Origin of the sequence: Accumulibacter sp., assembly GCF_031732815.1 — a bacterium.
Classification (GTDB): domain Bacteria; phylum Pseudomonadota; class Gammaproteobacteria; order Burkholderiales; family Rhodocyclaceae; genus Accumulibacter.
This window is the reverse complement of record NZ_JAVMKF010000046.1, coordinates 1-43,931: the sequence shown is the minus strand read 5'-3', so window position 1 is coordinate 43,931 and position 43,931 is coordinate 1. Positions and strand designations below refer to the sequence as shown.

Here is a 43,931-nt window from a genome sequence, read left to right as displayed (position 1 = left end):
AGACAGGCGATCAGGCCGTTGCTGAAAGTCAGCGTGTAGATCGGTTGCAGCCAGTCGATCTGCAGGATGTTGATCAGGTCGACCGGGTCCGACATCAATGGGTCAACGAACAAGGTGCCCATCTTGCTGCCCTCGAGGAACATCACGCCCGCGTTCACCGAAGACATGCCCAGTCCCATCGGGATCATCAGCAGCGGTTCCAGGATGTTCTTCGAGCCCAGGTAGATCAGCAAGAAGCCAAGCAGCATCAGAAAGATGCGGCCGAACATGATCTTCGGCTCGGCGGCCGCGAGTGTCGCGATACCCTGGAACAGGTCCAGAAAGTGAATGCTTTCCATACGCGTCAGTCCTCGCGCCGGACAAGCAAAGGCGGTTGCCGGCGCATCGAGTTGCAGGCGGCAGGAGTGTGTCCCTGCCGGCTCTTCCAGGTCAGGCGATAGTCACCAGGGGCTGCCCACCGTCGACCGCGTCACCGGCCGCGACGAGTACCTTGGTCACCTGGCCAGCGCGCGCCGAGGTAATCGGCGTCTTCATCTTCATCGCTTCGAGGACGAGTAGCTGATCACCGGCGGCAACGGTTTGGCCAACTTTGACATTGACCTCGACGACCACTCCGCCCATGGCCGCTACGACATCGTTGGCTCCGGCAGGCGCCGCGGCGGCGGGCGCCGCCGCCGGGACGGCAGCGCTGGTGGTGGTGTTGGCGGCGGTCGCCAGAGTGCCGGCAACCGGCGCGGCAGCAGCCACGCTTTGCGTCTGTCCGGTGCCGAGTTCGAGAACGCTGACCTCGTACTCACGACCGTTGACGGTAACCTTGAAATGTCTGGGCATCTGATATCTCTCCTCTATCGGGGGCCACGGCCCGTGGGCGCGGGCGTATGGGAATGCTGGGCGGCGCGTGCGCCGGAGGCCCAGCCATGGCTGCTTGGTGCGATGTGCAGTATGCGGTGCGGTCCCATGGCGACAAAAATTGCCGCCGAGAGCGCTGCGACGTCTTCATCCGGAACGCCAAGACCGACCGGACATACGGTGCCCGTCGGGATGTCGACCGGCTTGCTCCTTTCCATCCGTCCGGTCAGCGAAACCATCAGCTTGATCACCACGGCGACCAGCACCGAGATGACCGTGGCAATACCGTAGACCTGCAGGGCTTTGAGAATGGCGGCAGTCAGCATGGGGTGTCGTCCTTGTGCAGGGAATTACATGGGTATGTTGCCGTGCTTCTTGGCCGGGCGCAGTTCGCGCTTGTCAAGCGTCTTGCGCAAGGCGAGGGCGACCATCCAGCGCGTATCCTGCGGCTCGATGACATCGGTAATGTAGAAGTTGCCTGCCGAAACGTAGGGCGAGGCAAATTCGTCACGGTACTCCTGCGCCAGTTCGGCAGCTCGCGCCTGACTGTCTTCCGCTTCCTTGATCTCCTTGCGGTAGAGAATCTTGACTGCAGCTTCCGCGCCCATGACGGCAATCTCGGCAGTTGGCCAAGCAAAGACCATGTCCGCACCCATTTCCTGGCTGCACATGGCAAGGTAGGAACCGCCGTAGGCCTTGCGGCAAATCACTGTGATCTTTGGTGCGGTGCACGATCCGTAGGCCGAGAGCATCTTTGCGCCATGGCGGATGATGCCGCCGCGCTCCTGCTCGACACCCGGCAGGAAGCCTGGGACATCAACCAGCGTTACCACGGGGATGTTGAAGATGTTGCAGGTCCGCACGAAACGTGCCACCTTGTCAGCCGCATTCAAATCGAGCGCGCCGGCCATCACCATCGGTTGGTTGGCGACGATACCGGTGACGACGCCGCTGATCCGCGCGAAGCCGACGATGACATTGCGCGCAAAACCGGCATGCACCTCGAGCAGTTCGCCGCCGTCGACGATACGGCGAATGATCGCGTACATGTCCATCGGCGCCGACGCGCTATCGGGAATGCACTCATTGATCGACGGATCTTCCATTTCCTCGATCGGCGCCGCCAGGTTGTGCGGCGGGTCTTCGGTGTTGTTCGCTGGCAGATAGGACAGCAGTTGCCTGACCAGGGCAATCGCCTGCTGGTCGTCGTCGACGATGAAGTGGGCGTTACCGCTGACTGTTGCGTGCATTTCAGCGCCGCCGACCTCGGCCATCGTCGTCGCGCGTCCGGTCACCGCCTTGATGACTTCCGGACCGGTGAGGAACATGTGCGCATTGCTGCGTGTCATGATGACGAAATCCATCAACGCTGGCGAATAGGCAGCTCCCCCGGCACAGGGACCACAGATCACGGCGATCTGCGGAACGACGCCGGAGAGCAGGACATTGGTGTAGAACACATCGCCGTAGCCCGAGAGGGCGTCGACGCCTTCCTGAATTCGCGCACCGCCAGAGTCCTTGAAAGCAACCAGTGGGACACCGATCTTCAGAGCATGTCGCATGATGCGCGTGATCTTGCGCGCCTGCATCTTGCCGAGCGTGCCGGCGACGACACTGAAGTCCTGGCTGAACGCAGCCACCTGCGTGTGGCCGACATAGCCGCTACCGGCGATCACTCCGTCAGCAGGCAATGCGCGTCCGGCCATTCCGAAATGCGTTGCGGCGTGGGCGGCATGTAGTCCAAGTTCCTGGAAGGTTCCCTCTTCGTACAGCGCGTCGAGGCGCTCGCGGGCCGACAGCAAACCCTTGGCATGCAGCGCTTCCAGCTTTTCCGGGCTGACGTTCTGGGTCAACTTGGCGCGTTTCGCGCGCAACTTTTCGATTAGTTCCGGTCGTATCGTCATCTCAATTCCTGGTACGTGAGTGGATTGGAATTAGTTCTCATTCTCGTAGCGGTCGCGATCGGCCACTTTCCGGCAGCGTATTGTGCCATCTTCTCCTTGTATTGACCAGCGTGGGTGCGACTCCTCGCATGCGGGGAAGCCCGGCGTCCGGCGCGCCGCGCTCGGCGGGGGCCAGGCGTGACCACGCAACAGGTGGTGACCGGGTGCTAGTGCGTGCTTTCGCGCGGACGCCTGCCTTCAGCCGGTGCCTTGGCACGCGGGGTCAGTTCGGTCGAAACGCCGCGAACAGGTCATACATGGTGTTGGAAGGCGTACAATGGGCGCCCGGCGAGGAGGACGAAGAGCCGGTGGGCGAAAAAAAAGCTCCAAATGATCGGAGCTTCTTGTGTCTGGTGCCCAAGAGAGGAATCGAACCTCCACGGTGTTGCCACCACTAGGACCTGAACCTAGCGCGTCTACCAATTTCGCCACCTGGGCATCGCCAGCGAGAGGCGAATTCTATAGGATCAAGAGTAAATGTCAATGATCAATCCGTTCGCGCTGAGGGCGCGCGATCCGCATCTGGCGCGTGAGGCAAAGCGCTACGAGCATCCGCTGCCTTCGCGTGAGTTGATCCTGCAGGTGCTCGCCGAGCAAGGCAGGCCGGTCGCCTTCGACGAACTCAGCCGATTGCTCGAAATCCGGCCGGACGAGTGCGAACCGTTTCAGCGCCGCCTGGGGGCGATGGAACGTGAGGCGCAGTTGTTGCGCAATCGCAAAGCGGCGTACATCCTGCCAGAGCGGGCCAGTCTGATTGCCGGGCGGGTGGAGGGTCACCCGGATGGCTATGGCTTCCTCGTCCCGGACGATGGTAGCGAGGATCTGTCGCTCGAGGCGCGGCAGATGGCGAAGGTGCTGCATCGTGATCGGGCTCTGGTGCGCGTCGTCGGCGTCGATCGCCGGGGACGTCGTGAGGGGGTCATCGTCGAGGTCCTCGAACGGGCGAACAGCAAGGTCGTCGGGCGAGTGCTCGTCGAGCACGGAATCGCGCTTGTCGTACCGGAAAACCGACGCATCAACCAGGATATTCTGGTAGCACCAGAGGGTGGCGTGCCCGCCAAGCCTGGTCAGGTCGTCGTCGTCGAGATCATCGAGCAGCCTGATCGGCACGCCAAACCGATCGGGCGCATCATCGAGGTTCTCGGTGGCTACGCCGATCCCGGGATGGAGATCGAGATCGCCCTGCGCAAGCACGAACTTCCTTTCATTTTTTCGCCTGGGACTTTGGCCGAGACGGCGGCTTTGCCCGACCAGGTCGGGGCGGGCGAGGCGGGCGGGCGGGTGGACTTGCGCGAGCTGCCGCTGGTGACGATCGACGGCGAGACGGCGAAGGATTTCGATGATGCGGTTTTTGCCGAGCGGCGCGCCAGCGGCTGGCGGCTGATTGTGGCGATTGCCGACGTCAGCCACTATGTGCAGCCGGGGAGCGCGCTCGATCGGGCGGCTGCCGAGCGCGGCAACTCGGTCTACTTCCCGCGCCGCGTGATTCCGATGTTGCCTGAAAAGCTGTCGAACGGCCTGTGCTCGCTCAATCCCGGCGTTGATCGCCTGGTTGTCGCGTGCGACATGGAGATTGGCGAGCGCGGAGAGATCGACGATTACCGCTTCTATCCGGCGGTTTTTCGCTCGCACGCCCGCCTGACCTACGATCAGGTGTGGAACGCGTTGAGTGCCACTGGTCAGCCGGAGGAACCGCAGCTCGCTGCGTTCCTGCCGCATCTGCGTGTGCTTTACGACCTGTTCCATGTTCTCCAGTGCGCGCGCGAGCAGCGCGGCGCGATCGATTTCGAAACGATCGAGACGCTGCTGCTGTTCGACGATCAGGGCAAGATCGAGCAGATCGTTCCGGCCTATCGCAACGACGCGCATCGGCTGATCGAGGAATGCATGCTGGCGGCCAACGTCTGCGCGTCGGATTTCCTGCAGACCAATCGGCAAGCATGTCTGTACCGGGTCCATCAGGGTCCGACGGCCGAAAAGCTCGTCGCGTTGCGCAGCTTCCTCGCGGAGTTCGGCTTGGCCCTGGGTGGGGGCGACACGCCGACGGCGCGCGATTACGCGCTGCTGCTCGAGCACGTGCGCGGCCGTCCGGACGCTCTGCTGCTGCAGACGGTAATGCTGCGCTCGCTGCGCCAGGCACTATACAGTCCAGACAACGTTGGCCACTTTGGCCTCGCCTACGAGCACTACACGCACTTCACTTCGCCGATCAGGCGCTACCCGGATCTGCTGGTGCATCGTTCGATCAAGGCCGTGCTCGCCGGGCAGCATTACTCACCTGGGAGTTGGCAGGAGGTGGGCGTGCACTGCTCGCAGACCGAACGCCGTGCTGACGAGGCGACGCGCGATGTGCTCAACTGGTTGAAATGCTATTACATGCGCGACCGCATCGGCGAGGTCTTCGCGGGGAGTATCGCGGCGGTCGTTCCTTTTGGCGTGTTTGTCGCGCTCGACGAGATTCATGTCGAGGGACTGGTCCATGTTTCGGAACTGGGTGAGGACTATTTTCAGTACGACGGCGTGAAACACCAGATGCTGGGCCAGCGCACCGGCCGGCGCTACCGACTGGCTGACCGCCTGCGCGTCAGGCTGGTCCGCGCGGACCTCGAGAGTGGCCGCATCGATTTCGTCCCGGTAGACGCCTGATGAAGCCGCTGATCGACTCACGGCGGGCTTGCCGTGGTTGATGTAGCGAGCCGGCGGAACTTCCTGCGTGGTCGATTCGGTATCCGGCCGAAGCCGCTACGCCCGCCCTGGGCGCTCGCCGAGCACGCTTTTCAGCAGGCCTGCTCGCGCTGCGGAGCATGCTGCAAGGTGTGTCCGACGGGTATCGTCGTCAGTGGCGACGGCGGCTATCCGGAAATCGATTTCGTCCGCGGCGAATGTACTTTCTGTGCTGCCTGCGTCAGTGTTTGTCCGAGCGCTGCGCTGCAGCGCGGCGAGGAAGGTCGCGCGTGGTCGCTGCGCGCGGCGCTTGGCGAGGGCTGTCTGGCCACGCGCGCGGTCGAGTGCCGGGTGTGTGCCGATCTTTGTCTCAACGGCGCGATCCTTTTTCTGCCGCAGCGCGGCGGGATCGCGCGACCGATCGTCGACGAAACCCGGTGCACCGGCTGCGGCGCCTGCCTCGCACCGTGTCCGACGAGGGCGATCAATGTCTGCCGGTCGACCTGATCGGCCGTCGGGCTTGCGCGATTTGCCAGCGCGTTCGTCGGTCGTCCCCGGGGGTACGATTGGTGTGCTGGCTGGCCGCTCCGGTTCGCCCGCTCCGTCGGCCCGGCTTGGAGGAGCCGGGACGTGAACCGCGAACGGGCAGCAGGTCGGCATTTGCCTGAAGCTTCAGCCGAGCGCTTGCTGCAGCTCGTCGCGACGATGGTCGAGGAGACGCGGCCGGGGCGGCAGGGCCGAGTCAGCCTGCGTAGCCATCTTGAACGCGACCTGGGCCTGGACAGCCTGGCGCGGGTCGAACTGCTCTTGCGACTGGCCACCGAGTTTGGCAAGTCGCTGCCGGAGAGCGCTTTGGCTGAAGCTGAAACGCCGGCCGACCTGTGGCGCCTGATCAACGGGGCAGGGGACCTGCAGGAGCCGGCCGCCGTCGCGCTCGACAAAGCGGCGCAGGGTAAGATCTGCGAAATCCCGGTGCAGGCAGCGACCTTGGTCGAAGTACTGGAGTGGTACGCCGAGCGCTGCGCGGATCGCACGCACGTTCTGCTCTACGCGAGCGGGGCGGGCGAGACGGGCGATTTTCGGCCGCAGCCGCTGTCTTACGGCGATCTGCTGAGCGCGTCGCGGCGTATCGCGGCGGGCTTGGTCGCGCGTGGTCTGCGGCCACAGCAGACGGTTGCTCTGATGTTGCCGACCGGGCGCGACTACCTGACGAGTTTCTTCGGCGTGTTGCTCGCTGGCGGCATTCCGGTGCCGATCTATCCACCCGCTCGTCTGGCGCAGCTTGCCGACCACCTGCGCCGGCATGCCCGCATCCTGGCCAACGCGGAAGCGGTGTTCATCATCACGGTGCCGGAAGCGAAAGGCGTTGGCGCCCTCCTGCGGGCAGCGGCGCCGGCCTTGCGCGAGGTCCTGACGCCCACTGAGCTCGATCAGGAGCCGATCGCCCTGCTCTATCGCGCAGTGTCCTCGGATGTCGCCTTCCTGCAATACACTTCGGGCAGTACCGGTGATCCCAAGGGGGTCGTCCTCAGCCATGCCAATCTGCTCGCCAACCTGCGCGCGATGGGCCAGGCGGTCGGCGTTTCCAGCGACGACGTTTTCGTCTCCTGGTTGCCGCTTTATCATGACATGGGGCTGATCGGCGCCTGGTTCGGCTCCTTGTACTTCGGCATGCGCCTGGTGTTGATGTCGCCGCTGGCGTTTCTCGCTCGCCCGGTGCGCTGGTTGCAGGCGATCAGCCAGCATCGCGGCACGCTTTCGCCGGCACCGAATTTTGCTTACGACCTGTGCGCGCGCAAGCTCGCCGATGCCGACTTGTCGGGGCTGGACCTGTCGTCGTGGCGGCTTGCCCTGAATGGCGCCGAGCCGGTCAGTCCGGCAACATTGACCGCTTTCGCCGAGCGCTTTGCTCCGTTTGGCTTGTCCCCGACCGCCCTGACGCCGGTCTATGGTCTGGCCGAGTGCTCGGTCGGCCTGGCCTTTCCGCCGCTTGGGCGCGGGCCACGCATCGACCTGATCGAGCGCGATGCCTTGCTGCGTCGGAAGGTCGCGCTGCCGGTGCTTGATGCGGCGCCGGGGTCGATGGGAGTGCCAGCCTGTGGCCGGGCGCTTCCCGGTCACGAAATCCGCATTGTCGACGAGAGCGGTAGCGAACTGCCGGAACGCCACGTCGGGCATTTGCAGTTTCGCGGTCCCTCGGCAACGGTCGGCTATTTCCGTAATCCGTCGGCGACCCGGGCGCTGTGGCGTGACGGCTGGCTGGACTCGGGGGATTTTGCCTACGCGGTCGAAGGCGAAATCTACCTCACCGGGAGAGAGAAGGATCTGATCATCCGCGGTGGGCGCAACCTTTATCCGTACGAACTGGAGCAGGCGGTCGGCAACATTCCCGGTGTTCGCCGCGGTTGTGTCGCGGTCTTCGCCAGCAACGATCCGCTGACGGCGAGCGAGCGCCTGGTCGTCGTCGCCGAAACGCGCGCGCAGGATGCGGCGGAGCGCGCTGCCTTGCGCCAGCGGATCAGCGAAGCGGCGATTGACGCGGTCGGTGTACCGGCCGACGAGATCGTCCTCGTCCCACCGAACTCGGTTCTCAAGACCTCGAGCGGCAAGATCCGGCGCAGCGCGTCGCGCGATGCTTTCGAGAGTGGATCACTCGGGGCCGAAGCTGTAGCGGGGCGCTGGCAGTTGGTGCGCCTGGCGATGGCCGCGTCTCGTGCACGCATCGCCGACGGCGCGCGGCGCTTTGTTCGACGACTGTATGGCTTGTGGTGCTGGACGACCTTCGCCCTGCTGGCGCTGCCAACAGCGGCGAGCGTCGTCGCTCTGCGTTCGCCGGCTGCCGGCCGCCGAATCGTGCATTGGGCGGCGCGCGCTTTCCTGCGCCTGACCGGCATGCCGGTGGGCAGGATAGACCGCGCTGACCTGCCGGCAACGCCGCATCTCCTGCTGGTCAATCATTGCAGCTATCTGGACGCTTTGGTGCTGTGCGCGGCGCTGCCGCCCGCGGCCGGATACTGTTTCGCCGCCAAGCGCGAGTTGCTCAGGCAGCCGATGATGCACGCCTTCCTGCGGGCCTTGGGGACGCTCTTCGTCGAGCGTTTCGATGTCGCGCGCAGCGTCGAGGATGTCGAAGACATCGTCATTGCCCTGCGCCGGGGGCAGCGTGTCATCCTTTTTCCGGAAGGTACCTTTTCCCGCGAAGCCGGCCTCAAGCCGCTGCGCATGGGCGCCTTCGTTGCCGCTGCCCGTGCCGGCGTGCCGGTCCTCACCGGTGGTCTGCGCGGAACGCGCGAGGTACTGCGCGATGGCTCATGGCTGCCACGACCTGGCCGGATGAAACTGGCACTGGGCGCAGTGCTGGCGCCGACGGGCGCCGATTGGGCGGCGACCGTACGCTTGCGCGATGCCGCGCGGCGGGAGATCCTGCGCCTGTGTGGCGAACACGACCTGGAGCGCTAGGCTGCGGCGAACAATCGCGCACCGCCCGACGCAGCGGCCTGGGCGGCGGCGTAGCCGCGGCGCAAGGCGGCTTGCTGCCGCCGTTGTCGCTCAGTTCCTCTTGACCGGTTTCTTGACGGCATCGCCCTTGAAGGTGTTGTCGACCAGCGGCGGTGCGTCGATCTGCGGCACGTGGCATTGAACGCAGTTGTAGCGGCCGCCAGTCGCTTCGGCGTGCTTCTTGCCCTCGCGGTCGACGAAGTGGCTGACACCGATCTGCGGCGCCTTCTTCTTCTTGTAGTTCGCGGCCGAGTGACAATCCATGCACTGGTTGCCTTCCAGGTTGATTTCGTCGAAGTTCTCGACGGCATGCGGGATGACCGGCGGTTGCGTACTGAAGGTGCGGGCAACCGGCGCCTCGGTTCCTGGGCGCTTGCCGACGTAGGGTTTGATCTCCGGTGCCTGATCAGGCGCTGCGACGTCGACGCCGCGCATCGACCGGGCACCGTCGTCGGCAAACGCCAGCGCGCTCAGGCAAGTCGCTGCGAGCGCGGCGATCAATTTCAGGGTTTTGTACATGGTTGGCGCTCCCTCCAGGTCAAAGAATGGTTTCAGTGTTGCGCGATGCCTCACTCGTTGCGCGTCACCGGCGTTCGCTCGGTCGCTGCGCCATCGCCGGGTGGGCGGGCGAAGCGCAGGCCGAAGGTGAAGACGTCTTGCGAGCAGACGTCGATGCAGCGTCCGCAGTTGGTGCAGTTGGCGGCCAGAATGACCGGGCCGATGCCCTGCTCGGCTCCCTTCAGGGCAGGTCGAATGACCTGCGGTTCCGGGCAGACCTCGAAACAGTCCAGGCAGTCGTTGCAGGCTGCGCGCTTGTCGGCGCGAATGCGCAGCGGACTCCAGCGCGCGAGCAGGCTGTAGAAAGCGCCGACCGGGCAGATGTGCCCGCACCAGCCGCGGCTCATGACGAAAAGGTCGAACAGGAAGACGGCGAGAATGATCGTCCACGCCGCGCCAAAACCGAAAACCAGTGCACGTTGCAGGAAGGAAACGGGATTCACCAGTTCCCAGACGAGGGTGCCGGTAGCCGCGGCAAGGACGAACGCCATTGCCAGGATCCAGTAGCGGGTGGCGCGCGCAAGATGCGTGCTGCCCCTGATCTGAAGACGGCGGCGCAGCCAGGCGGCAAGGTCAGTCAGCGGGTTGAGCGGGCAGACCCAGGCGCAGTACGCCCGGCCACCAACCAGGAAGTAGAAGACGAGCGTGATGGCGACGCCGAGCAGCGCCAGGTTTTCCGGCCGGTGCCCGGCGATCAGTGACTGCATCAGGATGAACGGGTCGGTCAGTGGCAGCGTGTCGAGGGTCAGGCTGTAGGCCAGGTTGCCTTTGACAATCCACCAGCCGGCGAGCGGGCCGAGCAGGAAGAGGCACAGGATGACGCACTGGCTGATGCGCCGAGCAAGCAACCACTTGTGCGCGGCGAACCAGCCTTTTGTGTTGACGGCTTCGGCGCCTGGCGATCGACGACTCATCGTGCAGGCTCGTCGGCCGTTCGCCGCGGTACCAGGCCTGCCGCACCGGGCGGCGCGCCAAGCTGATCGCCCAGGCCGGGAGGCAGTCTGGGCACTGCCGGGCCGTGCCCAGGGTTCATCGCGGGCGTTCGCTCGCTGCCTGGATCGAAGTGGCCTTCGAGTTTCGTTCCTTCGGGCAGGCGGTCGGGCAGATCGACGAGACCTTTGTCCTCGACCAGCGAACGGTCACCGGCTTTCGCCTTTTCCTGCCAGCCCAGACGATAGTGTTCGCCCAGCGAGCCCTTGGCCAGCTTGATCGGCAGGACGCGGATCGAGGCCTCTTCGGTGACGCAGGCTTTCTCGCACTTGCCGCAGCCGGTGCAATGTTCGGAGTGCACGGTCGGAATGAACATCGCATGCCGCCCGGTGCGCGTGTTTGGGCGCAGTTCAAGTGTGATCGCCTGGTCGATCAGCGGGCAGACGCGGTAACAGACGTCGCAGCGCATGCCGAGAAAGTTCAGGCAGGTTTCCTGGTCGGCGAGGACGGCGAGGCCCATGCGCGCGCGGTTGATGTCGGTCAGCGAGTGCTCGAGGGCACCGGTCGGACAGGCCTTGACACAGGGGATGTCCTCGCACATCTCGCATGGTCCACTGCGCGCCGTGAAGTACGGCGTACCCGCGGCCACCGGCGTTTCCGGCCGGGCCAGCGTCAGGATGTCGTAGGGGCAAGCGCGCACACACATGCCGCAGCGTATGCACGCGCCGAGGAAGCGATCTTCCGGCTGCGCACCGGGTGGGCGGATGGCCAGCGGGGGCAGGGCTTTCGCCTGTTTGCCATGGAGGGCAAGGGCGACGCCAAGCAGCCCGACGCCGCAAAACAGCCGCGCCGAATCGTTCAGGAACTGCCGGCGCGCGGCGGTCGGCATTGCGGCGCTGATCGCCGGTGGCTGGCGCGTGGCCTTGGCTTCCTTGGGCATGTTGGCTGACAATCAGGCAGGTCGGAAAGCTGGGATCGGTTCGCGGACCGCCGACGAGCGCCGCGCGGCGTGCCCGCCGGCTACGGCGTATTGCCAGGCTGCCCGCGAGCTTATCCCGGATCAGGCCTTGACCACCTTGCAAGCGCACTTTTTGAAGTCGGTTTCCTTGGAAATCGGGCAGGTCGCATCGAGCGTCAGCTTGTTGACCAGGCGGTGCTCGTCGAAGAACGGAACGAAGACGAGTCCGACCGGCGGCTTGTTGCGCCCGCGGGTTTCGACGCGCAACTGGATTTCGCCGCGCCGGGTGACCGTTTTCACAACATCGCCACGCTGCAGGCCGCGCTTTCTGGCGTCGTCCGGATGCATGTAGATCCAGGCGTCTGGCATCGACTTGTAGAGTTCCGGAACTCGTCGCGTCATTGAACCCGTGTGCCAGTGCTCGAGCACGCGTCCGGTGCACAGCCAGAGATCGTAGTCCTTGTCGGGCATTTCGGCGGCTGGCTGATAGGGCAGAGCGAAGATTACCGCCTTGCCGTCCGGGTGACCGTAGAAGCGTACGCCTTCACCCTTTTTGACGTAGGGATCGTAGCCCTCGCGGAAGCGCCAGAGGGTTTCCTTGCCGTCGACCACTGGCCAGCGCAGGCCGCGCGCCTTGTGGTAGGTGTCGAAACTGGCCAGGTCGTGCGCGTGGCCGCGACCGAAGGCGGCGTACTCTTCGAACAGGCCTTTCTGCAAGTAGAAGCCGAAGGCTTTCGACTCGTCGTTGTCGAAGCCCTGATACGTCTGGGCGAGCGGGAACTTGTTGACCTGGCCGTTGGCGAACAGGACGTCGTACAAAGTTTTCCCTCGGTACTCGGGATTTTTCTCGAGCAAGGCGGCTGGCCACACCTCATCGGTCTTGAAACGCTTGGCGAATTCGACGTATTGCCAGAGGTCCGAGCGCGCTTGTCCGGGGGCTTTTACCTGCTGACGCCAGAATTGCGTGCGCCGCTCGGCGTTGCCGAAGGCGCCTTCCTTTTCCATCCACATCGCAGCCGGCAGGATCAGATCGGCGGACATTGCCGAAACCGTCGGGTACGCGTCCGACACTACGACGAAGTTGTCCGGGTTGCGCCAGCCGGGGAAGATCTCATCGTTGACGTTGGGCCCGGCCTGCATGTTGTTGGTCGTTGTCGTCCAGTAGAAGTTGATCTTGCCGTCCTTCAGCAGCCGGCTCTGAGCGACGGCGTGGGCGCCGATCCAGTCGGGCAGGATGCCCGCGGGTAGCTTCCACAGCTTCTCGGAAATCTCGCGATGCTTTGGATTGGTGACCAGCATGTCGGCCGGCAGGCGATGGGCGAAGGTGCCGACCTCGCGCGCTGTGCCACAGGCGGACGGCTGACCGGTCAGCGAAAACGGACTGTTGCCCGGTTCGGAGATCTTGCCGACCAGCAGGTGGACGTTGTAGATCATGTTGTTGACCCAGGTGCCGCGCGTGTGCTGATTGAAACCCATCGTCCAGAACGAGGTCACCTTGAGCTTGGGATCGGCGTAGGCTTTGGCCAGTGCTTCCAGCTTTTCCTTCGGCACGCCGGAAATCTCGTGTGTCTTCTCGAGCGTGTATTCGGCGACGAAGGCCTTGAACTCGTCGAAGCTCATCGGACTGGCGCCGGCCGGATTGCCGCGCGGTTTGCCGTCCTCGCCCGGGTAGCCATTGTTCATGGCCAGCTTTTCGAGCGGATGGTTGGCGCGCAAGCCGTAGCCGATGTCGGTCACGCCGCGCTTGAAGTTCACGTTACGCGCGACAAACTCCTGATTGACCGCGTTGTTCTGAATGATGTAATGGCAGATGTAGTTGAGGATCGCAAGGTCGCTCTGGGGCTTGAAGATCAACTCGCTATCAGCGAGTTCGGTGGACCGGTGGGAAAATGTCGAGAGCACGTGGATGCGGACGTTCTTGCCGGTCAGTCGCCGGTCGGTGACGCGTGACCACAGGATCGGGTGCATCTCGGCCATGTTTGAGCCCCATAGTACGAAAACATCCGCGTGTTCGATGTCGTCGTAGCACCCCATCGGTTCGTCGATACCGAAGGTGCGCATGAAGCCGGCGACGGCGGAGGCCATGCAGTGACGGGCATTCGGGTCCAGGTTGTTGCTCAGGAAGCCAGCCTTCATCAGTTTGGCGGCGGCGTAACCTTCCCAGATCGTCCATTGGCCGGAACCAAACATGGCGATGTTGCGCGGCCCGCCCTTCTTCAAAGCAGCCTTGCACTTTTCGGCCATGAGGTCGAAGGCCTGCTCCCAGGAGACCGGCGCGAACTCACCGTTCTTGTCGAACTTGCCATCCTTCATGCGCAGCAGGGGGGTCGTCAGGCGGTCCTTACCATACTGTATCTTCGACAGGAAATAGCCCTTGATGCAGTTCAGGCCACGGTTGACTGGAGCATCAGGATCGCCCTGGGTAGCGACGATGCGCCCGTCCTTCGTTCCCACGAGCACGCCGCAGCCGGTTCCGCAGTAGCGACAGGCGCCCTTGTCCCAGCGTACTCCGTCATTCGTCGCGGCGGCAGCCGAAGCGACGCCGGGCAGGCTGATTCCGGCTACGCTGGCGGCGGCGGCAACAGCATTGCTCTTGATGAAGTCACGACGTGTCAAAGTTACTTTCATTTCATGCTTCCTTGTCGGGATCGGATTCGAACTGGTGATAGACCATTGACGCCGAGAGCACACCCGGCTGCTGGTTGATCTGGGAGAAGGTGTCGGCGGCAGCTTGCGCGGATTCGGCTTCGATCGTCACGATCAGCCGGCCATCTTGGGTGACGACATGGATCTCGATGCCGGGCAGGGCCAACAGCCGGCGCTGCACCTCGTGCACGGCCTGAGGCTGGGCGTTGACCAGCACGCTGGAGATGTTCATCAACCCGCGAGACTCCTGTGCGCAAACTGACAGCCCGTGTTGGCGGCAAACGCTGCAGGCGCCTGTGGCCAACCTGCGTCAGGTAGCCACTCTAAGGGAGTCGCAGCCGGTTTTTTTTGATGCGAATCAATCTTTGCAAAAACCGGTTGGGGGTCGGCCGGCGTTGCTCAGGAGCTTGCGTAGACCTTGCCATGGCGGTGTGTCGGCGTGCGCTCGGCGGTGCTCGGCGGTCGTCGGCGAAAGCCTTTCGCCAGGCGAAAAAAAAACGCGGAACCGAGTTCCGCGTTTTTTGGTTGTCCCCGCGAGTGCCGTCAGGCCGGCATCCTGAACCTGGGTTCAGATAGGTCACTTTCCTTCCGCATCAGGCATACCCGACATGGGGCACACACAACAGCGGTTTCTAGGGTCTGCAACCGATGCCAATTTGCATTGGTTCAAGGAATCTATGACCTTGACAAGCACCGCAGGGAACTCCGCCGGAGGCTCTCATCCACCGCTAGGGCGCCTTGAGCGCCTTCGCCAGTTCAACCTCCATGCAGGAAATTCTACGCCTAACGTCAGCCAAGTCCAGCGTTATTTCAGATTCAATTTTTTGATCAGCCGCCGGGCGCGGTTGATGCCCTGAGAGGTGCTCGTGGGCGATATTCAACGCTGCCATCACGGCGATGCGCTCGGCAAGATTGCTCTTCGTCTTTTCAGCGATCTCGCGCATCCGGCCGTTGAGAAAGGCGGCTGCGTTGAGCAAGGCAGCGTGCTGTTCGGGCGGGCAGGCGACCCGGTACTCCTTGCCAAGAAGAGTGATATCGAGAAAGGCGTCGAGAATGGCGGTTTCGTTGGGCATCGTTGGGACGCGCTTCAGGTCTTGGCTTCGGGAAGCTGTGCGGTGATACGTTCCAGACGTGAGCGCGCTTCCCCCATGCGCTCGACAAGTTGGTGCTTCTCCGCCCGGGCCGCCGCAAGCTGGTCTTTCAGTCCGTCATTCTCGGCGCGCAGGGCGTGGCACAGCGCAACCACTTCAGTGACACGGTTTTCGAGCGCAAGGAGTTCGTTCAGCATGGAGCAGACTATAGATTCAAGAAGCACATCTGGTCAAGGCTTAAGCGTTGCTTGTCAAGGTGATCTGTGCTGCCGCGGACGGCTGCCCGACACCGTTGCCGATCAGTGTCCGGCGAATGCGCTATAATATCGCCTTTCGCCTGGGTTGCCAGGCAAAGAAGATTTGTGCAAGGTGCCGCAACGCAGGTTCTCTGCCGCGGTTAAACGGGAAACAGGTGCGTGTTCCAGCAACACTATGCCTGTGCTGCCCCCGCAACGGTCAGCGAGTGTGGGTCTGTCGATAAGCCACTGGGCGAAAACCTGGGAAGGCGACAGATCAAGACTTGCGAGCCCGGATACCGGCCTTCGCGCAACTGGGACGGAAGTGTCGCGGGGAGGCGGGCACCGAGTGCGCGGGCAAGCAAGTCTGCCGTTCATCGTTTTCCCTGAACATTTTCACGTATTAGGCTCGCCGGCTTGCGGGGACGCTCGTCGGCAACAGGGAGAAACCATCATGCATCCGAAAGGATCGTGTGCAGCGTCGGCTGCCTTGCTCGTTTTGTCGGGCGCCGTATCGTCGAGCAGCCTGGCCGCTGCCGAGCAGGAACTCGAACCCGTCGTCGTTACCGCGACGCGCTTCAGCGAGGCGGATCCGCGCATCGCTGCGAACATCAGCATCATCAGCCGACAGGACATCAGGAACATGCCGACGCAGAACCTGCCGGACGTTCTGCGCACGCACGCCGGCATCGACGTGCGTCAGCTGGGCGGGGCGATGGGTCGCGACGCGCTCGTCGACCTTCGCGGCTTTGGTTCGACTGCGACCAGCAACACCTTGATTCTTCTCGACGGTTTGCGGCTCAATCCGGCTGACCTGGGGAGCATCATCTGGTCGGCCGTTCCGCTGGAGAGCGTCGAGCGGATCGAGATCATCCGCGGCTCGGGGACCGTCCTTTATGGTGACGGCGCCACCGGCGGGGTGATCAACATCATCACGCGCAAGGGCCGCCGCGCGCTTGCCAGCGCAGTCGGCGAGGTGGGCAGCTACGGCTACCGGGCGGCCGATCTCAGCCTGGCGAACAGCAAGGATGGCGTGTACTTCGATCTCGTCGCTAACCTGGCTGAGGCGGCTGGCTATCGGCACAACAGCCAGCAGGATCAGCGCACTGCCAGTGGGAGGGTGGGCGTGCAGTTCGAGCGTGGCCAGGTGTTTGCCGACTTTGCCGCCTACAAGGAGTCGGCCGGCGAGCCGGGATCGGTCTTCAGTGCCGCCTACCGTAACGACCCGCGCAGCACACGCAGCCCGCACAACGTCAGCGTGCGGAACGGTTATCGCCTGCGTCCAGGCGTGTCATACGAACTCGGCGATCGTCTTGCCCTCGAAGCGGAGCTCGCTTTCGATCATCAGCAACTCGTTGCGCGCTATGTCTCGTCGTTTGGCGCAACGGCGAGCGACCGTGTGCGCGACACCACGTCGTTTACCCCGCGTTTGCGCTGGCGCCACGATCTGGCGGCGGTACCCAGCGAAACCGTTTTCGGTTTCGACTACTACCATGGCGAAGTAACTTCGAATAACACGGGATTTGCCGATCAGGGTGCCGAGCAGACGAGCACCGCCTTCTACCTGCAGAACGTCAGCCGACTCTCCGAGCAACTCAGCCTGACGCTCGGCGCTCGCCGGCAACGCATGGCGCAGGAGGCGCGCCAGGATGCCTACGCGGCTTTCTTCAGCCCGGCGATGAAGGGCAGGGCGAGCCGTTCGCGCACTGCGACCGATCTCGGTCTGGCCTACGCGCAGGACGCCTGGAAGGTCTACGCCAAGACCGGCAGCACTTTCCGTTTTGCCAACCTCGATGAACTTTTCGGGCTCGACGCCTCGTTCAATCCTGTCTTCGTTGGTGACCTGAAGCCACAGCAGGGGCGAATCAATGAAGTCGGCGGCAGTCTGCGGCTTGGCTCGGCGAATCTGCGGGCTTCCTTCTACCGGCTGAAACTGGCGGATGAGATCGCTTATGACGGGAACCTCGGTGCGAACGTCAATCTGCCGTCGACCCGGCGCCAGGGTGCGGAATTGGAGGCCGACTGGCGGATCCTCGATGGGCTGCAGGTGAAGGGATCGTACGCGTATACCGATGCTCGTCTGCGTCGCGCGCCGTACGCGGGCAACGCGATTCCCTTGGTTGCACGGCATCAGGCAGGCGTGCAACTGATCTGGGACAGTGGGCGGCCGGGAACCTATTCGGCCGCCGTCCGGCATCTCGGCGCCCGGCGCTACAACGGCGATTACGACAACGCGCACGGCATGCTGGCCGGCTACACGACGCTCGATCTGCAGGCCGCCTGGGTGGTCAAGCCATGGCGGATTACGGCCAGGCTGCTCAACGCGCTCGACCGGAAGTATTCGCCGCTCGCCGGTTACTCCAGCTTCTACAACGATACCTACTACTATCCAGCCGACGGCCGCGCTTTCTTTGTCGCCGGGCGGTTCGACTTCTGAGCGATGCCGACTCGCCGCCGTGCCCTGCTCATTCTGGCCGCGCTGGCCGGCACGGCAGTGCTCAGCATCAGCCTCGCCCTGATCGTGGGCAGCATGCGCATCCCCTTCACCGAGGTCGCCGCAACGCTTCTTGGCGGCGGTGATGGGGTGTCGACGGAAGTCGTGCGCAGTCTGCGCCTGCCGCGCGCGCTGACCGGGTTTGCCTGCGGCGGACTCCTGGCCCTGGCCGGCGCGCTGCTCCAGATTCTCCTGCGCAATCCGCTCGCCGATCCCTATGTACTGGGGATTTCGGGGGGCGCCGGAATCGGCGCCCTGCTGGCGATCGTTCTTGGTTTCGGTGTCGCCGCGGTCAACGGTCTGGCTTTTGCCGGTGCGCTCGCCGCCATGCTGATCGTCTTCGGGTTGGCGCAGGGTAATGGTGGCTGGACGCATTCGCGCCTGCTGCTTACCGGGGTCATCGTCGCCGCCGCTTCGGGGGCGCTGGTTACGCTGATGCTGACGATTGCCCCCGATGACCGGCTGCGCGGAATGCTGTTCTGGTTGATGGGCGACCTCTCGCAGAGCGGCGACCCGCAGATCGCTCTCGGTCTGCTTGGCGCTGCGCTCCTGATTGCTTTGCCCTTTGCCCGCGAGCTGAACCTGTTGGCGCGCGGCGTCGATCTCGCACAGGCGCTCGGCGTCGCGGTGAATCCTTTGCGCCGCGGGGTGTATTTCGTCGCTTCATTGGCGACTGCCGCCGCAGTCACGCATGCCGGATCGATCGGTTTTGTCGGCCTGGTCGTGCCGCACCTGGTTCGCCTGGCGGCGGGCAACGACCAGCGCCTGCTGCTGCCCGCCTGCGTGCTGGCCGGCGGCAGCCTGCTGGTGATTGCCGACACCCTGGCGCGCACGCTGCTGGCGCCACAGCAACTGCCGGTGGGTGTGCTGACTGCCCTGATCGGCGCACCTGTCTTTCTTTTCCTGCTCGCCCGCGCCGCGCCCAGGGGAGACTGATCGGGTGTCCCCGGCGCCACTGCTCTGCGCCCGGCAGGTTGCCGTCGGGCTTGCCGGACGGGTCTTCTGCCGGGACCTGGATTTGCGTCTGATGCCAGGGCAAAACCTGGCGGTACTCGGCCGCAACGGTGTTGGCAAGTCGACGCTGCTCGCGGTTCTTGCCGGTCTGCGCCCGCCACTGGCGGGCGAGGTGCTGCTTGCCGGGCGCACTTACGCCGAGTCAGGCGCGCGCGCCAGCGCGCTGTTGCGCGGCTGGCTGCCGCAGGGGCGCAGCGAGGCATTTTCCTCGACCGTGCTCGAAACGGCGCTGATCGGTCGCCACCCGCATCTGGCGCGCTGGGCCTGGGAGTCGGCGGGCGATGCAGCGATTGCCAGGCAGGCGCTGGCGGCCGTTGGCATGGCTGATCTGGCGCAGCGCGACGTGCAGACGCTGTCCGGTGGCGAACGCCAGCGACTGGCAATTGCCACGGTGCTCACCCAGGCCCCGCAGCTCTATTTGCTCGACGAGCCGCTGGCGCATCTCGATCTCAATCACCAGATCGCGGTGCTCGAGCTTTTTGCCCGCCTGACGCGCGAGCAGGGTGCAGCTTGCGTGATGGTTCTGCACGAACCTGGTCTTGCGGCGCGTTTCTGCACGCACGCGCTGCTCCTCTTTTCCGATGGGACGCTGACGCAAGGCGCTTGTCACGATGTGATCACCAGCGAGGCGTTGACGCGCCTTTACGGATATCCTCTGCGCGAGACCGGCGATGGTCGGCAACGCTGGTTCATGCCGGCCTAGCGGAGCGACCGCAATGCGTCGTCAACGCGCGCCCTGCGCGCGAACGCTTGGCACGTAGTCGAAGTCGGCAACCAGGATATGGTTGTAGAACCAGCCGTTGATCAGGAAAGTGACCTCATCGGCGATTTCGTCGAGCGTCATCTGTTTCGCCTTCTCCAGCAGGTCGAAGAGCATTCGGCGAAACTCGCCGTGCAGCCGGCGGTGCGCTTCGATTCCCGGGTAGCGGCAAGCAGCCATCAGTTCCTCTTCTTCCCGGAAGTGCACCTTGACGTATTCGGTCAACATGACCAGCGACTTGAGAATCCGGATCTGGTCACCATTGCCGCGAAAGGTCGCCGCCAGTTCAAACAACTGCCGATGCTGCTGGTCGATCTGCGGCAGGCCGACCTCGATCTTTGCCGACCACTCGGCCAATTCAAAGTCCTTCATGGGCTCCCCCTTACTTGCCTGCGGGCGGCGATCGGATCGCCCAGGGCGGCGGCAGCGTTCTCTGCCTGATCGATCTGCTCGGCGAGCGCCAGCCATTCTTCTTCGCGGGCCGATATTTCATCGGCAAGCTGCTGCAATTCCCGGCCGATCTCGGCCAGTTCAGTCGCCTGCACGGTCGCCGGCAGGCGCTCTTCCAGCGTACGCTGTTGCGTCTGCAGCCGATGCAGCGTCTGCTCGACGACCAGTTGCTGGCGCGCAAGCGCTTTCAGGGTGCTCAGCGCAAGCTTGGCGGATGGGCCGGCGGCGGCCACCGATGGACTCGGCTTCGCCGCTGCTTTCGTGCGTTCTCGCAACGCGTCGCGGTTTCGTCGGGCTTCTTCGAGCAGGAAGCGCTGATAGTCGTCAAGGTCGCCAGCAAACGGCGCCAGTCTGCCGCGCGCGACGAGCCAGAACTCGTCGCACACCGAGCGCAGCAGCGCGCGGTCGTGGCTGACCAGCATGACCGTTCCTTCAAACTCGTTCAGTGCGATCGACAGCGCCTCGCGCGTGTTGAGGTCGAGATGGTTGGTCGGCTCGTCGAGGAGCAGCAGGTTCGGTCGCTGCCAGACGATCATGCACAGGACGAGGCGCGCCTTCTCGCCGCCACTCAGTGTTCCGACCGCTTGCTTGACGACCTCGCCAGTGAAATTAAACGTGCCGAGGAAGGTCCGCAGGTCCTGTTCACGGTCGCTCCGCCCGCTGGTCTGGGTCTCGCGGGCAAGCCGCTGGAGGTGCGCGAGCGGCGTCTCGTCCGGCCGCAGCACATCGAGTTCCTGCTGCGCGAAATAGCCGATGTCGAGCCCTCTGCCGCGTTGGATCGAGCCGCTGACACAAGTGAGCGTGCCGGCCAGCGTCTTCACCAGCGTCGATTTGCCCTGCCCGTTCGCGCCCAGGATGCCGATGCGCTGGCCGGCCATCACCGGACGGCTGACCTGCTCGACGACGACCGTCGGCGGCGTGCCGGAGGCATCCGCCGGCGGCGGGTAACCAAAGCTGGCCTTTTCCATGATCAGCATCGGGTTGGGAAGACTGGCGGGTTCGGCAAACTCGAAGGTGAATTCGGCGTTGGTCAGCACCGGAGCAAGCCGTTCCATCCTTTCCAGCGCCTTGACCCGACTCTGCGCCTGCCGCGCTTTTGTCGCTTTCGCCTTGAAGCGGTTGATGAAAGACTGCAGACGGGAAATCCTGTCCTGCTGTTTGAGGTAAGCGCTCGTCTGCAGTTCGATCTGTAGCGCGCGCGCTTCTTCGAAAGCGGTGTAGTTGCCGGTGTAGCGCGTCAGCTTGCCGTTGTCGATGTGCAGCGTGACGCTCGTCACGGCGTCGAGAAACTCGCGGTCGTGGCTGATCACCAGCATCGTTCCTGGATAGCGTTTGAGCCAGGTTTCCAGCCAGACGAGGGCATCGAGGTCGAGATGGTTGGTCGGTTCGTCGAGGAGCAGGAGATCCGACGGGCACATCAGCGCGCGCGCCAGTTGCAGGCGCATGCGCCAGCCGCCGGAGAAGCTGTCGACCGGATTTTCCAGTTGGTCGCGCGCGAAGCCCAGCCCGAGAATCAGTGCCTGCGCGCGCGCCTGTGCGTCGTGCGCGCCGGCGTCGTGCCAGGCCATGTAGGCGTGCGCCAGACGCTCACCGTCGCCCGCCGCTTCTGCCAGGGATACCTCGCGTCGCGCGGCGATCAGCGCACTGTCACCTTCGACGACGAAATCCGTCGCGCTCTGGTCGGTGGCCGGCATTTCTTGCGCAACCTGTGCCAGGCGCCATTCGGCGGGCCGCGAAAGCTCGCCGCTCTCTTCGTGCAGGCTGCCGGCAAGCAGCGCAAAGAGGCTTGACTTGCCGGCCCCATTGCGCCCGACCAGGCCGACGTGTTCGCCGGGGTTGATCGTCGCCGAAGCGCGGTCGAGCAGCACCTTCGCCGCTCGCCGCAGGGTCAGGTCGGCGAGGCTGATCATGCGCTGCGGGGTCGTCGGCCGCCCGCCAGCTGCTCCAGGCAAACCGGTGCGCGTGGCGGCGAACGCTTGTCGCTTTCAGCGAAAGACGACTGTCTTGTTGGCATGCACCAGTACGCGGTCTTCGAGGTGGTAGCGCAAGCCACGCGCCAGCACCGCTTTTTCGATGTCCTTGCCATAGCGCATCATGTCGTCGACCGAGTCGGAATGGTCGATGCGAATGACGTCCTGCTCGATGATCGGCCCCTGGTCGAGGTCCGCCGTGACGTAATGGCAGGTGGCACCGATCAGCTTGACGCCGCGTTCGTAGGCTTGGTGATAGGGGCGTGCGCCAATGAAGCTGGGCAGGAATGAATGATGGATATTGATCATCTGTCCGGCAAAGCGCTCGCACATCTCGGCGGGCAGGATCTGCATGTAGCGTGCGAGGACCATGGTATCGCCACGCACTTCCTCATAAATACGCCTGATCTCCGCATACGCGGCAGCCTTGTCGGATGGGCTGACCGGGACGTGGTGAAAGGGAATCCCGTGCCATTCGACGAACGCCCTGAAGGTCTCGTGGTTGGAGATCACGCATGGGATCTCGATGTCCAGTTCCTTTGACTGCCAGCGCGAAAGAAGGTCGTAGAGACAGTGCTCCTGCTTGCTGACGACGATCACCACCCGGCGTCGCACGGCTGAATCGGTGATCCGCCAGGTCATCGACAAGCTTTCCGCGAGGGGTCCGAAACGCTCGCGCAGTTCGACCAGATGGAAAGGCAGCGAATCCGCTCTTACCTCCATGCGCATGAAGTAACGGCCGGCAGCCTCGCCGTTGCCATCCTCAGCGTGAAAGCGCGACTCGAGAATCCATCCGCCGTATTGCGCAATGAAACCGGCGACACGCGCGATGATGCCAGTCTGGTCCGGGCAGGAAGCGGTGAGCGTGTAATAGCGTCGTGTGTGCATGCGGTGACCAGCCTAGCGTGCGTGGCAAGCGGCGAACGCCTGGTCGATCTGCTCGCGCAGATCGTCGTATGACTGCGTCAGCGGGAACTGCGGGAACTGCTGGGCGACGTTGGCTGGCGGGCGAAAGAGGATTCCGGCATGTGCTTCACTGAGCATCGCCGTGTCGTTGTAGGAATCACCCGCAGCAACCACCATGAAGCGAAGCTCCTTGAGGCGCTTGACCGCCTCGCGTTTCTGGTCGGGCAGGCGCAGGTGGTAGTCCACGAGCATTCCCCGGCGATCAGTTTCCAGGCTGTGGCAGAACAGGGTTGGCCAGCCGAGCTGGCGCATCAGCGGCTGAGCAAACTCGTAGAAGGTATCGGAGAGAATGATCAACTGGTAGCTCTCACGTAGCGCATCGACAAACTCGCGCGCACCGGGTAACGGCCCCATCTCGGCGATGACTCTCTGAACATCGGGCAGTCCCAGGTCGTTTCTGGCGAGGATGGCCAGGCGGTAGCGCATCAACTTGTCATAGTCCGGCTCGTCGCGCGTCGTTCGACGCAATTCGGGAATCCCCGTGCGCGCCGCAAACTCGATCCAGATCTCGGGGACCAGGACGCCCTCCAGGTCAAGGCAGACGATTTGCATGGCAGGCTCCCCGGGAAAAGGGTAGACGAAAACCCGCCATTTTACCAAACTCCGCCGGTCAGCTTGCTGCTCAGCCTCGGATTTGGGCGAGGAAGGTGCAGGCTGCTGGCCAAGTGCGGACAGTGCGGGTGTGAGGGAAGCACGGGTGATGGCAGGAGTTCCCTCATCCGATATCTTTGTGCACCAATTCAGCCCTTTGCGGAGCAGGGTCGGCTGGGGCTGCCGGCTTTCCGTCAGCGGGCGGTGCTTTACAGCTCGCCCATCAGGGCTCGCTTCCTACCCAGCGCTGCGCCATTTCTGCCAGTTCGGCGATCTGGCCGTAGTCGAAGTCGTCGGCCAAGGCACGGAGCCCGGCCGCCGCCGGCGGAGTCTGTACGCCTACTTCCCCGATCAGGCGGTCGATCTCGCCCATCTCGGCGCGGACCGCCGCCCGCGCCAGCCGCTCCAGCAGCCCGCCCGGCAGGGAGCGCAGAGCGTCTGCCAAGGTAGCGCCGTCCAGCGCCTGGTCCGGTGCCGTCCCGGCTTCTCCGTAGAGGTAACGCGCGCCCAGATGCTTCCCCATCAGCTCCAGCAGCGCTGCCGCTCGGTATGGCTTGCGCAGGAAGTCGTCGCAGCCCGCGGCCAGGATCTCGGCCCGCTCTTCCTCGAAGCTGCTGGCGGTCAGGGCGACGATCCGAGTCTCGGTCCCGCCCGGCGCGGCCCTGATCCGCCGGGCTACTTCCCGCCCGTCGAGGTTCGGCATCCGCATGTCCATCCAGATCAGGTGCGGCCGCCAGCGCTCCCAGACCGCGATGGCCGCGAGCCCGTCGGCGGCCTCCTCGACCGCGAAACCCAGCGGCTCCAGGAGCTGGGCCAGCAGGTGCCGGCCGTTGATGTCGTCGTCCACCACCAGGATGCGCCAAGCCGGTTGCCCCGGCGCCAGGCCCAGCACCGGCCGGCGGTCCGCCTCGGCCGCGCGCGCCGGTCCAGCCGCGATCTGCGCGGCGACCGTAAAAGTGAAAGTGCTGCCCGCGTCGACCTCGCTGCGCGCCTCGATCCTGCCCCCCAGCAACTCGGCGAACTGCCGGGTGATGGCCAGCCCCAGGCCGGTGCCTTCCTCCGCCCTGCGCCCGGTGGCGGACTGAGCGAAGGGCTGGAATAGCCCGGCCAGTTCCTCGGCCGCGATACCGACGCCGGTGTCGGCCACTTCAAACTTCAGGCGCAACTCGCCGGCCGGCGCTGCGGCCGATCCCTCCAAGGCGGGTGGCGGGGACGCGCTCACGCGGACGCTGACCCCGCCGCGCTCGGTGAATTTGAAGGCGTTGTTGATCAGGTTGATCAGCATCTGTCGCAACTTCACCTCGTCGGCACGGACGTGGCGGGGAACGTCGGCCGCCCGTTCGACCCGTAGCGTCAGTCCCTTGTTCGTTGCCTTGATCGCGAACATGTCCTCCAGCCCGGCGAGCAGCTCGTGCAAGTCGAAGTCGCTCAGGTTGACCACCGCGCGCCCCGCTTCGATGCGCGACAGGTTCAGCACGTTGTTGATCAGAGTCAGCAGGTGGTCGCCGCTGCGGTGTACCGTGGCCAGGTGCTGCGCCTGCGTCGGCGACAGCCGCTCCCGGCCGTCTGCCGCTTCGCGGAGCAGCAGCTCCGAGAAGCCCAGCACCGCGTTCAGCGGCGTGCGCAGTTCGTGGCTGATGTTGGCCAGAAACGCGCTCTTGGCCCGGTTGGCTGCCTCGGCTTGCTCCTTGGCTTGCGTCAACTCCACCGTTCGACTGCCGACCAACTCCTCCAGATGGTCCCGATAAGCCAGCAATTCCGCTTCCGCCCGCTTGCGGTCAGTGATGTCTTCGACGATGCCTTCGAGAAAGCGCGGCGCGCCCGCGTCGTCGCGGAGGGTGACCAGGTAGAGATTGGCGACGAACTCCGAACCGTTGCGGCGCCGGAGGCGATTGGTGTGCTGGGTGACCTCGACCGCCCCGACCGATTCCTCGCTAATGGACAAACGCTCCTCGGTTCGCACAAAAAGGCCGCTGGCGACATTGTGCCCCTCCCGGATCATCGCGTCGGGAGAGGTGTAGCCGAACAGGGTCGCCATGACTGGATTCGCTTCAAGGATTCGGCCCTCCGGCGTCGAACGAAAGATCCCCACCGGCGCGTTCCAGACGATCGAGCGATATTTCCGTTCGCTTTCCCTGAGCTCTTCTTCGGCCCGCACCCGTTCGCTGATGTCTACCGCCAGGCCGAGCAACTCCGGGGTGCCGTCAGCGCCTGGCAGCGAGCTGTAGTAGTTGTCGAAGTGGATACCCCCTACGCTCGAATAGGTGTATTGGACCGATCCCTCGATGGCTTGCCGGATCTGGTCGCAGAGCTCGGGATAGTCGCGATAGAGATCGAACACCGACCGGCCGACCGCCTCGCCGGGCTGCAGACCCAGGCCCGCCAAACCCTTGCCATCGCTCATTGTGAACACGCCGTTCCGGTCAAGCTGGTAAATGACCACCGGGGCGTTGGTGATCACCGACCGAAAGCGGGCCTCGTTGGTGGCCAGCTTCCGTTCCCGTTGCCGAATCGCCTGGGACATTCGATCCAGGTCCTCGGCCAGGCTGTCGAGTTCCCGGATATTGGAAATCGGCCAAGGCTGGTCGTAATCCCCCTCGGCAATGGCGTGCGCTTGCGCCGCATAGCCACCGATACGACCGGCTACCGCGCGCGCCAAAAGCAGCGTGGCGATTGTCGCCAGCAGCAGCGCGACCACCGCGCCTGCGGTCAGGGCCAAGAAGGTGGACAGCAGCGGCTTGAGCGCGTCGGTACGCGCTTGGGCGACCAGCACCATCCAGCCGATTTCCGACACACTGACCAGCGTGCCGATGGCAACTTGACCTTCCAGCTCCATGTCCCGGGTCGTGAAGCGCCCCCGCAAGGCGTCGCCGATGATGGGCAGGCGCGCGAGGTTCAATTGCTGGCCGCCTCCCTTCCACCGTGAATGCGCGACGATTTGACCCCGGCGGTCGAGGATCATCGTCGTCATGGCCGATTCAGTTGGCAGGTGACTGACGAATTCGGAGAGACCATCGATGGCTACTTCGCCGATCACCACCTGCCCGTCGACCGGAATCGCCAGACTCACCACCAGCCGGGCGCTGACGGCGGACAGGAAAACCTCCGACCACACCGGCTCGCGCCGTTCACGGGCTTCGCGCAGGACGTTCCATTGCGAGAGGTCGATCCCGAGCAGATCGCCGCGCTGCCCGCGCTGCGCCGTCGGCAAGCCGACAGCGAAAGCCGAGTCGTCTGCGTCGGCAACGTAAATGGCCGCGAACATTTCGCCCGTTCCGCAATGTGCGTCCAAGGGCTGACTCCAGAACGAAGCCGTCTGCCGCCCGCGTTCGCGAAAGTACGCCGCCAGTCCGGTTAGCTCCCTCCCGGCGCCACGCAGGTGCGCCTCGATCTGACCGGCGATGGCGCGCGCCAGCGCCTGATGGCGCGCTTCGATGTCCTGCAGCGCCTGCGGCAGGAGAATCCACAGGACCAGCGCGGCGACCAGCAGCAGCGGCGCCATGCCGGCCAGCGTGAAGCGCAGAGCCAGCCACAGCCGCAGCGGGCGCGCGACCAGCGGGCGGCTACCGGATGACCACGAATTGGCCATCGCGCACGACGGTCATATGGATCTGGCGGATGACGTCACCAAACTGGTCGAAAACGATCGGTTCCTGGACTCCCTCGAAGCGGGGCGCCGCCCGCAAAGTCTCTTTCACCCGTTTTGGGTCTGGTTGCCGGGTCAACACCTCCATGAGGATGTTGGCGGCATCGAACGCCATGGTCCCGCTGAACCCGGGTTCGCGATGAAAGCGTTCGCGGTAGGCTTGCCGAAAGGCTTGATAGGCGGGCGCTGTGCTCTCGCGATCGAAGTTCTGTGCCACCATCACGCCCTCGACCGACTTGCCGCCGAGCTCCAGCAAGCGCTCGGTGCCTGCCCACCCGGACACAATGATCGGCAGGTGGCTTCCCAATTTGCGGATCTGCTGGCACAGCAGCGCAGTATCCATCGAATTGGCGACGATCAACACGCCGTCGGCCGGCGTCGCCAGCAGGTCTTGGGCCACCTGCACGAAGGCCGTTTCGCTGCTCGACTCGAAGCCGATGGTCTTGCGGACTTCGCTCCCACCTTCTTCATACGTCGTGCGGAAGGCGTTAAGCCAACGTTCAGTGTACGACCGGTTGCTCAGGTCGTAGGCTGCCACGATCGGCCCGAGGGGGCGTTCCTTCAGGTGATACTGGGCAATCCGGGTTGCGGCCTCGGCGGTCGACATATTGACGCGATACAGATAGTCATCCTTGCCGGTGAGTTCGTCAGTCGTCGCACTCGAACTGATTACCATGACCTTGGCCTCGTCTACCAAGGGTACGATGGCTTTTGCCATCGTGCTGGTGATCGGGCCGACGATGGCTACCGCTCCCTGTTGGAGCAGTTCGCGCGTTACCCGTTGCGCCACCTCCGTGTTCTGCTCGTCGTCCTTCATCACCAGACTGACCTGGCGGCCTCCGATGCCGCCCGCCTGGTTGCGCAATTCGACGGCCAGTTGGACGGCGTCGCGAGCGGCGATCCCGAGATCGGCTCCGCGGCCGGAGATTCCGCCGACAAAACCCAGGGTGATTGGCTCCGGCGGCGAGCAGCCGGGCAACGCCGTGCCAGCCAGGATCGCGACCACGACGGCTCCAATGCAAGCCCATATCGAATTGATAGCTGGTTGGCTGTTCACGTCTGGCGGCTCGATGGTCTGGTTGAAACTGGATTGGATACTGGATACGCGCCTCTTCATGACGATCTTCCGGCAACACGCTCAGGTCGAAAGAGCGTTTCCCAGCAGCGTTTACTTGCGCGGGAGAGATTTTGCGATCGGTGCTCTCGTGGAGGGGTTCCCGCTAGTGGAAGGGCATCAGGCTCGACAGGGGGGCTCACGGTCTGCTCTGCACATTGGCAGTGTATACCCGAATCGAGGCAGGTGGCCGTGCATTTTTTGGACAGAAGAGGCTCTTAGATATGTGGAGCCCTGCCAGTTCAGGTCGGGCGACCGGTGCTACGGCTGGTCTTGACCTTCTGGGGTTTCATCCGAACCGGATAGAGCTCGGTGGAGCTTGTCGGCGAACGAACGTGCGGTGAGAAAGTCGCCAAAGGTCTCCACGGCAAGCGCTCCGGTGCGCGTTCGCGCATCGTCCACAAGACCACCGAGTCCCTTCCTCATGCCCGACGCGAGGTCTCCGATGGCCGACGCAAGGGCCACGAAGCATGCGGCGTCCGCCGTCCGGCGTCTTGCCTTCCCTGCTGATCCGGATGTCGTGCACTTTGAGTAGACCCGTGAATTCGCCGCTGGTGGAGCGGCGACCCTGATCGGTGTCGACGATCTCCAGGCACCCGTAGCGGTGAATGGCGTCGCGCACTGCATCCAGACAGAAGTCGGTCGTCAAGGTGTTGGAGAGTCGCCAGGCGAGCACCCGCCTTGAGGTCCAGTCGATCACGGCGAACAGGTAGAGGAAGTCGCGGCGCATCGGATTGTAGGTGATGTTCGCCGCCGACAGCTGATTGGGCCGATCGGCGGCGAGGTTGCGCGGCGGAAACGCATGGAATTCATCACCGCGCTGCCCACGGGGAGTGTTGCGCTGCCCATAGAGCGCCGCGCCGCCCATGCGCGCCATCAAGCTGCTGTTGTGCCTGAGCCCGGCGTGAAACCCTGCGGTGCGCAGCAGATCGCGCAACATGCGGGCACCAGTAAAGAGCTGCGCGAGAGGCAATTCGTCGATGCCAAGCATCAGCGCCGGATCCTCCGGCGAGACCTCGCGCGGCGTGCTGTAGGCGGTCGAACGCGCCAGCCCGAGGGGGGTGCACTGAGACGCAAAGGGCAGCTTTGTGCTGGCGCTCAATCATCGTCTAGCCGGAAGGCTGCCCGCCTTGCTGGACGTATGAGCTGAAAGAATCGTTCTCCAGCGTCAAGTGTCTGATCTTGGCGAGTAGCTTCATCAGGTCCGGATCGGCGCGCACCGGATGGCTCGCGTCACCAAGAACCTGAAGCGCGCTCCGTCAGTTGCCGCTCCTGTTCGTGATCGGGTTCGAGTGGATGTCGTGCTGCGGCGCCAGCTCCGTTAGCCTCTTGTCGCGCTCGAGCGCCGCCTGCGCCTTGAATTCCGGCGTGGTGGGCTTTCGCATCGTCCTTCTCGTCAGGCTCTCGCTCCTGCTGAGGCGGCTTCCGGAGCCGATTGATGGGGTAAGGCTATCCCTGCCACTGTCCGAATTTCCGGAGCAGCTCTGGCGATTCTGGATCGACACCGCCGGTATCGGCATCTGGCGGGAACGCGTGGCCGCGAGCGCTGCGTGGGTCTGGCGTTGGCAAGGGCGCCGGGGCGGATGAGTGCGGGTGGGCGCTTGGTTCGATCGGGCTCGACGAGTTCTACCTCCAGCGTGCGAGCCTTCCGGATCGTAGGCCTGCTACCGGATGCCCTATGCTCCTCTGGGTCATATGCCCCATGCGCTGGGCCTAAACCCCCGCTTTTCGCCACCCAGGCCGTACAGGCTGCCGCGCACGCGGGTGAAGCACGCGAATTTATTGAGGATTGTTTGGCTGGCATCGGTCTTGCTAGTAGCAGATCGACCTCCTCACACGTAGCGCACAACGGGCGGTCGACACTTACAACTCACGGGAGAATTGCCATGTTCAAAAATGCGATTGTTCGTCTGCTGCTCACTTCCCTGATCGCCAGCCTGTTCTCGCTGGGCGCGGTCGCTCCTGCGGCGGCGAAGAACAGTGTCAGCCTGGGTGGCGGCGTCAAGTGCACCTGGGTTCTGGTCTCGTCGGTGAACGGGACGAATACCTACAAGCAAGTCTGCCGGAAGGGCGTCTGATATTCGCGCCTGGCGGCAACTTGCGGCATGCGGGCAGGTGCTCTGCGCGCTGCTGCTCTCCGGCGGTGCTCTGGCGGCTCCGCCATCAGCCGCGACGCTTGCGGCGGAAGTGGGCTGGGGTCATGAATCCCAGACCTCGCCGCTGGTGCAGATTTCGCCACAGGGCACGCTCATCTTTCTTGGCGGACTGCGGCGGCTCGCCGGCAGCCATTGGCGGGCCAACCTCAGCGGGCTGCGTGATTGGTCGTTGTCTGGCGACTTTCGCTTGGCGCTGGCTGGCGACGTGCATGTCAAACGCTCATTGCAGACGCCCGATTTCGACTTCCTGAACGCTTCGCTCAGCCCAGCGCTGCGTACGTCGCTCGGCGAACGCGCCAACGTCGGTATTGCCGGCCATTGGCAACATATCGATGTGGCTGGCGAGCATTTCCGGAAGACCCGCTCACTGCAGGTCGATTGGACCTGCGCCGATGGCGAGGGCGGCCACTGGGTGATCATGGTAGATTCGGGCCGCAACCGCCATCGTGGTGATCTGGTCGATCTCGATTCCACAAGCAGCACGTTGTTGCTCCAACGACACGTCGAGGCGCCGCTGCCGGGAATCGATGCGCTTGATCTGGAACTCTACCTGGTGCGCGAGCAGAATGATCGCCACTTCCGCGAGCTCTCCAGCCGCAGCCATCTTCTGCATGTTTCGCTGGAGCGCGCCTGGCTTGGCGTCACCTGGTCGGCTGGCGTGGCCTGGCAGCAGGCCAGATTCGCTGCAGCCCTCTTGCCAACGCTGCCGCTTCGCCGTGACGAGGCGTGGACGATGGAACTGGCGGCTGCCGTCGATCTGGCGCCTGGCCGGACGCTGCGCGTGGATTACGTCGGTGTGCGCAACGACTCGAACGTCGCCCTGTACCAGAATCGCTATCGGCAGATCGGCGTTGCGTTGCAGATTTCCTGGTAGGCGGCGACTAATGCTGGTGACCGCGTCCCCGCTCACGGTATTCTCGCCATTTTGATCGTCTGCCGAGAGTGATGAGTTGCGATGAGCCTTGTCGACCAGCCTGCTCCGTTCAACCTCCTCCGCTGGTTCGCCTGGCTGAGCCCGCTGGTGATCGCAATGATCGCTTTGGCCAACGCCTGGCTGATCTCGCGCTTTCTCAACGAACACCTCTTTCAGCGCGAAGCGTCGATCTCGCGCGATTTCGTGCAGACCATTCTGCTTGCTGACGAATCCTTGGCTTATCTGGCAGGAAGCGACGATGCGGCGCGCCGCGGCCGCTTTCGCGAGTCGATCGCGCAACTCTCGAAGATGCCGGACGTTCTGCGCGCCAACGTCTTTGCGGCCGATAGAAGCATTCTTTGGTCGAGCAATCCGGAGCTGATCGGCAAGCGCTTTGCCGACAACGACGAACTGGAGGACGCCATGCGTGGCCACCTGGTCGTGCACGCCGGGCGGATTGCGCGCGATGAGCGGCAGAAGCGAGAACACGAGGGGCTCGACCCATCGGTGCAGTTCTTCGTCGAAACGTATATTCCTCTGGTTGCACCGGCCGGCGGTGGGGTACTCGGTGTCGTCGAGATCTACAAGGCCCCCCTGGCCCTCAGTCAGGCGATCCGCGAAGGGCAGACGCAGGTCGGCCTGGCCGCGCTGGCCAGTGCCTTGGCTTTGTACCTCAGCCTGTTCTGGCTGATCCAGCGGGCTGACCGGACGATCAAGCTGCAGCATGCGCGCTTGCTCGACGCGGAAACGCTGGCCGTGATCGGCGAACTGACCGCTGCGGTGGCGCACAACATTCGCAACCCGCTGGCGTCGATCCGCTCGGCCGCAGAACTCAGCCTGGACATGCCGCTCGACGATTGTTCGGAACAGGCGCGCGACATCATTCGCGAGGTGGACCGCATTTCCGGGCGGATTACCGATCTGCTTCGCCTTTCCGGACAGGAAGTGCGCGGGCGGGAACGCGTCGATCTGGCCAGTCTGCTGCAACGATGTGTGAACGAAAACAAGGCGAGCTTCGCCGAGCGTGGAATGCCGCTACTTTTCGAGTGCCGGTCGGCGCATGCGTGGATAACGGCCGACCCGGCGCTCTTGCAGCAGGCTTTCCTCAGTTTGTTGAGCAATGCAGCGGAAGCCATGCGCCAGGGGGGTACCTGCCGTATCGTCGTCGAAGACGCGGCTGCCAGGCAGATCAGGGTGGTCGTCGCCGATTCGGGTTGTGGCATCCGACCGGAGTCAATCGGACAGGTTTTGCGTCCGTTCTATACCAGCAAGCCACAGGGCCTTGGTCTGGGGCTACCGTTTGCCAAGCGTATCGTCGAGCGCTTCGGCGGTACGCTCAGCCTGAGCAGCGCGCCGGGTGAGTGGACCGAGGTGCATATGCTCTTTCCGAAGGAGTGAACCATGCCGGCAATTCTCATCATCGATGACGAGGAAACTTTCGTGAAGAACGCTGCCCGTTTCCTCAGCAAGAGCGGGCACGAGGTGTCAACTGCGCTGAGCGCGAGCGCCGGGATCGAGCTCTTTGGCGCGACTGCGCCGGATGCGGTGATCCTCGACTATCGTTTGCCGGACATGGACGGCGTTTCGCTGATCGAGCGCCTGCGCACGCAGGATCCGGCGGTACCGATTGTGATGATCACCGGCCATGGCAGCATCGAACTTGCGGTCGACGCGATGAAGGCCGGCGCCAACGATCTGTTGACCAAGCCGGTGGCGCTCAGTGATCTTCGCCAGCGCCTGGAAAACCTGACACGGCGCCAGCTCGACTCAAGCCGACTGCGCTATTTCGAAGCGCGCGAGCATGATGCCCGCCAGCAAATCCTCGGCGAGAGTCCGGCGATCGTCGCGCTGCGCACGCGCATTGCCCGAATCGCCCAGGTCGAGGGCGCGCATTCGCTGCCACCGATCCTGATCACCGGCGAAACAGGCACCGGCAAGGAACTGGTCGCGCGTGCCTTCCATTACGATGGCGCGCGCTGCAACCGTCCGTTCATCGAGCTGAACTGCGCGGCGATTCCGGCAACCTTGCTCGAGGCCGAATTGTTCGGGCACGAAAGGGGTGCTTTCACCGACGCCAAGGAGCGTCGCATCGGGCTGCTCGAGGCGGCCGACGGCGGCACCCTGTTTCTTGATGAGGTCGCCGAGATGGATCTCGCTCTGCAGGCCAAGCTGTTGAAAGTCATCGAGGATGGCCGCTTTCGCCGGATCGGTTCGGTGCACGAGCGGCAGGCGGATCTGCGCATCGTTGCGGCCACTCATCAGGATCTCGAGGAGCGCATCCGGCAGGGTGCCTTCCGTGCTGACCTCTACTTTCGGTTGCGCGTCTTGCAGGTCAACGTTCCGCCATTGCGCGAACGCGCGGGTGATGCCCTGCTGCTGGCTGGCCGCTTTCTCGACGAGTTCGCGCATCGCTATCGGCGAGCGCGCCTGCGCTTCAGTGCGCAGGCTGCACAAGCGATTGCCGAGCATCATTGGCCGGGCAACGTGCGCGAGCTGCGCAACGTCGTCGAGCAGGCGGTCCTGCTCGCCGCCAACAGCGAGATCGCGCTGCAGGACCTGTGTCTTCCAGTTCGGCGGACAACGAGCGAAACAGCGCTTGGCGCCAGGCAGGCAGCCGCGCGCGACGCGTCTGATGGCTCGACGCTCGATCGTCTCGAACGTGAAGCCTTGATCGGCGCCTTGGCAGATGCCGGGCACAACGTTTCGCAGGCGGCGCGCAAGCTCGGAATCAGCCGCGACACCCTGCGCTATCGGATGGAGAAGCATCGTTTGCGCCAGCGCTCTCCCGGATGAACGGCAGCGGGCTCAAGCCGCCTACCACTCCCAGGCTTTCCGAAGAACAGGAACTCGCGTAGCGGAGATCATCGGCGACAAGACCGGCAGCCGTCGGAGATCCGGCGCGACACCGGTATACTGGGTGGCGTCGCTGATGTGTATTGGGAGACAAGAATGGCGGATAAGCATTGCGCTCGGGCACTCGCCTGTTACCTGTTTGGATCCTTGCTGTTTGCCGCAGGAACTCCTTCGCTTGCCCAGGAGCGCCTGCCTTCGGCGATCGTTGGCGCAGCCGATTCCGCCGCCATTGGCGAGGACACTTTCCGCAGCGCGCTCGAAGCGGCCGCGTTGCTCGCCAGCGGGCTGAAAGTGCGCCTGAACAAGGTCTACCATCGGGAAGGCGAGCGCCTGTCGATCAGCGTCGATGTTCCCTTCGAGGGTTACCTGAACGTGCTGAGTGTCGGTCCTGATGACGTACCGACGCTCGTCTTCCCCAACCGCTTGCAGACCGACAATCGCGTCGGGATCGGCTCCTTCACCCTCCCAAGCGGGCAGATGAAGCTGGAACTGAAGGCGAGCAGACCGCACGGGCGGACGCTGGTTGCGGCGTTCCTGAGCCGGGAGGCGCTTGATGTGCTGCAGAGCGGGGTGGGCCAGCGCGACGCTGACGGCAAGCCGATCGACGACTTTGTCCGATTGAGCGCTGCGGGGCGACGTCAACTCGAAGAGCGTGCGGCGCAGAGCTTCGTTGTGCCAGTGCGCACTGCGCCGCTTCTCGCCGGGCTGGCTTATGGCGCGGTGTGCGCCGAGCGGGGGGCCTGCGATGCGGCGAGTCTGGTCGCCACAGCGACCGTCGGGAGAAGCGGTGAAGAGCGACTTCCTCCAGGGGTTCTGCTCGAGCCCGAAATCGAGCTTGGCCTGCCCCAGGGAGTTCGCTTGCGCCGCATTTCGGACAAGGGGATTGCCCTGGGCAAGCTGTCCGAGGGCTTTGCTGCCCGTTTGTACGACGCGAGCGGCGGTCACTGCAGTATTGCCTATGGCCATGTCGTGAAGAGAAAGCCTTGTGATGGGAGCGAACCCGTCGCCTTGCAACGCGGGCTGAGTGAGGAGCAAGGCGAGATGCTGCTGGTCGAGGACATGCGACGTGCCCAGCGGGCGGTGATGAGTCTGGTGACGAGCGAGCTAAATGATGCGCAGTTCGCGGCACTGTGCAATTTCACCTACAGTGTCGGCGTCGACAAGCTGCGCAACTCGACGCTGCTCAAGGTGATCAATGCCGGCGAGCAGCAGCGCGTGCCGTTTCAGTGGCGGCGGTGGATACAGCGTGACGGCAAGGAGAACGCCCGCCTCAAGCTCCGTCGCGAGCGTGAGATCGCGCTCTATTTCGAGGGCAGCGAGGTGCCGGCGGAGTCTCCCGCCGGAGAAGACCTGACGCCGGTCGACATCAAAGTGGGCGAAGCAGCGCCGGCTGCCGGCAAGTAGGGCAACGCTTGCGCGGTCGTCGCAGGCGCCATTCGCCGTTCGGTCGTGCGTGCCGCTCGACGCTCGGGCGGTTGCCGTCCGCCGATCTGGGCGGGTGCGACGCGGCGGGTCAGGGGTGCAGCAGTAGCCCATTTGCCGTTCCAGACAACAGATCGGGCTCGAAGAGGCGGTCGTTCTGCGCCAGCAGCGCGGCAAATTCCTTGGCCGGCAACGGGCGCGAGAAGAGGAATCCCTGCTGGATCGGACAGCGATGACGCAGCAGGAATGCCGCCTGCTCACGGGTTTCGACGCCTTCGGCGACGACCCGCATGCCGAACTGGTTGCCGAGTTCGATGATCGACATGGCGATCGCCGCGTCCTTGCCGCCGTTGGTCACGTCGGTCACGAACGAGCGGTCTATCTTGAGCTCGTCGATTGGAAAACGCTTGAGGTAGCCGAGCGACGAATAGCCCGTACCGAAATCATCGAGCGATAGGCCGAAGCCCTTGTCGCGCAGGGCGCAGAGTACGGCGATTGTCCGCTCGGCGTTGGCCATCAGCAGCGATTCTGTAAGTTCAACGACGATTTGTTCGGGTCGAATACCGACGCCCTTGACCATGGCATACAGCTTCCCGGCAATGTCGTCCTGTTGGAAGCTAGGGCTGGCCAGGTTGATCGACACGCGCACCGGCTGCAGTCCGGCGTCAGCCCATGCGCGCAATTGTTCGGCGGTGGCGCGGGCCACCCACTCGCCGAGCCCGACGATCAGCCCGGATTCCTCTGCCAGCGGAATGAACTGACCCGGCGCCAGCAGTCCGCGCTGCGGGTGCTGCCAGCGCACGAGAGCTTCGGCGCCGATCATCCGGCCGCTGCGCGTATCGATCTTGGGTTGGAAATGGAGCCGCAGTTCGCCGCTCGAAATGCCGCGCCGGAGTTCGCTCTCCAGTTGCAGCTTGGCGCTTGCCGCCGTATTCATGTCTTCGTCGAAGAAGCGATAGGTCGACGGACCCGCCGCTTTCGCCGCATACATCGCCTGCTCGGCATGCCGCCATAGCGCTTCGACCGTTTCACCGTCACGCGGAAAGACCGATATCCCGATGCTCGCGGTCAGGACGATTTCGCGGCCGTCGAACAGGAAGGGCAGGGCGACGGAGTGCAGCAGGCGATCGGCAATCATTGCTGCGTGGCTGGCCAGGCGGACTTCGAGAACGAGCACCGTAAATGCGTCGCCGTCGATGCGCGCGACCATTTCCGCAGCGCGCATCGGCGGACTGAGGGCGAGCAGATCGGCCGCGCGCACCGAGGCGTGCAGGCGCTCGGCCAAAGCGCAGAGCAGGCGGTCGCCGGTTGCATCGCCGAGCGCATCATTCACGCTCTTGAAGTGATCGATGTCGAGATGCAGGATGGCGCAGGTGCTCCCGGTGCGCCGCGCACGCTGCAACTCGACCGAGACCATTTCCGAAAAGAACTGCCGGTTGGCCAGGCCGGTCAGTGCATCGTGCAGGGCCAGGTGCTGGATGCGACGCTGGGCTTCGACGCGTTCGGTGATGTCCTGTGTGAAGCCTTCGATCTTGACGATCCGCCCACTGGCGTCGGCGACGGCGACTGCTTCCTCAAAAACTTCGATCACGCTGCCGTCGAGACGCTGCATGCCGTAGGTCACCTGGTAGGGGGTTCCTTCGTCGAGCAGCGCGCGCCGGGCCGTTTCGACAGCCGCCCGGTCGTTTGCCTGGACGCGGCCCAGAAAAACTGCCGGGCTGCGGCAGGCGGCAAGTAGTGCGCCGCCGAACATGCGCTGCAGTTCGTCGGAGCAGGTGAAGCGCGAGTCTCTGACCGACCACTCCCAACTGCCGATTCTCGCCAGTCGTTGCGCCTGAGCCAGGCTGCGCTGACTGCGGGTGACACCTTCAACCGCGCGGCTCGAGCGCAGGCCATAGCGCACGCGATGGGTCAACAAGAGCCAGTTGATGGGCTTCGTCACGAAATCAGTTGCTCCGCAGGCGTAGGCGCGTTCGATCGAGTCCGTATCGTTCAGCCCGGTGAGCATCAGAATGGGCAACCAGGCGCCTTTGGCATGCTGGCGGATTTGCTCGCAGACCTGATAGCCATCAATCCCAGGCATCATCACGTCGAGCAGCATCAGGTCGAAGTCTTCCTCGTTGAACAGACGCAGCGCTTCCTCGCCACAATCTGCCTCGCGCACATCGAAGCCGGCGTGCCGCAACGATTCAGCGGCAAGCATGCGAATCATCAGATCGTCGTCAACCAGCAGCAGGCGTCCGCCTTCAGGGTGGCTATTCACTGGATCGTCCCTTTCGCTTCCGCGGCGGTTTCCCGGTGTCGCGCCAGGGCGGCAGCGAACTGGGCGTAGGTCTCTTGCAGCAGCGATGGCCATTCGCTGCTCGGCTGTTGGCCCGCGCGCAGCAAAGCTTCGAGCTGCTTGGCCTTCTCCGATAGCGCCAGCGCACCGACCGTGGCGCTCGATGACTTGAGCGTGTGCGCCGAACGTTGCAGGGTGGCGATATCCTGGCTGTTGCTCGCCTGCTCTATATCGGCCAGCAGTTGGCCGGCGTTTTGTGCGAAGAGGTCGAGGACGCGGTCAGCGAATTCGGGTTTGCTGCCGTCGGCGACCATCGGCAGCGACTGCACGATACTCGGATCGAAGACCAGCAAGGAGCGCCGCTCGCCGTGTGCGGTGGCCGTCGCCGAACCACGCGGCGAGGCCTCCTTGCTTTCCACGGCTGCCTCCTCGCTGCGTTCGGCCAGGTTACGTTCCAGCGCGGCGGTCAGTTGCGCGCGGTTTATCGGCTTCGCCAGGTAATCGGTCATTCCGGCGGCAAGACACTGTTCGCGATCGCCTGCCAAGGCATTGGCGGTCAGCGCGATGATCGGGACCGCAGGGCGGGCGGTCTCTTTTTCCTCGGCCCGGATGCGCCGGCTGGCCTCGAAACCGTCCATAACCGGCATTTGGCAGTCCATCAGAATGATGTCGTAGGCAGCGGAGCGCGCCGCGACGACCGCCTGCGCGCCGTCGTGCGCGAAATCAACTTGACAGCCGAGCGTGGCCAGCACGGCGCCGGCGATCTCGCGATTGATCTCGTTGTCTTCGACGAGCAGGACGCGACCGTTCAGGCGTCGCCCAGTGGGCGCCGCATGGGCGCGCACCGGCAGCGGTGCGGCGTGCCGTTGCACGCGCTGGCGGAACCAGAAGGTCGACCCGCGTCCCTCTTCGCTCTCGAAACCGACGTCGCCATCCATGCGGTGTGCCAGCTCGCGGATGATCACCAGTCCCAGTCCGGTCCCTCCGAAGCGGCGCGTCGTCGAGTTGTCCGCCTGTGTGAAGGGCGCAAACAGCCTTTCACCGGCTTCGCGCGAGATGCCGACGCCGGTGTCGGTGACCGCATAACACAGCTCGCAATTCAGTCGCCGGCTGCCTGGCGCATCCAGCCCGGGCTCAGCCGCGCATTCGCAGGTGAGAGTCAGCGTAATCGAACCCCGTTCAGTGAATTTCACCGCGTTGCTGAGCAGATTGCTGATGATCTGCTTGACTCGGAAGGGATCGCCGAGGACGGCTTCCGGTACGCTGTTGCCGATTCGGTGACTGAGCAGGACGCCCTTGGTCGAGGCTATTTCAATGAACGGCTGGACGACCTCTTCGACGAGTTGCGTCGGGCTGAACGGCACATGCTCGACATCGAGTCGGCCGGACTCGATCTTTGACAGGTCGAGGACATTGTTCAGCAGATGCAGCAGCGATTCTGCCGAGACGCGCAAGGTGTCGGTATACCGCCTTTGCACCTCGGACAAATCGGTGTCGAGCAGCAGATCGGCCATGCCGATGACGCCGTTCATCGGTGTCCGAATCTCGTGGCTCATGTTGGCCAGGAAGCGCGACTTGGCGACATTTGCACTCTCCGCCTGCTCTTTCGCCAGGCGCAACTGGGTGGTACGTTGTTCGACTTGCTGTTCCAGAGTTGCTCGGTGCTCGTGCAGTTCGTCGTTGCGCACCTGCACCTCGCGCAGCATCGCGTTGAAACCCTCGATCAGTTCGCCGATCTCATCGTGCTGTTCGACCGGCACGCGGCGCGAGTAGTCGCGGTCGGCGGCGATCTGGCGCATTACCGTGGTCAGCCCGATGATCGGTGTCGACACCGACTTCTGCAGGCGTGCGGCGAGGATGAGCGCGGCGCCGAAAGCGATCAGCGCACCGGAAAGAACGACCAGCATGCGGTGCATGATGTCGCTCCACATCGGTTTCAAATCCGATTCGATGCTCAGCGTGCCAATGATCTCGCTACTCTGGCGGATCGGGTAGTCGACCTTGAGCAGCGTGTCCCAGTAGGAGCCTTTCACCGACGGTGTACTGCTCCCGGCTTGGGCGGCGATGATCGGCGGCTTGCCCGCCGGGTAGTGTGCGAACACGCGGCCGCCAGGCAGAGAAATCGAAGCGGCGATGACCTCGGGACGCACGCGCAGACCGGCAAGCGCTTCGCGCGCGGTGGCCGCATCGTCGAAAGCAATCGCCGAGCTCGTACTGGCTGCCAGCAACTCGGCCATGCCGCTCAGCTTTGCCACTTCGGCTTCCCGGTTGTCGTCGACTTCGGAGATGACGACCAGCAAGGTGCTGATCAGGAGGCCGGCCCCGACCGTCAGGCCGATGATCAGCATCAGCTTGCTCTTCAGCGGCAGGTCGCGAAAGCGCATGGCTAGTTTCTCCCTTTGAAGTCGGACAGGTTGCGCGCCAGCTTGAGCAGATTTGAGCTCGCCTTGAGCTGGGCCTGTTCGAGCACGTGACGATTCACTTCGAACTGTAGCCGACCCTCGCCCTGAACGAGCCCGATGGCACCCCCATGGTCGATGAAACCGTCCGTATCGCCGACGGTCAGCACGGGCAATCCGAGCAGACCGCGCAGCGCATGCACCAGCCGCCTTTCTTCCGATTCCGCGAGGAAGAGGACATGGCAGGTGCGCGCTTCGTCCGCGTTGCTCAAACGCCGAACGGCGACGACGCGGTTCTGTACCTGTCGACCTTCCAGCGCCAACAGGGCGTTGCCGACCGGGTCGCGGCCGAGCACGCAGATCGACAAGGGCGTCTCGCGCGCCGCAAACGTGCGTTCCGGCCACTCGACATAGCGTGCAAAGTTGAGCACGAACGCCGCCTTGGCCTGCGACTCGGTAAGCGTCTGCTGTGCCCTGGCGCCGACCAGGAAGAAGAGACCGGCAGCCAGCACAAAAAGCAGTCGGTGGCCATGGCGGGTCACGTCATTCCTTCCTCAGAACAGCCACCTGGCCTTCACGTACAGGGCGCGTTCGATTTCGCACGCCTGCGAGGGCAGGAGATCGGGGACAAACTCGGGATGGCTGCGGTCGAGCAGGTTCTGGCCGACGAGCGAGAGCTCGAAGTCGCGCCGCGGTCGCCACGCGTAGCGCACATCGAGGCTGGTATACGCCGGAATGGCGTTGTTACCGAGTTTGCTGACGTGCCGCAGCCAGAGGTCGAAGCTATGCCGATCGGAGAAGGACATGGCGGAACGCAGCCATAACTTGTGCTGCGGGTCACTCTGGTTGATGCGCGCGGCGGTCTGCACCGACGAGCGGTCGCCAGTGGTTGACCGGGCGTGCAGCGAAAGGTAGCTGTAGCTTGGCTGGATTCGCCACCAGGGAAGCAGGTTCCAGTCGAGCGCCACTTCAAGGCCATGGGTGTAGGCCCTGACGCTGTTATCGGGAACGATCTCCTGCACGATATACGGTGGCAGCCCCGCGACGAACCGCTGCGAGCCCAGCATGACAGAGCGCAAGTCGCGATACTCATTATGAAAAGCAGCAATGTCGGCGGACAGCGTGGGGCTCATCTGCTGGCGGTAGCCAAGTTCGTAGGCAGTGACCTTTTCGACCTTCAGCTTGTGGTCGTCCGGGACGTTGCGGGTGAGGATCGGCAAGGGCGTCGGATTTCCTGGCGCACCGCCAGGCAGAACACCCAGGTCGACCTGAGCGTCGAGCTCGGCGCGCGATGGCGTCCGCACGGCACGTGAAAGCGACATCCAGATCGACTGGTTTTCGCTGGGTGTCCACATGAGACGGGCGTTGGGCATCGGTTCGAGTCTGGTGAAGCTGCTTTTCTCCAGGCGGACGCCGAGCATCAGGCGGAGGGTGTCGGGGATCAGCGTAATGTCGTCGTGGATGAAGGCGCTGGCCAGCGTGAACGAGCCCGTGCGCGGCGTCACGGATATGAGCGAGCCGCTGGTCGTGCGGTCGCTCGAGCGGCGATAGCCGAGGCCCCAGATCACATCGTGGTTTGGCGCAAGCAGCAGGCGGTGTTGGAAGTCGAGGTCGATCGTCGTACGCACTTCCTTGAACGTGCCGGCTAGTTCGATGTTGGTATGATCGACGTAGCCTTGCAGCGCCATTTCAGAACCGTCGGCGAGCGTCCATTCGTTCCGTCCGAGGAGGTGGGCGCCTTTCCCCGTCTGTTCGAGGTTGCTCACCGTCATGCCCGTGGGCGATGCTACATCCGGCCTGTTGAAGCGGTCTCCGGTGAAGCCGGTATAGGCCTGACCACTGAGCGTCAGGCGATGGCCGGCGGCCATGCTCCAATCACCGCGAAACCCGGTGCGCGCGGATCGCCAGTAGTCGTTGCCAGATTTGCCGGCGGGTGTCACCGCTTCGTCACGCGCGAAGCCTTTTGCCCACACGCGGTAGTGTCCGCCGCCGGCTTGCCCACCATGGCGAAAGCCGGCCAGCGCGCGCTCCTCGCTGCCGACACCAGCGATCAGGAGGTTTCCCTGCGTGTCGCGCGCTCGGCGGGTAATGATGTTGATCACGCCGTTGACTGCGTTGGCTCCCCACATCGCTGCGCCGGGTCCGCGAATGACTTCGATACGGTCGATGTCTTCCAGCAGGGTGTCTTCATTCTCCCAGAGAACACCCGAGAAAATGGGCGAATAGATGCTTCGCCCGTCCATCAGAACAAGCAGCTTGTTGGCAAAACGGTTATTGAAGCCGCGGACGCTGACCGCCCAGCGGTTGTTAGCCAGGCGCGCCACCTCGACGCCGGGCACCATGCGCAGGACCTCTGGAAGGCTCGTTGCCCCGGAGCGTTCGATATCCTCTCGACTGACGACGAAGACGGCGGCTGCCACATCGTTGATGCGCTGTGCCTTGCGTGCCGCACTGGTCACTTCGACTTTCAGCAGGTCTTCCAGACTGATGTCGGCCGCTTCCGGCGGCTCGGCCGCATACACGCCAGCGCCGGCGAGAGCAGCAAGTGTCAATGATGTGACGAATAAAGCACTGGAGGTATTCATCTTGTTCGCTCTCCCCTGGCCTGTTCGCTGGGCCGGAAACATGGGTGACAGGTCGTGCGGCCGCGCGGCGAACAGTCGATCTGGCGAAGCAGGAAGAGTGCTCGAACAAGGTGGCCGATGATGGATCATCGGCTGGTGAAGGCGAAACTTTAGCGAGAAGCTGGGGCTTGGCTGGTCACGCCGTGCGCCAGGAGCACGCGCCAGCGCTGGCGGCGAGGCAAGAGGGGCGCGCAGTTGCCGGCCGCGTTGCCGCGGCCGGCATGCCGTCGATCAGGCTTTGCCGCCGGCGAGAGCGCGTTGCAGTTGCTCGAGCGCCTTCGGATCTTCGATCGTCGTCAGGTCGCCCGGATCGCGTCCTTCCGCCAGCGCCTGGATCGAGCGTCGCAGCAGCTTGCCCGAGCGGGTCTTCGGCAGCACGGTCAGGAAATGCACGCGGCTCGGTCGGGCGATTGCGCCAAGGGTATCGTCAACCTGGCGCATGACGGCCTTCTCGAGCGCGGCTGCGAGTTCCGGTGTCGCGATGCTGTCCGGGTTCTTGACCACGGCGAAGGCCATCGGCATCTGGCCTTTCAACTGATCGGCAACACCGACGACGGCGACTTCGGCAATCGCCGCATGGCCCTGGATGGCCTCCTCGATTTCACGCGTGCCCAGACGGTGGCCGGCGACGTTGATCACGTCGTCGGTTCGCCCAAGGATGTAGTGGTAGCCGTCCTTGTCCTTGATTCCCCAGTCGAACGACGAATAGACCTGGGGTTCGCGGAAGAGCGAGAAGTAGGTCGATACGAAGCGCGCGTCGTCACCCCAGACGGTCGACAGACAACCCGGCGGCAGTGGCGGGAGGATGCCGACGATGCCCTTCTCGTCAGCTTCGCAAACCGTTCCGTCCTCGCGGAAGATCTTGAGGTTGTAGCCGTACACCGGGAAGCTCGGTGTGCCGAAGC

36 protein-coding genes, 1 tRNA gene and 1 riboswitch are annotated in these 43,931 nt (G+C 64.0%); of the genes, 12 read left to right on the top strand and 25 right to left on the bottom strand.

Translation table 11 applies throughout. The features are described 5' to 3' along the window. From RKP46_RS04170 to RKP46_RS04150, 5 genes are all read right to left on the bottom strand, one after another. The coding region (locus RKP46_RS04170) for a sodium ion-translocating decarboxylase subunit beta (protein ID WP_311105459.1) at positions 1-338 on the bottom strand (338 nt) is incomplete at its 3' end. Positions 339-429: 91 nt separating this feature from the next. Next, complete coding sequence (locus RKP46_RS04165; RefSeq protein ID WP_311105458.1) at positions 430-831, bottom strand: biotin/lipoyl-containing protein; 402 nt, start codon at positions 829-831, stop codon at positions 430-432. A 14-nt stretch (positions 832-845) separates the two neighbouring features. Beyond that, the gene (locus tag RKP46_RS04160; RefSeq protein WP_311105457.1) at positions 846-1,175 is read right to left on the bottom strand and encodes a hypothetical protein; all 330 of its coding nucleotides are present in this window, start codon (positions 1,173-1,175) and stop codon (positions 846-848) included. Positions 1,176-1,199: 24 nt separating this feature from the next. Continuing rightward, entirely contained in the window at positions 1,200-2,753 is a 1,554-nt protein-coding gene (locus RKP46_RS04155; RefSeq protein ID WP_311105456.1) for an acyl-CoA carboxylase subunit beta, read from the bottom strand. Between the two features lie 390 nt (positions 2,754-3,143). Beyond that, a tRNA-Leu gene (locus tag RKP46_RS04150) sits at positions 3,144-3,230 on the bottom strand. Between the two features lie 39 nt (positions 3,231-3,269). Between RKP46_RS04150 and rnr the strand changes: the two genes are divergently transcribed. From rnr to RKP46_RS04135, 3 genes are all read left to right on the top strand, one after another. Then, positions 3,270-5,438, top strand: coding sequence for a ribonuclease R (rnr, locus tag RKP46_RS04145; protein ID WP_311105455.1), 2,169 nt, complete (start codon positions 3,270-3,272; stop codon positions 5,436-5,438). 33 nt (positions 5,439-5,471) lie between these two features. Next, positions 5,472-5,963 (top strand): ferredoxin-type protein NapF, encoded by a 492-nt coding sequence (gene napF, locus RKP46_RS04140; RefSeq protein ID WP_311105454.1) that lies wholly within the window; start codon positions 5,472-5,474, stop codon positions 5,961-5,963. A gap of 198 nt (positions 5,964-6,161) precedes the next feature. Further along, on the top strand, positions 6,162-8,915 hold the full coding sequence (locus tag RKP46_RS04135; protein ID WP_409194101.1) for an AMP-binding protein: 2,754 nt from the start codon (positions 6,162-6,164) through the stop codon (positions 8,913-8,915). Between the two features lie 90 nt (positions 8,916-9,005). Here RKP46_RS04135 and RKP46_RS04130 read toward each other — a convergent pair whose 3' ends face one another. From RKP46_RS04130 to RKP46_RS04100, 7 genes are all read right to left on the bottom strand, one after another. Beyond that, positions 9,006-9,473, bottom strand: coding sequence for a nitrate reductase cytochrome c-type subunit (locus RKP46_RS04130; RefSeq protein ID WP_311105452.1), 468 nt, complete (start codon positions 9,471-9,473; stop codon positions 9,006-9,008). Positions 9,474-9,523: 50 nt separating this feature from the next. Beyond that, entirely contained in the window at positions 9,524-10,426 is a 903-nt protein-coding gene (napH, locus tag RKP46_RS04125; protein ID WP_311105451.1) for a quinol dehydrogenase ferredoxin subunit NapH, read from the bottom strand. Beyond that, positions 10,423-11,331, bottom strand: coding sequence for a ferredoxin-type protein NapG (napG, locus tag RKP46_RS04120; RefSeq protein WP_311105462.1), 909 nt, complete (start codon positions 11,329-11,331; stop codon positions 10,423-10,425). Before napG ends, napH begins: the two co-directional genes overlap by 4 nt. A gap of 171 nt (positions 11,332-11,502) precedes the next feature. Beyond that, complete coding sequence (gene napA, locus RKP46_RS04115) at positions 11,503-14,028, bottom strand: nitrate reductase catalytic subunit NapA (RefSeq protein ID WP_311105450.1); 2,526 nt, start codon at positions 14,026-14,028, stop codon at positions 11,503-11,505. Position 14,029: 1 nt separating this feature from the next. Beyond that, complete coding sequence (locus tag RKP46_RS04110; RefSeq protein WP_311105461.1) at positions 14,030-14,278, bottom strand: chaperone NapD; 249 nt, start codon at positions 14,276-14,278, stop codon at positions 14,030-14,032. Positions 14,279-14,774: 496 nt separating this feature from the next. Further along, on the bottom strand, positions 14,775-15,119 hold the full coding sequence (locus RKP46_RS04105) for a cell division protein ZapA (RefSeq protein ID WP_311105449.1): 345 nt from the start codon (positions 15,117-15,119) through the stop codon (positions 14,775-14,777). A 14-nt stretch (positions 15,120-15,133) separates the two neighbouring features. Further along, the gene (locus RKP46_RS04100) at positions 15,134-15,334 is read right to left on the bottom strand and encodes a hypothetical protein (RefSeq protein ID WP_311105448.1); all 201 of its coding nucleotides are present in this window, start codon (positions 15,332-15,334) and stop codon (positions 15,134-15,136) included. A gap of 153 nt (positions 15,335-15,487) precedes the next feature. Then, positions 15,488-15,696, top strand: a riboswitch (cobalamin riboswitch). Between the two features lie 131 nt (positions 15,697-15,827). Here RKP46_RS04100 and RKP46_RS04095 point away from each other — a divergent pair. Genes RKP46_RS04095 through RKP46_RS04085 form a run of 3 tightly spaced genes read left to right on the top strand, consistent with a single transcriptional unit; the run spans position 15,828 to position 19,584 of the window. Beyond that, the gene (locus tag RKP46_RS04095; protein ID WP_311105447.1) at positions 15,828-17,810 is read left to right on the top strand and encodes a TonB-dependent receptor; all 1,983 of its coding nucleotides are present in this window, start codon (positions 15,828-15,830) and stop codon (positions 17,808-17,810) included. A gap of 3 nt (positions 17,811-17,813) precedes the next feature. Further along, a complete protein-coding gene (locus RKP46_RS04090) occupies positions 17,814-18,803 on the top strand; it encodes an iron ABC transporter permease (protein ID WP_311105446.1) in 990 nt (329 codons plus the stop codon). A gap of 4 nt (positions 18,804-18,807) precedes the next feature. Beyond that, a complete protein-coding gene (locus tag RKP46_RS04085; RefSeq protein ID WP_311105445.1) occupies positions 18,808-19,584 on the top strand; it encodes an ABC transporter ATP-binding protein in 777 nt (258 codons plus the stop codon). A 21-nt stretch (positions 19,585-19,605) separates the two neighbouring features. On the opposite strand, the gene RKP46_RS04080 is transcribed toward RKP46_RS04085, so the two are convergent. The 5 genes from RKP46_RS04080 to RKP46_RS04060 form a co-directional block, all read right to left on the bottom strand. Then, positions 19,606-20,013 carry a bacteriohemerythrin gene (locus RKP46_RS04080; protein ID WP_311105444.1) on the bottom strand — a complete coding sequence of 136 codons (408 nt, stop codon included), beginning with the start codon at positions 20,011-20,013 and terminating at the stop codon, positions 19,606-19,608. Then, positions 20,010-22,001 carry an ATP-binding cassette domain-containing protein gene (locus tag RKP46_RS04075; RefSeq protein WP_311105443.1) on the bottom strand — a complete coding sequence of 664 codons (1,992 nt, stop codon included), beginning with the start codon at positions 21,999-22,001 and terminating at the stop codon, positions 20,010-20,012. The genes RKP46_RS04080 and RKP46_RS04075 overlap by 4 nt, the downstream gene beginning before the upstream one ends. Before the next feature lie 75 nt (positions 22,002-22,076). Further along, entirely contained in the window at positions 22,077-22,949 is an 873-nt protein-coding gene (purU, locus tag RKP46_RS04070; RefSeq protein WP_311105442.1) for a formyltetrahydrofolate deformylase, read from the bottom strand. Between the two features lie 12 nt (positions 22,950-22,961). After that, positions 22,962-23,579 (bottom strand): bifunctional phosphoserine phosphatase/homoserine phosphotransferase ThrH, encoded by a 618-nt coding sequence (thrH, locus tag RKP46_RS04065; RefSeq protein WP_311105441.1) that lies wholly within the window; start codon positions 23,577-23,579, stop codon positions 22,962-22,964. A 262-nt stretch (positions 23,580-23,841) separates the two neighbouring features. Then, positions 23,842-27,009 carry a PAS domain S-box protein gene (locus RKP46_RS04060; RefSeq protein WP_311105460.1) on the bottom strand — a complete coding sequence of 1,056 codons (3,168 nt, stop codon included), beginning with the start codon at positions 27,007-27,009 and terminating at the stop codon, positions 23,842-23,844. Between RKP46_RS04060 and RKP46_RS04055 the strand changes: the two genes are divergently transcribed. After that, complete coding sequence (locus RKP46_RS04055; protein ID WP_311105463.1) at positions 26,998-27,192, top strand: hypothetical protein; 195 nt, start codon at positions 26,998-27,000, stop codon at positions 27,190-27,192. The two genes, RKP46_RS04060 and RKP46_RS04055, sit on opposite strands and share 12 nt — an antisense overlap. Here RKP46_RS04055 and RKP46_RS04050 read toward each other — a convergent pair. The 3 genes from RKP46_RS04050 to RKP46_RS04040 form a co-directional block, all read right to left on the bottom strand. Further along, positions 27,182-28,381, bottom strand: a complete 1,200-nt coding sequence (locus tag RKP46_RS04050; protein WP_311105440.1) for an ABC transporter substrate-binding protein — start codon at positions 28,379-28,381, stop codon at positions 27,182-27,184. The two genes, RKP46_RS04055 and RKP46_RS04050, sit on opposite strands and share 11 nt — an antisense overlap. A 286-nt stretch (positions 28,382-28,667) precedes the next feature. After that, on the bottom strand, positions 28,668-29,369 hold the full coding sequence (locus tag RKP46_RS04045; protein ID WP_311105439.1) for a DDE-type integrase/transposase/recombinase: 702 nt from the start codon (positions 29,367-29,369) through the stop codon (positions 28,668-28,670). A gap of 268 nt (positions 29,370-29,637) precedes the next feature. After that, the gene (locus RKP46_RS04040) at positions 29,638-29,763 is read right to left on the bottom strand and encodes a hypothetical protein (protein ID WP_311105438.1); all 126 of its coding nucleotides are present in this window, start codon (positions 29,761-29,763) and stop codon (positions 29,638-29,640) included. Positions 29,764-30,264: 501 nt separating this feature from the next. On the opposite strand from RKP46_RS04040, the gene RKP46_RS04035 reads away from it, so the two are divergent. The 5 genes from RKP46_RS04035 to RKP46_RS04015 all read left to right on the top strand — a co-directional run bounded on the left by RKP46_RS04035 (position 30,265) and on the right by RKP46_RS04015 (position 35,704). Beyond that, entirely contained in the window at positions 30,265-30,456 is a 192-nt protein-coding gene (locus RKP46_RS04035; RefSeq protein WP_311105437.1) for a hypothetical protein, read from the top strand. A 37-nt stretch (positions 30,457-30,493) separates the two neighbouring features. After that, the gene (locus RKP46_RS04030; protein WP_311105436.1) at positions 30,494-31,408 is read left to right on the top strand and encodes a hypothetical protein; all 915 of its coding nucleotides are present in this window, start codon (positions 30,494-30,496) and stop codon (positions 31,406-31,408) included. Positions 31,409-31,489: 81 nt separating this feature from the next. Next, positions 31,490-32,845, top strand: coding sequence for an ATP-binding protein (locus RKP46_RS04025; RefSeq protein ID WP_311105435.1), 1,356 nt, complete (start codon positions 31,490-31,492; stop codon positions 32,843-32,845). Positions 32,846-32,848: 3 nt separating this feature from the next. Beyond that, positions 32,849-34,240, top strand: a complete 1,392-nt coding sequence (locus tag RKP46_RS04020) for a sigma-54 dependent transcriptional regulator (protein WP_311105434.1) — start codon at positions 32,849-32,851, stop codon at positions 34,238-34,240. Positions 34,241-34,396: 156 nt separating this feature from the next. Then, positions 34,397-35,704 (top strand): glycoside hydrolase family protein, encoded by a 1,308-nt coding sequence (locus RKP46_RS04015; protein WP_311105433.1) that lies wholly within the window; start codon positions 34,397-34,399, stop codon positions 35,702-35,704. A 109-nt stretch (positions 35,705-35,813) separates the two neighbouring features. Here the strand turns inward: RKP46_RS04015 and RKP46_RS04010 are convergent, their stop codons facing one another. From RKP46_RS04010 to RKP46_RS03990, 5 genes are all read right to left on the bottom strand, one after another. Further along, complete coding sequence (locus RKP46_RS04010) at positions 35,814-37,985, bottom strand: EAL domain-containing protein (RefSeq protein ID WP_311105432.1); 2,172 nt, start codon at positions 37,983-37,985, stop codon at positions 35,814-35,816. After that, entirely contained in the window at positions 37,982-40,387 is a 2,406-nt protein-coding gene (locus RKP46_RS04005) for a response regulator (protein ID WP_311105431.1), read from the bottom strand. The genes RKP46_RS04010 and RKP46_RS04005 overlap by 4 nt, the downstream gene beginning before the upstream one ends. Before the next feature lie 2 nt (positions 40,388-40,389). After that, on the bottom strand, positions 40,390-40,944 hold the full coding sequence (locus RKP46_RS04000) for a YfiR family protein (protein WP_311105430.1): 555 nt from the start codon (positions 40,942-40,944) through the stop codon (positions 40,390-40,392). A gap of 12 nt (positions 40,945-40,956) precedes the next feature. After that, a complete protein-coding gene (locus RKP46_RS03995) occupies positions 40,957-42,987 on the bottom strand; it encodes a TonB-dependent receptor (protein WP_311105429.1) in 2,031 nt (676 codons plus the stop codon). Between the two features lie 270 nt (positions 42,988-43,257). After that, positions 43,258-43,931: AMP-binding enzyme (locus RKP46_RS03990; protein WP_409194100.1), on the bottom strand; the 674-nt coding region annotated here is incomplete at its 5' end.

What these genes read in the sequence shown, in the direction of transcription:
- RKP46_RS04165 (WP_311105458.1), bottom strand. Translation starts at nt 831, where the DNA reads ATGCCCAGACATTTCAAGGTTACCGTCAACGGTCGTGAGTACGAGGTC.
- RKP46_RS04160 (WP_311105457.1), bottom strand. Translation starts at nt 1,175, where the DNA reads ATGCTGACTGCCGCCATTCTCAAAGCCCTGCAGGTCTACGGTATTGCC.
- RKP46_RS04155 (WP_311105456.1), bottom strand. Translation starts at nt 2,753, where the DNA reads ATGACGATACGACCGGAACTAATCGAAAAGTTGCGCGCGAAACGCGCC.
- rnr (WP_311105455.1), top strand. Translation starts at nt 3,270, where the DNA reads ATGTCAATGATCAATCCGTTCGCGCTGAGGGCGCGCGATCCGCATCTG.
- RKP46_RS04135 (WP_409194101.1), top strand. Translation starts at nt 6,162, where the DNA reads ATGGTCGAGGAGACGCGGCCGGGGCGGCAGGGCCGAGTCAGCCTGCGT.
- RKP46_RS04130 (WP_311105452.1), bottom strand. Translation starts at nt 9,473, where the DNA reads ATGTACAAAACCCTGAAATTGATCGCCGCGCTCGCAGCGACTTGCCTG.
- napH (WP_311105451.1), bottom strand. Translation starts at nt 10,426, where the DNA reads ATGAGTCGTCGATCGCCAGGCGCCGAAGCCGTCAACACAAAAGGCTGG.
- napG (WP_311105462.1), bottom strand. Translation starts at nt 11,331, where the DNA reads ATGCCGACCGCCGCGCGCCGGCAGTTCCTGAACGATTCGGCGCGGCTG.
- napA (WP_311105450.1), bottom strand. Translation starts at nt 14,028, where the DNA reads ATGAAAGTAACTTTGACACGTCGTGACTTCATCAAGAGCAATGCTGTT.
- RKP46_RS04110 (WP_311105461.1), bottom strand. Translation starts at nt 14,278, where the DNA reads ATGAACATCTCCAGCGTGCTGGTCAACGCCCAGCCTCAGGCCGTGCAC.
- RKP46_RS04105 (WP_311105449.1), bottom strand. Translation starts at nt 15,119, where the DNA reads ATGCCCAACGAAACCGCCATTCTCGACGCCTTTCTCGATATCACTCTT.
- RKP46_RS04100 (WP_311105448.1), bottom strand. Translation starts at nt 15,334, where the DNA reads ATGCTGAACGAACTCCTTGCGCTCGAAAACCGTGTCACTGAAGTGGTT.
- RKP46_RS04095 (WP_311105447.1), top strand. Translation starts at nt 15,828, where the DNA reads ATGCATCCGAAAGGATCGTGTGCAGCGTCGGCTGCCTTGCTCGTTTTG.
- RKP46_RS04090 (WP_311105446.1), top strand. Translation starts at nt 17,814, where the DNA reads ATGCCGACTCGCCGCCGTGCCCTGCTCATTCTGGCCGCGCTGGCCGGC.
- RKP46_RS04080 (WP_311105444.1), bottom strand. Translation starts at nt 20,013, where the DNA reads ATGAAGGACTTTGAATTGGCCGAGTGGTCGGCAAAGATCGAGGTCGGC.
- RKP46_RS04075 (WP_311105443.1), bottom strand. Translation starts at nt 22,001, where the DNA reads ATGATCAGCCTCGCCGACCTGACCCTGCGGCGAGCGGCGAAGGTGCTG.
- purU (WP_311105442.1), bottom strand. Translation starts at nt 22,949, where the DNA reads ATGCACACACGACGCTATTACACGCTCACCGCTTCCTGCCCGGACCAG.
- thrH (WP_311105441.1), bottom strand. Translation starts at nt 23,579, where the DNA reads ATGCAAATCGTCTGCCTTGACCTGGAGGGCGTCCTGGTCCCCGAGATC.
- RKP46_RS04050 (WP_311105440.1), bottom strand. Translation starts at nt 28,381, where the DNA reads ATGAAGAGGCGCGTATCCAGTATCCAATCCAGTTTCAACCAGACCATC.
- RKP46_RS04045 (WP_311105439.1), bottom strand. Translation starts at nt 29,369, where the DNA reads ATGCTTGGCATCGACGAATTGCCTCTCGCGCAGCTCTTTACTGGTGCC.
- RKP46_RS04040 (WP_311105438.1), bottom strand. Translation starts at nt 29,763, where the DNA reads ATGCGAAAGCCCACCACGCCGGAATTCAAGGCGCAGGCGGCGCTCGAG.
- RKP46_RS04035 (WP_311105437.1), top strand. Translation starts at nt 30,265, where the DNA reads ATGTTCAAAAATGCGATTGTTCGTCTGCTGCTCACTTCCCTGATCGCC.
- RKP46_RS04025 (WP_311105435.1), top strand. Translation starts at nt 31,490, where the DNA reads ATGAGCCTTGTCGACCAGCCTGCTCCGTTCAACCTCCTCCGCTGGTTC.
- RKP46_RS04020 (WP_311105434.1), top strand. Translation starts at nt 32,849, where the DNA reads ATGCCGGCAATTCTCATCATCGATGACGAGGAAACTTTCGTGAAGAAC.
- RKP46_RS04015 (WP_311105433.1), top strand. Translation starts at nt 34,397, where the DNA reads ATGGCGGATAAGCATTGCGCTCGGGCACTCGCCTGTTACCTGTTTGGA.
- RKP46_RS04005 (WP_311105431.1), bottom strand. Translation starts at nt 40,387, where the DNA reads ATGCGCTTTCGCGACCTGCCGCTGAAGAGCAAGCTGATGCTGATCATC.
- RKP46_RS03995 (WP_311105429.1), bottom strand. Translation starts at nt 42,987, where the DNA reads ATGAATACCTCCAGTGCTTTATTCGTCACATCATTGACACTTGCTGCT.